52 protein-coding genes and 1 pseudogene (1 of these 53 running past the window's edge) are annotated in these 55,727 nt (G+C 70.4%); 29 read left to right on the top strand and 24 right to left on the bottom strand.

Annotated elements, in window-relative coordinates; translation table 11 throughout:
* The 3 genes from ACTWQI_RS19200 to ACTWQI_RS19190 all read left to right on the top strand — a co-directional run.
* A protein-coding gene (locus ACTWQI_RS19200) for a redoxin domain-containing protein (protein ID WP_443271996.1) crosses the window boundary here: on the top strand, nt 1-406 show its 3' portion. It extends 185 nt beyond the left edge of the window; the window shows 406 of its 591 coding nt (coding positions 186-591); its start codon lies off the left edge, out of view; it ends in the stop codon at nt 404-406.
* Between the two features lie 6 nt (nt 407-412).
* Nucleotides 413-1,309: a cytochrome c biogenesis CcdA family protein gene (locus ACTWQI_RS19195; protein WP_443271995.1), complete on the top strand. Its 897-nt coding sequence runs from the start codon at nt 413-415 to the stop codon at nt 1,307-1,309.
* 96 nt (nt 1,310-1,405) lie between these two features.
* The gene (locus ACTWQI_RS19190; RefSeq protein ID WP_443271993.1) at nt 1,406-2,203 is read left to right on the top strand and encodes a VOC family protein; all 798 of its coding nucleotides are present in this window, start codon (nt 1,406-1,408) and stop codon (nt 2,201-2,203) included.
* A gap of 7 nt (nt 2,204-2,210) precedes the next feature.
* Here ACTWQI_RS19190 and ACTWQI_RS19185 read toward each other — a convergent pair whose 3' ends face one another.
* The 4 genes from ACTWQI_RS19185 to ACTWQI_RS19170 all read right to left on the bottom strand — a co-directional run bounded on the left by ACTWQI_RS19185 (nt 2,211) and on the right by ACTWQI_RS19170 (nt 5,873).
* Nucleotides 2,211-2,456, bottom strand: a complete 246-nt coding sequence (locus ACTWQI_RS19185) for a hypothetical protein (RefSeq protein WP_443271991.1) — start codon at nt 2,454-2,456, stop codon at nt 2,211-2,213.
* 78 nt (nt 2,457-2,534) lie between these two features.
* Nucleotides 2,535-4,493: an ABC transporter permease gene (locus tag ACTWQI_RS19180; protein ID WP_443271989.1), complete on the bottom strand. Its 1,959-nt coding sequence runs from the start codon at nt 4,491-4,493 to the stop codon at nt 2,535-2,537.
* A gap of 16 nt (nt 4,494-4,509) precedes the next feature.
* Nucleotides 4,510-5,316 (bottom strand): molybdate ABC transporter substrate-binding protein, encoded by an 807-nt coding sequence (gene modA, locus ACTWQI_RS19175; protein WP_443271987.1) that lies wholly within the window; start codon nt 5,314-5,316, stop codon nt 4,510-4,512.
* Between the two features lie 161 nt (nt 5,317-5,477).
* Nucleotides 5,478-5,873, bottom strand: a complete 396-nt coding sequence (locus ACTWQI_RS19170; protein WP_443271986.1) for a TOBE domain-containing protein — start codon at nt 5,871-5,873, stop codon at nt 5,478-5,480.
* 392 nt (nt 5,874-6,265) lie between these two features.
* On the opposite strand from ACTWQI_RS19170, the gene ACTWQI_RS19165 reads away from it, so the two are divergent.
* From ACTWQI_RS19165 to ACTWQI_RS19125, 9 genes are all read left to right on the top strand, one after another.
* Nucleotides 6,266-6,430 carry a hypothetical protein gene (locus ACTWQI_RS19165; protein ID WP_443271985.1) on the top strand — a complete coding sequence of 55 codons (165 nt, stop codon included), beginning with the start codon at nt 6,266-6,268 and terminating at the stop codon, nt 6,428-6,430.
* A 71-nt stretch (nt 6,431-6,501) separates the two neighbouring features.
* On the top strand, nt 6,502-9,024 hold the full coding sequence (locus tag ACTWQI_RS19160) for a lantibiotic dehydratase (RefSeq protein WP_443271983.1): 2,523 nt from the start codon (nt 6,502-6,504) through the stop codon (nt 9,022-9,024).
* A complete protein-coding gene (locus ACTWQI_RS19155) occupies nt 9,017-9,898 on the top strand; it encodes a thiopeptide-type bacteriocin biosynthesis protein (RefSeq protein WP_443271982.1) in 882 nt (293 codons plus the stop codon). Before ACTWQI_RS19160 ends, ACTWQI_RS19155 begins: the two co-directional genes overlap by 8 nt.
* Nucleotides 9,895-11,241, top strand: coding sequence for a YcaO-like family protein (locus ACTWQI_RS19150; protein WP_443271981.1), 1,347 nt, complete (start codon nt 9,895-9,897; stop codon nt 11,239-11,241). The genes ACTWQI_RS19155 and ACTWQI_RS19150 overlap by 4 nt, the downstream gene beginning before the upstream one ends.
* Before the next feature lie 26 nt (nt 11,242-11,267).
* Entirely contained in the window at nt 11,268-11,963 is a 696-nt protein-coding gene (locus ACTWQI_RS19145) for a hypothetical protein (protein WP_443271979.1), read from the top strand.
* Nucleotides 11,960-13,744, top strand: coding sequence for a hypothetical protein (locus ACTWQI_RS19140; protein ID WP_443271978.1), 1,785 nt, complete (start codon nt 11,960-11,962; stop codon nt 13,742-13,744). The genes ACTWQI_RS19145 and ACTWQI_RS19140 overlap by 4 nt, the downstream gene beginning before the upstream one ends.
* The gene (locus ACTWQI_RS19135) at nt 13,741-14,505 is read left to right on the top strand and encodes a nitroreductase family protein (RefSeq protein ID WP_443271976.1); all 765 of its coding nucleotides are present in this window, start codon (nt 13,741-13,743) and stop codon (nt 14,503-14,505) included. The genes ACTWQI_RS19140 and ACTWQI_RS19135 overlap by 4 nt, the downstream gene beginning before the upstream one ends.
* On the top strand, nt 14,493-15,842 hold the full coding sequence (locus ACTWQI_RS19130; RefSeq protein WP_443271975.1) for an NAD(P)/FAD-dependent oxidoreductase: 1,350 nt from the start codon (nt 14,493-14,495) through the stop codon (nt 15,840-15,842). The genes ACTWQI_RS19135 and ACTWQI_RS19130 overlap by 13 nt, the downstream gene beginning before the upstream one ends.
* Nucleotides 15,839-17,611 (top strand): tryptophan 7-halogenase, encoded by a 1,773-nt coding sequence (locus tag ACTWQI_RS19125; protein ID WP_443271973.1) that lies wholly within the window; start codon nt 15,839-15,841, stop codon nt 17,609-17,611. Before ACTWQI_RS19130 ends, ACTWQI_RS19125 begins: the two co-directional genes overlap by 4 nt.
* Nucleotides 17,612-17,747: 136 nt before the next feature.
* On the opposite strand, the gene ACTWQI_RS19120 is transcribed toward ACTWQI_RS19125, so the two are convergent.
* Nucleotides 17,748-18,449, bottom strand: a complete 702-nt coding sequence (locus ACTWQI_RS19120; RefSeq protein WP_443271971.1) for a nitroreductase family protein — start codon at nt 18,447-18,449, stop codon at nt 17,748-17,750.
* Between the two features lie 304 nt (nt 18,450-18,753).
* On the opposite strand from ACTWQI_RS19120, the gene ACTWQI_RS19115 reads away from it, so the two are divergent.
* Nucleotides 18,754-19,281 (top strand): SgcJ/EcaC family oxidoreductase, encoded by a 528-nt coding sequence (locus ACTWQI_RS19115; RefSeq protein ID WP_443271970.1) that lies wholly within the window; start codon nt 18,754-18,756, stop codon nt 19,279-19,281.
* A 123-nt stretch (nt 19,282-19,404) separates the two neighbouring features.
* Here the strand turns inward: ACTWQI_RS19115 and ACTWQI_RS19110 are convergent.
* From ACTWQI_RS19110 to ACTWQI_RS19095, 4 genes and pseudogenes are all read right to left on the bottom strand, one after another.
* Nucleotides 19,405-20,799: pseudogene (locus ACTWQI_RS19110) on the bottom strand (sensor histidine kinase).
* Complete coding sequence (locus ACTWQI_RS19105) at nt 20,796-21,479, bottom strand: response regulator transcription factor (protein ID WP_443271968.1); 684 nt, start codon at nt 21,477-21,479, stop codon at nt 20,796-20,798. Before ACTWQI_RS19105 ends, ACTWQI_RS19110 begins: the two are co-directional and overlap by 4 nt.
* Nucleotides 21,480-21,547: 68 nt before the next feature.
* Nucleotides 21,548-22,543 carry an aldo/keto reductase gene (locus ACTWQI_RS19100; RefSeq protein WP_443271966.1) on the bottom strand — a complete coding sequence of 332 codons (996 nt, stop codon included), beginning with the start codon at nt 22,541-22,543 and terminating at the stop codon, nt 21,548-21,550.
* Nucleotides 22,521-22,769, bottom strand: coding sequence for a DUF6545 domain-containing protein (locus ACTWQI_RS19095; RefSeq protein ID WP_443272188.1), 249 nt, complete (start codon nt 22,767-22,769; stop codon nt 22,521-22,523). Before ACTWQI_RS19095 ends, ACTWQI_RS19100 begins: the two co-directional genes overlap by 23 nt.
* 207 nt (nt 22,770-22,976) lie before the next feature.
* Here ACTWQI_RS19095 and ACTWQI_RS19090 point away from each other — a divergent pair, with 207 nt between their 5' ends.
* A complete protein-coding gene (locus tag ACTWQI_RS19090; RefSeq protein ID WP_443271964.1) occupies nt 22,977-23,426 on the top strand; it encodes a cupin domain-containing protein in 450 nt (149 codons plus the stop codon).
* An 18-nt stretch (nt 23,427-23,444) separates the two neighbouring features.
* On the opposite strand, the gene ACTWQI_RS19085 is transcribed toward ACTWQI_RS19090, so the two are convergent.
* The 4 genes from ACTWQI_RS19085 to ACTWQI_RS19070 form a co-directional block, all read right to left on the bottom strand.
* Nucleotides 23,445-24,713 (bottom strand): glycoside hydrolase 5 family protein, encoded by a 1,269-nt coding sequence (locus ACTWQI_RS19085; RefSeq protein ID WP_443271962.1) that lies wholly within the window; start codon nt 24,711-24,713, stop codon nt 23,445-23,447.
* The gene (locus tag ACTWQI_RS19080; protein ID WP_443272186.1) at nt 24,710-25,480 is read right to left on the bottom strand and encodes a carbohydrate ABC transporter permease; all 771 of its coding nucleotides are present in this window, start codon (nt 25,478-25,480) and stop codon (nt 24,710-24,712) included. The genes ACTWQI_RS19085 and ACTWQI_RS19080 overlap by 4 nt, the downstream gene beginning before the upstream one ends.
* Before the next feature lie 50 nt (nt 25,481-25,530).
* Complete coding sequence (locus tag ACTWQI_RS19075) at nt 25,531-26,424, bottom strand: carbohydrate ABC transporter permease (protein ID WP_443272184.1); 894 nt, start codon at nt 26,422-26,424, stop codon at nt 25,531-25,533.
* 86 nt (nt 26,425-26,510) lie between these two features.
* Entirely contained in the window at nt 26,511-27,857 is a 1,347-nt protein-coding gene (locus ACTWQI_RS19070; protein ID WP_443271960.1) for an ABC transporter substrate-binding protein, read from the bottom strand.
* Between the two features lie 192 nt (nt 27,858-28,049).
* Between ACTWQI_RS19070 and ACTWQI_RS19065 the strand changes: the two genes are divergently transcribed.
* The 3 genes from ACTWQI_RS19065 to ACTWQI_RS19055 all read left to right on the top strand — a co-directional run bounded on the left by ACTWQI_RS19065 (nt 28,050) and on the right by ACTWQI_RS19055 (nt 32,201).
* Nucleotides 28,050-29,078 (top strand): LacI family DNA-binding transcriptional regulator, encoded by a 1,029-nt coding sequence (locus tag ACTWQI_RS19065; RefSeq protein ID WP_443271958.1) that lies wholly within the window; start codon nt 28,050-28,052, stop codon nt 29,076-29,078.
* Nucleotides 29,079-29,125: 47 nt separating this feature from the next.
* Nucleotides 29,126-30,136 (top strand): endonuclease/exonuclease/phosphatase family protein, encoded by a 1,011-nt coding sequence (locus tag ACTWQI_RS19060; RefSeq protein ID WP_443271956.1) that lies wholly within the window; start codon nt 29,126-29,128, stop codon nt 30,134-30,136.
* A 211-nt stretch (nt 30,137-30,347) separates the two neighbouring features.
* On the top strand, nt 30,348-32,201 hold the full coding sequence (locus ACTWQI_RS19055) for a glycoside hydrolase family 47 protein (RefSeq protein WP_443271955.1): 1,854 nt from the start codon (nt 30,348-30,350) through the stop codon (nt 32,199-32,201).
* A 92-nt stretch (nt 32,202-32,293) separates the two neighbouring features.
* On the opposite strand, the gene ACTWQI_RS19050 is transcribed toward ACTWQI_RS19055, so the two are convergent.
* Nucleotides 32,294-32,470 (bottom strand): hypothetical protein, encoded by a 177-nt coding sequence (locus ACTWQI_RS19050; protein ID WP_443271954.1) that lies wholly within the window; start codon nt 32,468-32,470, stop codon nt 32,294-32,296.
* A 330-nt stretch (nt 32,471-32,800) separates the two neighbouring features.
* Nucleotides 32,801-34,744: a CHASE3 domain-containing protein gene (locus ACTWQI_RS19045; RefSeq protein WP_443271952.1), complete on the bottom strand. Its 1,944-nt coding sequence runs from the start codon at nt 34,742-34,744 to the stop codon at nt 32,801-32,803.
* 79 nt (nt 34,745-34,823) lie between these two features.
* On the opposite strand from ACTWQI_RS19045, the gene ACTWQI_RS19040 reads away from it, so the two are divergent.
* Nucleotides 34,824-35,483 carry a response regulator gene (locus ACTWQI_RS19040; RefSeq protein WP_443271950.1) on the top strand — a complete coding sequence of 220 codons (660 nt, stop codon included), beginning with the start codon at nt 34,824-34,826 and terminating at the stop codon, nt 35,481-35,483.
* A gap of 2 nt (nt 35,484-35,485) precedes the next feature.
* On the opposite strand, the gene ACTWQI_RS19035 is transcribed toward ACTWQI_RS19040, so the two are convergent.
* Nucleotides 35,486-35,872 (bottom strand): response regulator, encoded by a 387-nt coding sequence (locus tag ACTWQI_RS19035; protein WP_443271948.1) that lies wholly within the window; start codon nt 35,870-35,872, stop codon nt 35,486-35,488.
* Between the two features lie 172 nt (nt 35,873-36,044).
* Between ACTWQI_RS19035 and ACTWQI_RS19030 the strand changes: the two genes are divergently transcribed.
* Nucleotides 36,045-36,650, top strand: coding sequence for an ATP-binding protein (locus tag ACTWQI_RS19030; protein ID WP_443271946.1), 606 nt, complete (start codon nt 36,045-36,047; stop codon nt 36,648-36,650).
* A 145-nt stretch (nt 36,651-36,795) separates the two neighbouring features.
* On the opposite strand, the gene ACTWQI_RS19025 is transcribed toward ACTWQI_RS19030, so the two are convergent.
* A complete protein-coding gene (locus tag ACTWQI_RS19025; RefSeq protein WP_443271945.1) occupies nt 36,796-37,008 on the bottom strand; it encodes a hypothetical protein in 213 nt (70 codons plus the stop codon).
* 149 nt (nt 37,009-37,157) lie between these two features.
* On the opposite strand from ACTWQI_RS19025, the gene ACTWQI_RS19020 reads away from it, so the two are divergent.
* From ACTWQI_RS19020 to ACTWQI_RS18990, 7 genes are all read left to right on the top strand, one after another.
* Nucleotides 37,158-38,819: an alkaline phosphatase D family protein gene (locus ACTWQI_RS19020; RefSeq protein ID WP_443271944.1), complete on the top strand. Its 1,662-nt coding sequence runs from the start codon at nt 37,158-37,160 to the stop codon at nt 38,817-38,819.
* A 29-nt stretch (nt 38,820-38,848) separates the two neighbouring features.
* Nucleotides 38,849-40,141, top strand: a complete 1,293-nt coding sequence (locus tag ACTWQI_RS19015) for an alkaline phosphatase family protein (RefSeq protein WP_443271942.1) — start codon at nt 38,849-38,851, stop codon at nt 40,139-40,141.
* A 422-nt stretch (nt 40,142-40,563) separates the two neighbouring features.
* The gene (locus ACTWQI_RS19010) at nt 40,564-41,370 is read left to right on the top strand and encodes a hypothetical protein (protein ID WP_443271940.1); all 807 of its coding nucleotides are present in this window, start codon (nt 40,564-40,566) and stop codon (nt 41,368-41,370) included.
* A 318-nt stretch (nt 41,371-41,688) separates the two neighbouring features.
* Nucleotides 41,689-42,330 carry a GNAT family N-acetyltransferase gene (locus ACTWQI_RS19005; protein ID WP_443271939.1) on the top strand — a complete coding sequence of 214 codons (642 nt, stop codon included), beginning with the start codon at nt 41,689-41,691 and terminating at the stop codon, nt 42,328-42,330.
* 333 nt (nt 42,331-42,663) lie between these two features.
* The gene (locus ACTWQI_RS19000) at nt 42,664-43,386 is read left to right on the top strand and encodes a helix-turn-helix domain-containing protein (protein WP_443272182.1); all 723 of its coding nucleotides are present in this window, start codon (nt 42,664-42,666) and stop codon (nt 43,384-43,386) included.
* A 164-nt stretch (nt 43,387-43,550) separates the two neighbouring features.
* Nucleotides 43,551-44,051, top strand: a complete 501-nt coding sequence (locus ACTWQI_RS18995) for a peptidase inhibitor family I36 protein (RefSeq protein WP_443271938.1) — start codon at nt 43,551-43,553, stop codon at nt 44,049-44,051.
* A complete protein-coding gene (locus tag ACTWQI_RS18990; protein WP_443271936.1) occupies nt 44,036-45,052 on the top strand; it encodes a hypothetical protein in 1,017 nt (338 codons plus the stop codon). Before ACTWQI_RS18995 ends, ACTWQI_RS18990 begins: the two co-directional genes overlap by 16 nt.
* Before the next feature lie 84 nt (nt 45,053-45,136).
* Here ACTWQI_RS18990 and ACTWQI_RS18985 read toward each other — a convergent pair whose 3' ends face one another.
* The 4 genes from ACTWQI_RS18985 to ACTWQI_RS18970 all read right to left on the bottom strand — a co-directional run bounded on the left by ACTWQI_RS18985 (nt 45,137) and on the right by ACTWQI_RS18970 (nt 49,854).
* A complete protein-coding gene (locus ACTWQI_RS18985) occupies nt 45,137-46,429 on the bottom strand; it encodes a YncE family protein (protein WP_443271934.1) in 1,293 nt (430 codons plus the stop codon).
* A gap of 172 nt (nt 46,430-46,601) precedes the next feature.
* Complete coding sequence (locus tag ACTWQI_RS18980; protein ID WP_443271932.1) at nt 46,602-47,708, bottom strand: SMP-30/gluconolactonase/LRE family protein; 1,107 nt, start codon at nt 47,706-47,708, stop codon at nt 46,602-46,604.
* On the bottom strand, nt 47,705-49,201 hold the full coding sequence (locus ACTWQI_RS18975; RefSeq protein ID WP_443271931.1) for a flavin monoamine oxidase family protein: 1,497 nt from the start codon (nt 49,199-49,201) through the stop codon (nt 47,705-47,707). Before ACTWQI_RS18975 ends, ACTWQI_RS18980 begins: the two co-directional genes overlap by 4 nt.
* Nucleotides 49,198-49,854, bottom strand: a complete 657-nt coding sequence (locus ACTWQI_RS18970) for a TetR family transcriptional regulator (RefSeq protein WP_443272180.1) — start codon at nt 49,852-49,854, stop codon at nt 49,198-49,200. The genes ACTWQI_RS18975 and ACTWQI_RS18970 overlap by 4 nt, the downstream gene beginning before the upstream one ends.
* 89 nt (nt 49,855-49,943) lie before the next feature.
* Here ACTWQI_RS18970 and ACTWQI_RS18965 point away from each other — a divergent pair, with 89 nt between their 5' ends.
* The gene (locus ACTWQI_RS18965) at nt 49,944-50,624 is read left to right on the top strand and encodes a class II aldolase/adducin family protein (protein WP_443271929.1); all 681 of its coding nucleotides are present in this window, start codon (nt 49,944-49,946) and stop codon (nt 50,622-50,624) included.
* Between the two features lie 14 nt (nt 50,625-50,638).
* Nucleotides 50,639-51,571, top strand: coding sequence for a carbohydrate kinase family protein (locus ACTWQI_RS18960; RefSeq protein WP_443272179.1), 933 nt, complete (start codon nt 50,639-50,641; stop codon nt 51,569-51,571).
* Between the two features lie 206 nt (nt 51,572-51,777).
* Here the strand turns inward: ACTWQI_RS18960 and ACTWQI_RS18955 are convergent, their stop codons facing one another.
* The 3 genes from ACTWQI_RS18955 to ACTWQI_RS18945 form a co-directional block, all read right to left on the bottom strand.
* Nucleotides 51,778-52,758, bottom strand: coding sequence for an SCO1860 family LAETG-anchored protein (locus ACTWQI_RS18955; protein ID WP_443271928.1), 981 nt, complete (start codon nt 52,756-52,758; stop codon nt 51,778-51,780).
* A 402-nt stretch (nt 52,759-53,160) separates the two neighbouring features.
* The gene (locus ACTWQI_RS18950; RefSeq protein WP_443271927.1) at nt 53,161-53,979 is read right to left on the bottom strand and encodes a DUF2785 domain-containing protein; all 819 of its coding nucleotides are present in this window, start codon (nt 53,977-53,979) and stop codon (nt 53,161-53,163) included.
* A 266-nt stretch (nt 53,980-54,245) separates the two neighbouring features.
* Nucleotides 54,246-54,728 (bottom strand): hypothetical protein, encoded by a 483-nt coding sequence (locus ACTWQI_RS18945; protein ID WP_443271926.1) that lies wholly within the window; start codon nt 54,726-54,728, stop codon nt 54,246-54,248.
* A gap of 280 nt (nt 54,729-55,008) precedes the next feature.
* On the opposite strand from ACTWQI_RS18945, the gene ACTWQI_RS18940 reads away from it, so the two are divergent.
* Entirely contained in the window at nt 55,009-55,605 is a 597-nt protein-coding gene (locus ACTWQI_RS18940) for a dihydrofolate reductase family protein (protein ID WP_443271924.1), read from the top strand.
* Nucleotides 55,606-55,727 lie beyond the last annotated feature (122 nt).

Raw genomic sequence — 55,727 nt, 5'->3', positions numbered from 1 at the left:
GCCCGACGCGTTGAAGTTCTCGGCGACCACCGTCGACGGGAAGCCCTTCGACGGCATGACGCTGGCGGGCAAGCCCACCGTGCTGTGGTTCTGGGCCCCTTGGTGCCCCAAGTGCCGTGCGCAGGCACCGGAGACGGCGAAGGTCGCCGAGGCGTTCGACGGCAAGGTCAACGTCGTCGGGGTGGCCGGGCTGGACAAGCCGGCGGCCATGAAGGACTTCGTCGCCTCCACGAAGATCGACGGCTTCCCGAACCTGACCGACGAACCCGGTGGAGTCTGGAAGAAGTTCAAGATCGCCGAGCAGAGCACCTACGTCCTGCTCGACAAGGACGGCAAGACCGTTTTCACCGGCAACCTGCCCGCGGGGAAGGGACTGGCCGACAAGGTCGGCAAGCTCGTCGGCTGATCAACGATGTCCGACCTTCCGCTCGCCCTCGCGCTGTCCGCGGGCATGCTCGCCGCGGTGAACCCCTGCGGGTTCGCACTGCTGCCCGCCTACCTGTCGCTGCTGGTCCTGGGCGACGACTCGCCCACCCGGACCGCGGCCGTCGGCCGCGCCCTGGCCACGACGGCCGCGATGACCGCCGGATTCACGGCCGTCTTCGCCCTCTTCGGCCTGGCCGTCGCCCCGGTCGCCGGCCAGGTCCAGCAGCATCTGCCCTGGTTCACCATCGTCTTCGGCCTGCTGATGGCCGTCCTCGGGGGCTGGCTCCTGGCCGGTCGTGAACTTCCCGCGCTGCTGCCCAAGCTCCGCCGCGCCCCGGCCGTCACCCGCTCCCTGCCCTCCATGGCCCTGTTCGGCGGCGCGTACGCCATCGCCTCCCTCGGCTGCACCATCGCCCCGTTCCTCGCGATCGTGGTCTCCGCGTTCCGCAGCGGGTCGACGCTCGAGGGCGTCGTGCTGTTCGCGGCGTACGCCGCCGGCATGGGCCTGATCGTCGGCGCCGCAGCCCTCTCCGTGGCGCTCACCCGTACCGCCCGAGTGGGCCGCATCCGCCGGCTGGGCGCTGTCGCCGCTCGCCTCGGCGGCGCGCTCCTGCTCGTCGTCGGCGCGTATGTGGCGTACTACGGCTGGTACGAGATCCGGCTTCAGCGCGGCGGCCAGGTCACCGACCCCGTGGTGGACGGTGCGGGCACGGTCCAGCGGTGGCTCGCCGAGACCCTGGACCGCATCGGGGTGCCGGCGCTCGCGGTGCTGCTCGGACTGCTGCTGCTGACCGGCCTGTTCGTCCACCACTACCGCGGACGCCGGGAGAGCCGTCCCGCGCAGCGGCCGACCGCCCCCAAGACGCCGGCCCACGACTCCTAGCCGACCGGATGCCGAGCGGTTCGGCGCGCGGGGTGGCCGATGGCTGGCTAGCGTGACAAACCGGACCATCCGTCGAGCAGGAGAGAGGGCCGGGCCATGGCCGCACAACCTGAGGGCATGCCGTGCTGGGCCGATGCGATGTTCAGCGATCTCGAGGGCGCGAAGAGCTTCTACGGCGACGTGCTGGGCTGGACGTTCGGCGAGGCGTCGTCGGAGTACGGGAACTACACGCAGGCGTACGCGAACGGCAAGGCGGTGGCCGCCGTCGTGCCCCCGATGCCGGGGCAGGAAGGCCAGTCGGCCTGGTGCCTGTACTTCGCGTCGCCGGACGTCGCCGCCGTGGCCGGGCGGATCCGTGACAACGGGGGCGCGGTGCTGATGGAGCCGATGCAGGTCGGCGAGTTCGGTTCGATGCTCCTGGCCCGCGACCCGAGCGGGGTCGTCTTCGGGGTGTGGCAGGCGGGCACCCACGAAGGCTTCGAGGCGAAGGCCGAGCCCGGAGCGTACTGCTGGGCCGAGGTCTTCACCCGGGAGCCGGAGAAGTCGGACGCCTTCTTCCCCGCCGTCTTCCGCTACACGGCGAAGCAGCTGGAGGACGACGCGATCGACTTCAGGCTCTTCTACCTCGGGGACGACGCGGTGCTGGGGCGGATGCAGATGACGGACGACTTCCCGCCCGAGGTCCCGCCGTACGTCAATGTGTACTTCACCGTCGAGGACTGCGACGCGGCGGTGGCGAAGGCGACCGAGCACGGCGGGGTGCTGCGGTTCGGGCCGATGGACACCCCGTTCGGCCGGTTCGCGGTACTGACCGACCCGCAGGGCGCGGCGTTCTCCGTGATCGACATCAGCACGACCGAGGGCGAGATGCCCAAGCTGCACGACGTGTCCTGACGCGGCCTCAGCGGGCGCAACGCGCCATCTCCAGCGGATGTAACAGCTGATACGCAGCACCGGTCGGGCGCCGATCCCGTTCGGCCAGCGTGCCGAAGACCGGCTTGAGCAGCACCTCCGCCCCGTCGTACAGGGCGAGCAGCCCGCCCAGGACGAGCAGCGAGGTGACCGCGTCGTCGGCGAAGCCGCCAGGTTGGCCGCGATGCCGTGCACCCCGATGGCGGTGGTGAAGCCTGCCGCGTACAGCGGCCACGTCTGCCGTATCGGCGTGGACGGCGCGGCGGCCGGCCTGGGCACCGTGGCGACCGGAGCTGCTGTCTCCGTGCCGGCTCTAGAGCTCGACGAGTCGCACTTCGGTGGCCTTGACGCTGACCCAGACGGCGCTGTGCTCGGCCAGACCCAGCTCGGCCGCCGAGGCGGGGGTGATCTCGGCGATGACGTCGGGCGCGGCATCGGCGGTGACCAGGACGCGCATCCGGCTGCCGTGAGCCGTGATCTCGCGGATGGTGCCGGACCAGACGTTGCGGGGGCTGCCGGCAGGGCGTTCGCGATGCAGCGAGACGGCCTCAGGGGCGATCACGGCCAGGGCTTCGGTGCCTTCGGGGAGCGAGTCGGCGGCGACGACCCGGCCGCCTCCCCGCAGCGCGATGCCGCCGGAGACCGCCGTGCCCGGCCAGGCGTTGCTGCCCAGCATCCGCGCCACCCAGGGGGAACGCGGGGAGCGGGTGAGCTCGGCCGGGGGTGCGTCCTGAACGGCCTGACCGTCGTCGAGGACCAGCACGCGGTCGGCCAAGGAGACGGCTTCCACCGGATCATGGGTGACGATGAGGCAGACGCCGCCGAAGCCGGCCAGGTGTTCGCGCAGCGTGTGCCGGACGTGGGTGCGCGTGCTCTGGTCGAGGGCGGCGAGCGGCTCGTCGAGCAGCAGCAGTCGGGGACGGGCGGCCAGCGCGCGGGCCAGGGCGACGCGCTGGGCCTGGCCGCCGGACAACTGGCCCGGTCTGCGGTGGGCCAGGGGGCCAACGCCGAGCCGGTCCAGCCATTCCTGGGCGATCCGCCGCGCCTCCCGCCGAGGGACATGGTGGGCGCGCAGCCCGTAGGCCGTGTTGCCCAGGGCGGTCAGATGCGGGAAGAGCGCCCCCTCCTGGGGGACCCAGGCCACGCCGCGGCGGTGCGGGGGCAGGCCGGAGGCGTCGGCGTGGTCGCCCAGGCGGAGCGCGGTCGTACGGGCGCGGGGGGTGAGGCCGAGCAGGGCGCGCAGGAGGGTGGTCTTCCCGGCTCCGTTGGGGCCGACGACGGCGATGGTCCGACCAGGATCGGCGTCGAGGGTGAGGTGGGTGGATCCGGTGACCTCGGCGTGCAACGACCAGCGCTCCGCGGCCGCGACAGCGGCTGCCCGCACGGCGGACGGCGGCCGCTGCTCGCTCACTTCCACGGCCGCGGCGGGGAGCTCACCCGGCGTCAGGGGGGTGGACGCCCGGCGGCGTACCCGAGACGGTCCCGCCCAGCGGCCGCGCAGGGCGAGCAGCACCACCATCGCGATGGCCAGCAGAAGCAGGGAGACCGACGTCGCCGCCTGCGGCTGGTCCTGAAGGAGGAGATAGACCTGAAGCGGCAGGGTCTGGGTGACGCCCGGGAGGTTGCCCGCGAAGGTGATGGTCGCGCCGAACTCGCCCAGCGCCCGGGCCCAGGTCAGCGCTGCCCCGGCAGCCAGCCCGGGGGCGACCATGGGAAGGGTGACGGTCAGGAACACCCGTATCGGAGGCGCGCCCAGCGACGCGGCGGTCTCCTCGTAGTGGCGGTGCAGACCGGCGAGTGCCCCCTCCAGACTGATCACCAGGAAGGGCATGGCCACGAAGGTGGCAGCGACAACCGCGCCGGGGGTGCTGAAGGGGAGCGTGGTGGCGAACCAGTCCTCCAGCCACCCGCCGAGCAGCCCCCGCCTTCCGAAGGCCAGCAGCAGGGCCACACCGCCCACGGTCGGTGGCAGCACCATCGGTAGCAGCACGAGGGACCGGACGAGCGCCTTGCCGGGGAAGTCCACCCGGGCCAGGAGCCAGGCGAGCGGCACCCCCAGCAGGAGCGACAGGCCCAGTGACCAGGCGGAGACCACCAGCGACAGCTGCAGCGCCTGGGTGACCCCTGGGCTGCTGAGGTGGGCTCCGAGATGCGCCCACGGGGTGCGCGCCAGCACGCCGATCAGCGGCAGGAGCAACAGCGCGACCGCGACCGCCGCCGGTACGGCGAGCGACAGGGGGATGCGGTGGACGAGCGGATGCGGACGCTTCATGCGGGTCACCTGCCGGTTACGGCTTCAGGAAGCCCGCGTCGCGCAGGATCCGCTGGGCCTCCTCGGAGCTCAGCCATGCCACGAAGTCGGACGCCTCGTCGGCGTGCTCGGCGCGCTTGAGGGTCGCCGCCGGATACTCGGCGACGGCGTTCTGCTCCTCGGGGATCTCGACGGCGTCGACCGTGTCCCCCGCTGCAGTGCTGTCGGTGAGGTAGACGATGCCCGCGTCCGCCTCGCCGAGCTCGACTTTGCTGAGCACGCCGCGGACGTTGGCCTCCTGGGAGACCGGCTCCACCGTGACCTTCTGGGCGTCGAGCATCTGTCGGCTGTAGCGGCCGACGGGCACGTCGGGCGCGGCGAGGACGACCTTGAGGTCCGTGTCCGCCAGGTCCTTCAACCCGTCGATCTTCTTCGGGTTGCCCTTGGCGGTGGCGATGACCAGGCGGTTACCGGCGATGATCGTCGGGCGGCCGGTTTCGGCCCGCAGACCCTCGACGGTCTTCGTGTCGGCCGTGACGAGCGCGTCGGCCGGGGCGCCCTGCCGGACCTGTGCGGCGAGTTCCTGCGAGCCGGCGAAGGAGAACGTCACCTTCGTTCCGGGGCGCTCCTTCTCGTACGCGGCGCCCACGTCCTTGAAGACGTCGGTGAGCGAGGCGGCGGCCAGCACGGTGAGCGTGGTCTGGTGCGAGGTCGATCCGGCACCGTGCTTCCCGCCCGGGTCGGAGTCGTTGCCGCAGGCGGCCGCGAAAGGAAGGAGCAGGGCGGCGCTGATCGTGGCTGCGGCGCCACGGATGGCGCGTCGCCGTGCGACGACGAGAGACATGGGAACGTTCTCCTTCATGCTGCGCGAGCAGGGGCTCGCAACGGGTCGACCCTCGCGCACGGGAGACGGCCCGGGCTCAAGGAGCATGCGATCCGACGCCATCAATCGGCCCGGCGGCCACCGGGACCGCGACCGGGCGCTGGTCGGCGGAATCGCCGCCGTCAGGGCCGGTCGATGTGGACGCTGGTGGACTTCACGCGGGCGACGGCCTCCATGCCCACCTCCAGGCCCAGCTCCTCGACGGCTTCGCGGGTGAGCAGCGATACGAGGCGGTGCGGGCCGGCCTGGATCTCCACCTGGGCGGCGACGTCTCCGACTTTGACGGCGGTGACGATGCCGGGGAAGGCGTTCCGGGCAGAGGTGTAGGACGCTTCCTCGTCGTGGGCCGAGCCCTCGGCGAGGGTGACCGAGAAGGCCGCCAGGTCCCGGCCGTCGATCAGCCGGCGCCCCGACTCGTCACGGTGGGTGCGCATCTTCCCGGCGTCCGCCCAGCGCCGCGTGGTGTCCGCGCTGACGCCGAGCAGTCGTGCCGCCTGGCCGATGGTGTAGGACCGCATGCCCGGCACTCTATGGAGCAGATCCTACGATCTGCAAGCTCATCTCGGGATGAGGACAGCAGATGCCAGCGTCATCGGCGCATAGTGCCGCATGTGAGCCCGATCGCATGCCGGGCTCATCCCGGCGATCTCCGCCGGAGGGATCATGGCCCCGGAGGCGGGCGGCGGACACTCTCGGACGTTCCTCCAGCGCTGTCCCAGCAGAGTTCGTAGGCCGTCACGAGGATCGTGGTCAGTGCTTCGCTTGGAGGATCCGTCCGCTGAACTCCCGTGTGACATCGGATGGTTACGAAATTCTGACGTCGAGCTGGCCGCTCTTGATGCGCGGAATCACCGGTGTGACGCTGCGAATCGTCATTGCCCTTGAGCGGAAGCGAGAGAGGAGTCACACCATGCCCGAAGCGACGCTCGACCTCGTCGCGGAGGAAACCTCGGACGACATGCTCTGGATCAGCGACACCATCGCGTCGCCCCAGGCCGCGGGGTCATCCACCGGTTGCAGCAGTTCCTGGAGCTGTGACGGCGGTTGCACCAACCTGGACGACGATCAGGAGTGAGCTGAACCGACCGTGCGGTCCGCGGAGAGACAACGTTGTCCCGGACCGCACGGCCTTCAGACCGGGTGTGGATGCGCGAATTGAAGGAGAGCGGTACGTCGATGGCGCCGACCGAGAGGCGGCCGGAGGCCGCGGCCGCCGAGGACGCGGAGGTGTTCAGCCCACTGGTGGTGCGTCGGTGCGGGATCGGCGTCCGTGAACTCGGGGTACTGGAGGCGCCGCAGACCGGTGCCGCGCTCCGCGCCGCGGAGCAGGAGACCGCGGCGGCCGATGCGCTGGCCGAGGAATTGGTGGAGGGTCTGCACCGGGCCGTTCCCCTCCTGGACCGGGAGCCCCGGCGCGTGGCGCTGCGCGTCAAGCGCAAGATCTTCAACGGGGTCGCCGACGCCCGCACCGCGCAGGACATCCGGCGCCTCACCTCGTGGGCTCCTGCCGCACTCACCAGTGAGCTGCAGAAGTGGCAGCACCGGCAGGAGGCCCTACGGGAGCGGATGGCCATCGCGGAACGCGGCCTGCTGCAGGAGACCCGGGCCTGCGGCAAGGCGCTGCTGGACTCATGGGCCGCACCGGATCGCTCAGCCGCCCTGGCCCTGGCCAGCCCCGTACTGGCCGACCGGCTGCTCAGCGGCGCGGCCGCCAGGCCGGGCCCCGAGGGACGGACCGCGCGCTCCCTGACCTCGTATCTCGCCAGGGCCACGCTCAAGACCAGTCCTTTCGGCGACCTCACGACCGTGGGCCTGGCGTGGACCGACGCCTCGGACCTGCGGGCCGCGCCGCCCGGCGGGCCCAAGAGCCCGGTACGCAGCGCTCGGCTGTCGCGCCCCGTCGCCGTACTCGCCCTGTACGCGCTGGCGGCCCATCCTGCTACCGCGCCGGCCTTCGCCGCGCCGCGACCCGGCCCTGTGCACACCACCCGGTTCGGACCGCTCGCGGTGGTGCGCACCGCACGGTACGGGCACCTGGTCCAGGTCGACTTCGCGCTCACGGACGTACGGCGCCATCTCGACCTGCTCTCCGGGCCCGAGGCCCCGCAGCGACTGGAGGACTGGGCGCGCCTCGATCCCGGCGGGCTGCGCCGCCTGTTGGAACTCGGTCTGGCCGTGCTGCCCGCGCCCTGGGACGCGAGCCACGACGCCGTCCCCTTCGGCGCACTGGCCGAGGTGCTCGAATCCCTTGGCGAGCCTGCTGCATTGGAGCCCTGCCGCCAACTGGCCGCCCTGGAGCGGGACTACGCCACCCTGGGCGCGGCGCAGCGCGTCGCCGCCGATCGCCGGACCCGGATCTGGGTCAAGGATGTGCTGGAGTCGGCGGGTGCTCCGGCGCCGGGCTGGCTGGCGACGGCTGCCCTGTGGCACGAGGCCGTGCAGACGCCAGGGGAGGATCTGCTCCTGCCCCGGTCCGTACGGGAGGACCTGGCCCGGGCCGTCGCGGCGCAGGCCGGGGCGGGCATCGTCCTGAATCCGCTGTACAGCGGTCTTGTCGCGGCGTTCCGCCGAACGTACGGGACGGGCGGCCGGTGCACCGGTGTGATGGAGTTCCTCGCGGAGTTCCTGCGCCATCCGCGTACGGCCCATGAGGCCGAGTCCCCCTCCCCCGCCGCGTCCCCCAGGCCGGGACCGGTCGGGGGCCATGGCACGGTGGCGCCACCGATCGCCCTGGTGTACGCGCAGATCGCCGCGGACAGCGCGGCCCATATGGCCGACGGTGACTACCGCCTGGTCGTCAACCAGCTCCACACCGGAGGACTCGGCGTCCTCGCCCGCTGGCACCGGCTCGGCCGTCCCGGCCTGCTTATCACCGAACGCCTGCCGCGATGGCTGGCCGCCGCGTCGCCCGGTTGCAGGCTGCTGCAGCTTCCCATGGGCGGCGAACTCACCGAGACCCAGCATGTGTCGAGTGCACTGCTCCCCGCCGTGCACTGGTACGGACAACAGCGGGGGTCCGGCGCGCTTCCCATCGACGCGCTGCGCCTGCACCACGACCCGGGCACCGACACCCTGCAGCTGACCGACGCGGCCGGAACTCCGGTGGTGCTGCACTATCTGGCCGTCGCCATACCCGCGCACATGTCCCCGCTCAGCAGGCTGCTGCTCCTGCTCTCCGACCCCTGGCTGATGCCGATGCTGTTACCGCACCAGCCACCCCCGGCCCCGGCGCGCACCGGCCCGGTCACCCATGTGCCGAGAACCGAGTACGGCCGGGTGGTCCTGCGCCGCGCCGAGTGGCACATCGACGGCGGCGCGGTGCCTCGGCCCACGGCCGGTCAGCAGCTGACGGCCCGTCATCTGCTCCAGCTGCGCCGGTGGTTCACGGCGCACGGCATCCCGGTCGAGGGGTTCATCCGACCGTACACCGACAACGGAGCCGTGGGACATGACGCCAAGCCCGCCTGGTTCAGTCTCGAGCACCCGCACACCGTGACCGCCGCGCTGCTGCCGGCGCTCGCCGCGCCCCGCGTCCGTATCGCCGAAGCGCTGCCCAGCCGCGCTCAGCACTGGGTGCGGGGGCCGGACGGAGAGCCGTACGCCACCGAGCTCACCGCGCTCGTACGCTGTCCGCAGGGGCCGGGAAGAGCGGTGGGCCGCCATGCGTGACTGGCTGTACTACCGGCTGTTCCCTCAGCCGGCCGAGACCAACGCCCCGCCGGCACACGACACGAAGACGCGCGACGGGACGCCCGGCGCGGATCCGCTGGGGCCGCCGCTGTCCCGCCTCGTCCCGCCCCTGGTGAAGCGACTGCGCGCGGCGGACCCGCCGGGCAGCTGGTTCTTCATCCGGTACGCCGACCGGACCGGAGCCCATCTGCGCCTCAGGCTGCGGTCAACCCCCGAAGTCCTCGACTGGCTCGAACGTTCGCTGCTGGCCGCGTCCGCCCGACGCGGCCTGCCGGCGATGCTCGACTACTACGAGCCCGAGGCGCACAAGTACCCCGGCTTACGAGGAGTCGAGCGTGCGGAGCGGGTCTTCCACGCCTCCAGCGACTTCGTCCTGGATCTGCTCGGCGGCGCCGGCAGTGTCGGGGCCGCCACCCGGGTTCCACTGGCGGTGCTGCACCTTCGCCAGGTGATCGCGCTGGTGCCGCCACCGGCGCGGGCCTCCTTCCTCACCTCGTACTGGCGGTACTGGACCAGTGGTCTGCAGCCGGACCGCCGCGCGCACCTGGCGGCGTGGGCGGACGGCAGCGGGTCCCGGACGCTGCAGGCCGCGGCCCGTATCCGGCTGCCGGATCGGGCCCGCACCGGCTGGCAGCGCTACCTGGACCTGCTGCGCGACGTCGCGGTCGAGCGGCGTCTCACCGACGAGGCGCCCCGGGACCACCTCCTGCTCCACCACGCCCATCTGACGCACAACCGGCTCGGCATCCCGATGGCCGCGGAAGCCGCCGCGGCCAGGACACTGCGCACCGCGCAGGGTACGGACGGGGAATTCCCCGTCCCCCTGCACGTGAAGGAGGCGACCGGGCGATGAACGCGTTCGAGCCACCGTCCGGCGGCCCCGGGCCCGCCGCCGATCCGCTGCTGCGGATGGTGTCGCCCTTGGGCGGGCTGGTCGGCGGCGTGCACCGGTACCGCGACGTGCCGGGCGAGCCCGCGGTGCCCCTGTGCGGTGCCGCGCTGGGCGACGTCACCCAGGCTCTGCCCCCGCTCGCCGCCCACCCCGCCTCCCGGCGCGCGGCGGACGGGCTCGACGGATCCGGCGGAGCCGCCGACCCCGAGGACGCCCGCCGACTCGCCGTCGCGGAGGCGCTGGAGCGGTACTGCGCAGCCGCGTTCAGCCCCGAGCAGCTGATCACCGCCACCGCGGCCGAGCTCGGTCCCGAAGCCCTCGACCTCGACACCCTGCCCCGGCTCTCCGCGGCGGAACTCGCCCTGCCCGGGCAACGGCTCAGGGCACCGGACCGCACCGCGCCCCTGCGGTGGATCCGCGGGATACGGCTGCACGACGCCCGTCCGCTGTGGATTCCGGCGGTCCACGTCCATCTGACCGCGTACGCCACCACGCCCCAGGAGGCGATCACCCACCCGATCAGCACCGGCTGCGCCGGGCACACCGACCCCCATCTGGCGCTGGCCAAAGGGCTGTGCGAGGTGATCGAGCGAGACGCGATCGCGCTGACCTGGCTGCAGATGCTGCCCTTGCCGCGGATCGTCCCGATCGGCCTGCCGGACCACGCGGCCGCGATGCTGGCCCGCTTCGAAGGCCATCCGGGCATCCGGATCGAACTCTTCGACGCCACCACCGACATCGGGGTGCCCACCGTCTACGCGGTGCGGATCGCCGAGCACAGCAGCCGGTTCCGTACGGTGGTCGCCTGTTCCACCGAGCCGGACCCGGCCGAAGCCGTCGTCAAGGTGGTCCGGGAGGCGATCTCCTGCCGCTTCGCCTACGGGTCCGTGCCCGAACGGGACGTCGGCATCGACGAGTTCACCGAGACCTTCGACGGAGCGCTCTACATGGCGCGGGCCGAGCATGCGAAGGCCTTCGACTTCCTGCTGCGTACCCCGTCGGCGCACCGCTTCTGCGCGCTCCCGCGCCTCGACCACACCCGGCCGGAGCGGCTCCTCGCCGACCTCGTGGACCGGTTGCTGGCCGCCGGGTACCCGGCGTACGCCGTGGACCTGAGCACCGACGAAGCCAGGGAGGCGGGCGTCACCGTGGTGCGGACGCTGGTGCCGGGACTGCAGCCGCTGTCCTTCGTCCACCGCGCCCAGTACCGCGCCCATCCGCGGCTCTACGAGGGGCCGCGGCGGGTGGGCCACCGCGTCAGGGCGGAAGCCGAACTCAACCCGTGGCCACAGCCGTTCGCGTGAACCACGAAAGGAAGCGAGAGTCGCGCGTGAGTTCCCCACAGACCCGGGTATCCGGCCGTACGGCCGGTGTGCTCGTGGTCCACTCAGGAGACTTCGGCGCCGCCGTGGCCGCCGAACTGGCCTGCGCCCTGCCCTCGGTAGTGAGCGTCGGTGCGGAGCCCGGGACGGCGGACCCGGCGGTCTGGCCGGACGCGGAGTTCGTCGTACCCGCCACCAGCTGCCCACGGACCGACCTGGAACAGGCGGTGGACGCCTGGGCGCTGACGCGCCGGGCCACCGTCGTCCCGGTCTCCCTCGAACACCCTCAGCTGCGCATCGGCCCGGCGCTGAACCCCTCGACCACCGCCACCCTGGACTGTCTGCGCCGCCGGTTCGCCCAGCACGCACCGGACCGGGCGCTGCAACGGCAGGCGAACGAGGCGTACGGCGGGGCCGCGGGCGCGGCCGTCGCGGGAGCGCCCCGCGGCTATCCGCACAGTCTGGCGGTGTTCGCCGCCCAGTGGGTCCTGGCGGTCCGGCAGCGGCTGGACGGCGGCGACGAGCGCGATCTGCAGCAGGTGCGGCTGCTACACGTGCACACCCTGCAGATGCGCTCGGCCCACCTGATCGGCTGCCACGGAAACGCCCGGTCGCCGAGGCGGGGCCGGGAGAGCGAACGGTCGTACGCCGATCTGCTGCCCCTGGTGCAACGCCTCGGCGCCCGGCGGGAGGTGCGCGGATGACCGCCGACGGGACCGTCAGCGCGGCGGCCATGCTCTACGCCACTCAGCAGGATCCCCAGTTCCGGGTGCCGCACCGGCCGCGTACGCTCCCCGGCCTGACGCGGCTGGCCCTGCCGGGCGCCCACGTCGTGGACGGCGCCGTCCGCCGCCAGGTGTTCACCGGCGAGGCCGCCGCGGATCTGCTGCCGCGGCTGCTGGACGCCATGGACGGAAGCCGGGACTGCGCCGCTCTCGCGCAGCTGCTCGGGATCCCCGAGCCGCAGGTGCGCCAGGCCGTCGCCCTGCTGTACACCCGGGGACTGGTGGAGGACGGAGCGGACCCGCCCGCCGAGGATGACCCGCTGTCCATGTGGGTGGGCAGGTCGCTGGACACCACGCGTCGGCACCGGAGTGTCCATGCCGCACTGCGCGCACTGGACACGGCCCCGGTCACCGTCGTCGGCGACCCGGAGCTGGGCGAGCAACTCGCCGCAGAGCTGGCCGCCGTACGGGTGCGCGCCGTGTACACCAAGGACGCCGATGCCACGGACCCCGTCGTCGAGCAGGCCAGCTTGGTGGTGGCGGTCATCGGCGGCGAGGAGCCGGTCGCCTGGCTCACCGGCATTGACGAACAGCTCGCCGCACGGGGCCAGGTCTGGCTGCGCGTCGCCGTGACGGAGGCGGCGCTGGAGCTCGGGCCGCGCTTCGACCGGCGTACGGTCGTCCCCTACGGGCTGTGGCGGTCCACGACGCCCGCGGCTCCCGGCACGGAGCGGTCTCCGGGCGCGGGACGGTCTCCGGGCGCGGGGCGGGCACTTGGCGTCCATGGCGGGCAGCAGGCTGCCGCCGCACGGCAGACCCACGGCCCGCTCGGCGCGGCGGCAGTCGCTCTCGCCGCGACCGAGATCCTGCACCTGACCGCGGGGATCGGCACTCCCCGCACCCTCAAGCGCTGCGTGCGGATCGACCTGGCGGACTGGACGGCGCAGGAACTGCCGGTCACCGTCGGCCCGTGCCCGGTCGAAGGCACCGGCCGCAGCTCGGTCGCCCCCGCCTACGACCATGAAGTGCGCTTTCCTCCCCGGGACCTGACGGAACCCAAGGCCCACCAGCAGCACTACGCCCCCGCCAATCTGGCCAAGCAGCGCGAGCGCCGCGCCTTCGTCTCCCATCCGCGCCTCGACCTGCCCCAGGTGCGTCCGCGCGACCTCACCCGCGTCGCGGCGGACGGCGCGACGCAGCCGACCGCTCAGTCTGCGCAGACGGCGCAGACGGCGCAGACGACGCTGCGAGAACTGGCCTGCATCCTGCGCTTCTCTCTGGGCATCCGGGACGAGACACACCAGCGGGTGCGGCGCTACGCCCCCACTGGCGGCAACCTCGGCTCACCAGTGGGGCATCTGATCGCACTCGACCTGCCCGGGATTCCAGCCGGGGTGCATGCCTACGACCCGTACGACCACGCGCTCATGGCGGTGCGCGCATGCTCCGGCGAGGCGGACGGTACGCGGCTGCGCCAGGCGCTCGGCCTACGGCAGGAAGCGCCCGACCGGGCGGCGCTCGTGCTCAGCGCCGAACTCCCGCGTCTGCTGGGCAAGTACGGCGCTTTCGGGCTGCGCCTGGCGCTGCTCGACGCCGGCGTGGCGCTGCATCACGCCACCCGTACCGCTGCCGCCGTCGGCTGGCGGGCGGCTCCGCGCGAGCGGGCGGACCACGCCGAACTCGCCCGGTTGCTCCACCTGGACCCGGAGAACGAGCCGGTCACCGCGGTGATCGGACTGTCCCATGAGGAGAACCGTTGATCTCGGACAACCGCGTGCCGCCCCCGCCCACGCCCCCGCACGAGCTGGTGCCCTCGCTGCTCGCCGAGTTGTCCGCGTATCCGTCCGCTGCTGTGGGCGATGAAGACGTGCTGCCGCACAGCGGCGAGGAGAACCCGGCCGCCTTGGCGGCAGCGCTGGAGCGACGCCACTCGGCGCACACCTTCGCCACCGCTCCGCTGCCGGGCGATGCCCTGGAGCGGCTGCTCGCCGAAGCCGGACGAGCGGCGCACAGCGGCTGGCCCGACGCGGCGCGCTTCCCCGTCGGGGTCGTCGTCCTCGCCCTGCGCGTGACCGGCGTGGCGCGCGGCTTCCACCGCTACGACACCGCTACCGACACGCTCCGCCACGTCTCGGACGCCGACTTCGACCCCGCCGACGCCGTACTGCAACGCGAGTTCGCCCACGCGGCAGCCGTGCTCGTCACACACGGCCCGGTGCCCGCCGCCGTACGCCACGACGGGGCGCACGGCTATCGCAGACTGCTGTTGCGCGGTGCGGCCGCCGTTTCTGCCGCTTGGCTGGGCGCCGCCCGGGAGTCGCTCGCGGCGTGCGGCTTCGCCGGGCTGCTACCCGATGTGCTGCGCACCCACGGCGTCGTCGACGTGGACGAGGACATCCCGCTACTGGCCCTCGCCGTCGGCCTGCCGGAGCCGCCGGGCGGTGATGCCGGCGACCGCTCGAACGGTGGCCAGGGTGGCAGGGCCACCCGGGACCAGGGAGCCGCGGCATGTACGACGTGATAGTCGTCGGCGCGCGCTGCGCCGGCGCGGCCACGGCACTGCTGCTCGCGACCGCAGGACGCAGGGTCCTCGTACTGGACAAGGCCTCGTCGCTGGGCGATGTCCTCTCGACGCATCTGATCCTGCCGCACGGCGCCGGGCGGCTGGCCCGCTGGGGGCTGCTGCCCGCACTGGAGGAGTCCGGCTGCCCGCCGGTGCGGCACTACACGCACGAGATCCCCGGCATCCGGTTCGGCGGCCCGATTCCGCCCGTCCCGTGGGACAACCCCGTTCACGCCACCTTCGGCCCCTTCGCCCACCACACTCGCGCGGTGCCGCTCCCGGGGGTGACACCGCCCCCGGCCGGCGTCGTCTGCTACTGCCCCCGGCGGCGGTTCCTGGACCCGTTGCTCGCGGAGGCCGCGGCCTCGGCCGGCGCGGAGGTGCGCACCGGGCACGCCGTGACGGACCTCCTCGTCGACGGCGGACGCGTCAGCGGGGTCGTCTGCCGCACCCCTTCCGGCCGCACCGAACGGATCTCCGCGCGCCTGGTGGTCGGCGCCGACGGGATGCGCTCCACGGTCGCCCGCCTGGTCCGCACCGAGCAGTACCACGTCCGCCCGAGACAGACCTGCGCCTACTACACATACTGGAGCGGCCTGGCGGCCGAGGGCGCCGAGAGCTACTGGTCGCCAGGGCGCATGATCGCCGCCGTGCCCACCCACGACGGCCGCACGGTGGTGACCGCCTACTTCCCGCAGTCGGAGTACGACCTGGTCAGGCGCGACGCCCAGGAGGCATATCTGCGCGGCGTCCGAGCGTGCGCCCCCGGGCTCGCCGAGCGCCTGGAGCGCTGCGAGCAGACGGATCGCCTCCACGGCACCGGCGATCAGCGGAACTTCTTCCGCCGGGCCTGGGGCCCGGGATGGGCACTGGTCGGCGACGCGGGGCACCACAAGGACTCGATCACCACCCAGGGCATGACCGACGCCTTCCAGCAGGCGGAAGCGCTCGCCGTACGGCTCAGCACGGTCGAGTTCGGCGACCCGGCCTCCCTGGACACCGCGCTGGCCGGATTCGCCGACGACCGCGACGCCGATCTCAAGGCGCACTACGAGTACACGATGGTGTGCTGTCGACTCGACCCGAGCGGTCAGGCACCGATGTTCCGGGCCATCGCCGACGATCCCGTACTCACCGAGCTGTTCCTCAGATTCACCTTCGGACTCATCACCTTCGACACGTTCGTGAACAGTCCCCAGGCCCGCGCCGCACGTGAGCGGCACGAGACATCCCAGGCGACCTCCCCATCCCCCGACCCGACATCCCCGGACAGCGAAGGACCCGCACTGCCATGACCAGAGGCTTCAAGAAGCGGCACGCCCTGCCCTGTCAGGACAAGCTGCGCGAACTCTCCGAAGGGCTTCCCGCATCGGACGCCCGCGCCCTCGCCGCCCTCCTCCCCCAGCGGCCGAGGACCGGGGCCCGGAGCCGCTGGCGCCCGCCGTTCCCGGACCCGGAGCGGGCCCGGACGGCGGGGCCGGACCACCGTCCGCGGGACGACGACCCGCAGGCCATCCGGCGGATCGGAGTGATCGGCGGAGGAACGGCCGGCTATCTGACCGCACTGGCGCTGCGCGCCGCCCGGCCCTGGCTGGACGTGACCGTGGTGGAGTCGAGCCGGATACCGATCATCGGCGTCGGCGAGGCCACCACACCACCGTTCACCACGTTCCTCCACCACTACATCAACATCGACCCGGTCGACTTCCACGCACAGGTACGGCCGACCTGGAAGCTCGGCATCAATTTCGACTGGGGCCCGTACGAGGACGGCTTCATGGCGCCGTTCGACTGGGCCGAGAATTCCATCGGCGTGCTGGGCTCGCTGGCCGCCGAGGGGCATCCCGACGCCTTCACCCTCCAGTCCCTCTTCATGCGGTCGAGGAGAGTGCCGGTGTTCCGTGACGGCGACGGGCAGCACACCTCCCTGATGGACGCCATGCCGTTCGCCTACCACCTGGAGAACAGGGCCTTCGTCCGCTATCTGACCGGCCTGGCCCGCGAGCGCGGCATCGGGCACCTGGACGCCGAGATCGGCCGGGTGGAGCTCAGCGGCCCCGAGTGGGTCGAGGCCCTGCACACCAAGGACGGGGGGCGGCTGGAGTTCGACCTGTACATCGACTGCACGGGTTTCCGCTCGCTGCTGCTCGGCCAGGCGCTCGGCACGAAATACCTCAGCTATTCCGACAGCCTCTTCGTGGACTCCGCGCTGACCGGATTCGGGCCGCAGAGCGAGGCCATGGAGCCGTACACCGCCGCGCACACCATGGACGCCGGATGGTGCTGGAGCATTCCGGTGCCGGAAGAGGACCACCTCGGGTACGTCTACTCCTCCGCGCACCTCCCGGACGACAAGGCCGCCGAAGAGATGGCCAAGCGATTCCCAGAAGTCGACCTGAGCGGCTCCCGCACCATCCGGTTCCGGGTCGGGCGGTACGAGGAGATGTGGCGCGGCAACGTCATCGCGATCGGCAACTCCTACGGCTTCGTGGAACCCCTCGAATCCAGCGCTCTGCTGATGATCTCGATGACCCTGATGTCGTTGATCCCGATGCTTCCGGCGTCCTGGAGCGGCCCCGGCCCGCACGCGGTGATGAACGGCATGACCGCTCAGCGCTGGGACGGGCTGCGCTGGTTCCTGGCCCTCCACTACAAGTTCAACCAGCGCCGTGACACCGCCTTCTGGCGCGACGCGTGGTCCACCACCGACGTCTCCGGCATCCAGCCGCTGCTGGACGTCTTCGAAGACGGTGCGCCGCTCCACCTCCGCGACCCCAACACACGGCGGGCCGTCGGTACGGTCTCACCGACCTTCTACGACCTCGCGGGCGTGGACTGCCTGCTCCTCGGCCAGCAGTACCCCTGCCGGCTCCTCACCAGTGCGGAACCCCTCGCAGGGTGGCAGGCCCGCAGGACGGCAGCCGACGCACTGGTCCGGCGGGGCCTGACACAGCGCCAGGCTCTGGAGGCCTTCACCACCGACCCGGAACTCATGGACAGCCTGGTGTACGGCCCGAACAGCTGGGTGACGCGCTTCGCAGACTTGGGCTGCGTCACGTCCTGACCCAGCCGGGCCCGAAGCGCCCGCAGTCGGTCTCCCGGGCCTGCAGGCATCGCGCAGCTCCGGGAGACCGCCCTCGGGCACGGGGATGGTCCACACTCCGGCAGCCCGAGGCGGGTCGGCCTGAGCCACGTGCGGCTCAGAACTCCACCAGAACCTGGTCCAAGGACTTCCGCACCAGGTCCGGCACCTCGCAGTCCGCGGCGGGGTATCCCACGGGGATCACCGCGAACGCCTTCTCGTTCTCAGGTCGCTCCAGCACCTCGGAGAGGAAGCGCATCGGGCTCGGCGTGTGCACCAGTGCCGCCAGCCCCGACAGATGCAACGCGGACAGCAGCATCCCCACCGCGATACCGACCGATTCGTCCACGTAGTAGTGCTTGTGCTTCGTCCCGTCCGCACCGAGCCAGTACCGCTGCTGGAACACCACGATCAGGGCCGGCGCGTCCGTCAGATGCGGCTTGACCTCGTCCGTGCCCAGCGGACGCAGGGCGGCCAGCCACTCCTCCCCCAGCCGACCCACGTACGAGACCCGCTCCTCCTCCTCGGCTGCCTCCCTGATCCGCCGCCGCACCGCGGGATCCTTGACGAGGACGAACGTCCAGGGCTGCTGGTGCGCCCCGGACGGCGCGGTGGCGGCACACGCGATCGCGTCCCGCACCACCTGCTCGGGCACCGAATCGGTCGAGAAACGCCGCACGCTCCGGCGTCGGTCCATCCGCTCCCGCAGCTCGGCTGCCCGTGCCAGCGACTCCTCGGCGGGCATCCGCTCGGGCCGGTACGGCACGGGCCGGTACGGATCACCGTGGATGGGTGTCCAACTGCGCGTAGACATGGCCATGCCTCGATTCTGCGGCCCCGCCCGGCGCAATGAGGCGCACATCACCGAATTCCCGCCACGCACACCCCGCTGCCTCCCCGGCGCAGCGGCCGCCGCGTTCACCAGCCCCGCTGCGCATGCCCGCCGACGCCTCGACGGCCTGCCGATGTCACGTCTGTTGCGTCGTGGCGGCCGTCACCCTCGGTGTTTTGGAGGGATCTTGGCCATCTGCTGGACGCCTGCTGTACGGGGCTTTAACAGCGCGGCGAGAGGGTGGAGACGCCCCCACCACACGATGGGGCCACACCCGAGCACTGGAGTCCTGATGAAGCGTCGGATACCCGCACGTGTCGCGATCGTCACAGCTGCGGCCCTGGTCGCGGCAGGCACCGCCACCGTTGGGATCAGCGCCGCCACATCCGAGCACCGCACCACCGCCAACCGCCCCACCACGTCCGGCAAGCCAACCGAGAAGGAGATCGCCGCACTCTTCGACCAGTGGAACGCCGACGTGCAGAGCGGCGACCCGGAGAAGGTCGCGGCTCGCTACGCCCGGGACGCCGTGCTCCTGCCCACCCTGTCCCCCGAAATCCGTACCGACCACGCGGGGATCGTCGACTACTTCGAGCACTTCCTGCAGAACAAGCCGCGGGGCGAGAAGATCCGTACGGTCATCAACGTCCTCGACGGGAACTCGGCGATCGACACCGGTGTCTACGCGTTCCGCGTCACCGACGTGAAGACCGGCGTGGAGCGGACGGTCGAGGCCCGCTACACCTTCGAGTACGAGAAGCGCGGCGGCGAGTGGCTGATCGTCAACCATCACTCATCGGTGCTGCCGCCGGCGATCTGAGCCGCGAGCCGGCCGGTCCCTCAGCTAACTCCCCTTGGCGGTACTCTCCCAGCTACCTCCCCCAGCGTTAGCTGGGGGCGTGCCCCCAGGGGCACCCCACCCGGGCGGTTAGGCCCGGGGGGACTAACGCCGGGGGTGCCCCCAGGAGGTGCCCCCAGGCCGCAGGCCGATCCGTACGCACAGTCCGCCCCCCGGCGCATCCCGCAGGGTCACGCTGCCGCCGTCGTCCGTCACCAGCTGCTTGACGATGGCGAGCCCGAGACCCGAGCCCGACCGGCCGGTCAGGCCCTGGCCCCGCCAGAACCGGTCGAAGGCGCGGGACATCTCGGCGGCGGACATGCCTGGCCCCTGGTCGAGGACCTCGAGCACCACCTGATCGTGGTGCGGATCGATCCGGACGGTGATGGTGCCGCCGTCCGGGGAGACTTCGAGGGCGTTGGACAGCACGTTGTCCAGCACCTGGTCGAGGTGGCCGGGCCCGGCCAGCACCTGCAGCCGGTTGTGGGCATCACCGGTGAGCGCGATGGTGACGCCGCGCTCGGCGGCGGCCGACCGCCAGACGCACAGCCGTTGCTCGACCAGCTCGCGCAACGCCAGCGGCTCGGCCGCCGACGCCTTGGCCTCCGCGCGGGCCAGCACCAGCAGCCCGTTGACCAGCCGGCTCATGCGTACCACCTCGGCGGTGGCCTGCTCCACGTCCTCGCGGACGAACGCGTCGTCGACGCCGTCCGCGATGTTGTCCAGCGACAGCCGGAGCGCGGTCAGCGGGGTGCGCAACTGGTGTGAGGCGTCGGCGACGAAGATGCGCTGCGCGGCGATCAGGGTCTCCAGCCGCTCGGCGCCCGAGTTGAGGGTGCGGGCGAGCGTCTGCGTCTAGGACGGGCCGGTGACGGGCGAGCGGGCGGCCAGATCGCCGTCGCTGAACTGGCTCGCCATGTCGTTGAGCTGGCGCAGCGGCCGGGTCAGCCGGCGCGCAGCCAAGCCACCGAGCCCGGCCGCGATCGCCAGGACGCCGACGGCGAGGGCCGCCCGGAAGCCCCAGATCCGCCACAGCCGGTCGGTGAGGTCGGAGGTCGCGTAGCTGATGCGCACCGCGCCCACGATCTCGGCACCGTTCGTCGGTGACCGCGCCGGGACCGTGATCACCAGATGGGAGCCCCAGATCGGCGACGAGCCCCAGTCGACCGTGGACCCGCCGTCCCGCAGCGCCTTGGTGAAGGCCGCGTCGCTCGGGTCGGCGGCCGGGGGCATCGGTGGTACGGCGGTGCCGTCGGCGGCGATCACCTCGGCGGTGCCGGGGGTCTCGTTCGCGTACGCCTCGGCCATCCGGGCCAGCGCCTGCCGTGCGGGGGCGTCGCCGTCCGCGAGCAACAGTGCCATGGTGGTCGCCTCACGGCGCACGGTCTGCTCGGTGTCGCCGCGCAGTTGCGCGGTCAGCGTGAACGCCACCGGGACCGTGAAGGCGGCCACCGCGACCGCGACGAGCAGCACATAGCTGACGATCAGTTGCCGGATCATGGCGTCTGCTCGTCCTCGACGACCAGCAGGCGGAAGCCGACTCCGCGTACCGCCTCGATGGTGACCGCCCCGGCCAGCTTGCGGCGCAGCGCGGCCACATGCACGTCCAGGGTCTTCGTCGGCCCGAACCAGTTGGCGTCCCAGACCGCTTCCATGATCTGCTCGCGGGATATCAGCGCCCCGGGCTCCTCGGTGAGGAAGGCCAGCAGGTCGTACTCCTTGGGCGTGAGCGCCGCCTCGGCGCCGTCCAGATGGACCCGGGCCGCCTTGCGGTCGATGGTCAGCCGCGGCCCATACCGGTCCGGTCCGCTCTCCGCCTGCGGTTTCGGCTGTACGCGGCGCATCACCGCCCTGATCCGGGCGATCACCTCGCGTACGCCGAAAGGTTTGGAGACATAGTCGTCGGCGCCGATCTCCAGACCCACCACGCGGTCGGTCTCGTCGCTGCGGGCGCTGATCACGATGATCGGCACATCGCCGCGCTCCCGCAGCGCCCGGCACACATCGAGGCCGTCGGTGTCGGGCAGCCCGAGATCGAGCAGCACCAGGTCATAGGGGTGCATCACCGCGAGGGCAGCCTCACCTGCGGTGACCCACTCCACCTCGAACCCGTAGCGCAGCAGGCCGCGCCGCAGCGATTCGGCGACCGGCTCATCGTCTTCCACCAGGAGTACGCGCATGGTCGAACCCTAGTGTTCGAATCTTGGGACGATGCTGGTGCGTCCCGGTCGGCCCCGTCCCGGCGGTTTCAGTGGCCGATGCGAGCGAGAGCCTGGTCGGGGTAGCGGCCACCGGCCACTGCCTGGGCCGGAACCGACTCGCGCAGCCGGTCCACCTGGGCCGGGCTCAACGTCACCTCGACTGCCTCGGTGTTCTCCGCCAGGTACCGCATGCGCTTGGTGCCGGGGATCGGCAGGATGTCCGGGCCCTGGGCGAGGAGCCAGGCGAGAGCGGCCTGCGCCGGTGTGCAACCGATCTCCACGGCCACGCTCTTCACGGCCTCCACCAGCGCAAGGTTGCGGTTGATGTTGTCGGGGGCGAAGCGCGGCCACCGTCGTCGGTTGTCCGCCTCGGACAGGTCCGCGCGGGAGGCCAGCGCGCCGCCGAGCATGCCCCGCCCGAGGGGCGAGTACGCCACCACCGCGACGCCGAGCTCCCGGCAGGTGGCGAGCATCTCCCCCTCCACCACGTCCCTGGTGAACAGCGAGTACTCCAGCTGGATCGCGGCGATCGGGTGCACGGCGTGAGCCCGGCGCAGGGTACGCGGACTCACCTCGGACAGTCCGAGGTAACGCACCTTTCCGGCTTCGACCAGGGCCGCCATGGCGCCCACCGTCTCCTCGATGGGCACGGCGGGATCACGGCGATGCGCGTAGTACAGGTCGAGGTGCTCGACGCCGAGCCGCGTCAGGGAGGCGTCACAGGCGACCGGGACGTACCCGGCGGAGGTGTCGACCTCGTCCACCCTGCCGGTGGCAGCACCGCGCTTCAGGCCGAACTTGGTGGCGAGGAAGACGGCATCGCGGTCGCGGCCGCGCAGCCAGCGCCCGAGCAGCTCCTCATTCGCTCCGACGCCGTACACATCCGCGGTGTCGAGGAGGTTGGCACCCAGCTCCGCCGCACGGTCCAGCGTGCGCAGCGACTCCTGCTCGTAGGCGGCACCGTAGGCAATCGACATGCCCATGCAGCCCAGGCCGATCGCGGACACCCGCGCGGCGGGGTCACCCAGCGACCGAAACTTCATGTCGCACCGCTCCCTGTTGACGTCGGAGGCCGGCGTAGGCCCGTGCTATCCGGAGCAGCCAGTCAACCTCACTGGCGTAGTCCTCGCTGTGGCGCGGCGGCGCGTCACCGCCGACCGGACGGCCGGACACCTGCTCGGCACGGGCTTTGGCCCGGAGCGCGGCCCCGAGCCGTGCAGCCTCCACGCCTGCCTGCAGCATGTCTCCGGTCAGACCTGCCACCCACATCCGGGCGGCCGACAGGCCCGGCCCCAGCATCCAGCCGTCGTGCTGCGCCTGGCCGCGAGAAACGCATCCAGGACTCGCAGCAGGGTCACCGTGGCCCGCCAGGCGACATCATGGAGCCTCCGCTCACGGACGTCACCAGCCGCGGAGGCGGACGGGCGGACCGAAGAACCAGAATGCGTGACATCCCCGTTCAAGAGTTAGGAATCAATGCAGAGCGTCAAACGACCGAGGACGGCCGAACTGCTCGATCTCCAGCGCCATCCGGAAGGGGGCTGGTACCGGGAGACCTGGCGCAGCGAGATCACCACGCATCCCGAGGGATATCCCAGCAGCCGCCCCACCTGCACGGCCATCTACTTCCTCCTGGAGGCCGGGGATCAATCTCACTGGCACACGGTTCGCTCTCCCGAACTCTGGCTGTGGCACCGTGGTGGGCCCCTGCGCCTCGAGCTGGGAGGAGCCGGCGCAACACCGGATGCCGAGCCCTCCACGGTGGTGCTGGGTCCCGACCTGTCGCGTGGTCAGCAGTTGCAGGCCGTGGTGCCGGCCGGGTGCTGGCAACGGGCGCAACCTGACGCCTCCGAGGAGGTCCTGGTGAGCTGCATTGTTTCGCCGGGTTTCAGCTTCGACGACTTCCACATGCTGCCGAAGAGTTGACGGTTTTCAGCAGAGCGGTCAGGGGACGTCGGTCGGGTGGACGATCTCGGTGATGCCGCGTTCGGCCAGATGCGCGGGGTCGCGCGCCCGGTCGGTCAGCACGGCGGTGGGCCGTACGCCCTGGGCGACGAGGCGGGCCCAGGCTTCGAAGAAGGGCCCGCCGGGGGCGGCGACGGACCGGTCCGGGGCGGTGTCCGGATCTCCGGGGTCGAGCAGCAGGGCGGTGGTGCGACGCAGCGGTACGGGAGGGGAAGTGCGGATGGCCGCGGTGAGCTCGGCGACGGCCTTGCCCAGGGGCTTGCGGGCCCGCTCGGCGGTGAGCAGCCCCAGGCCGTACTCGAGCTCGGGGAAGTCGGCCAGTGAGCGGGAGACGTCGTGGGAGCACCACCAGGTCACGCCGTAAAGGCCCGGGCAGCTCAGCGCGTTGGTGAGAGTCGACTCGGCGAACTCGGCGGCGTGCTCGGGCGGGATCAGCGGTGCGGGGGCGCCGACTTCCTGCAGCCAGACCGGTCTGCCGGGTTCTGCCCAGGCCCTGGAGAGCTCGATCTGGTACTCGGCGTGGTGCACCGTGGCGAGGCCGGCCCGGCCGTACCGCTGAGCGGTGCCGTTGAACACCCAGGAGTGCAGGGCGGTGGCGCCACCGAGCCGGGCGGCCTGAGCGGGGGTGAAGGGGTGACCGTCGCGGAACCATACGGCGTCGTACTCGCCGTGGGTGTGCAGCTTTCCGGGGGCGGCGCGTTCACAGACGCCGAGGAGCCGCTCCAGCCACTGCCCGGCCTCCTCCTGGGTGCAGACGTGGGGGTCGGGGTGCGGCGGCCCGGAGAACTGGTTGACCTCGTTGCCGAGCGTCATGCCGAGGAAGTTCGGCCGTTCGGCCAGCGATGCGGCCAGGGTCTCGAGGTAGCGGGCCTCGGCGTCGACGACCTCGGGATCGGTGAACAGATTGCGCCGGTGCCAGCTGTGCAGCCAGGACGGCACGAAGTCGAAGCTGGACAGATGGCCCTGGAGGGCGTCCACGCTGACGTCCAGGCCCTGTTCGGCGGCGGCGTCGACGAGTTGGCCGAGCTGGTCGACGGCACGCCCCCGGATGAGTGTGCGGTTGGGCTGGAAGAGCGGCCACAGCGGGAAGACCCGGATGTGGTCGAGGCCGAGTGCCGCGATGGACTCGAGGTCGTATCGCGCCTCGTCGAGGTCGAAGTCGAGCCAGTGGTGGAACCATCCCTTCGTGGGCGTGTAGTTGGCGCCCATCCGTACGGGCGGCGGTGTTACGGGGGATGCTTCGGTCATGCTTTCAGGGACCCCTCTCCGACGCCCTTGAAGAAGAACCGCTGCAGACAGAAGAAGAGCAGCATCATCGGCAGAAGTGCGGCGATCGCTCCGGCGGCCACCAGCCGTGGATCGTTGACCAGAGAGGAGCCGGAGAGCATCTTCAGACCGAGCTGCAGGGTGTAGTTGTCGCTGTCGGTCAGGACGATGAGCGGCCACAGGAAATCGTCCCAGGCGCCCATGAAGCTGGTGATGCAGACGACGGAGAGCGCTCCTTTCGCCGAGGGCAGGAAGACCCGCGTGAAGCGCTGCCACTCGTTCGCCCCGTCGAGTACCGCGGCCTCCTCGATCTCTCGCGGTACGGCGAGGAAAGCCGCCCGCATGATGAGGAGGTTGAGCACGGAGACGGCGCCGGGCAGCCATACGCCGATGAGCGTGTCGACCAGGCCCATGGAGCGGACGGTGAGGAACATCGAGACCATCACGGCCTCGAAGGGGAACATCAGCGTCGCGACGAGCACCGTGAAGACCGCCTTGCGGCCGTACCAGCCCGCCCGGGAGAGGGCGTAGCCGCCCATGGAGGCGAACAGGCAGTTGCTGGTGACGGCGAGGGCGCAGACGATGAGCGTGTTGCCCACGTACGGCAGGAGCGGGAAGGACTCGGCGACTCGGACGTAGTTGTCCAGCGTCGGCTGGGCGGGCAGCACCCCGCTGTAGACGCTCTCACCGCGGCCCTTGAGGGAGGTGAGGAACTGCCAGACGATCGGGCCCAGCATCACCACGAGCATGACGCAGAGCGTGAGGTAGCGGCTGGTCAGGCCCGCCGTGGTGCTGCGGTTCACCGCTCGTCGCCCTTCGACAGCCGGTGGCCGAGCAGGCTGAAGACCAGGGTGAGCAGGAACAGCAGGATCGAGATGGCGGCCGCGTAGCCGGTCTCCCCGGCGAAGCCGAGGCCGACCTCGCGGACGAGGAAGGGGAGCGTACGGGACTCGCCGCCGGGGCCGCCGCTCTCCCCGCCCAGGATGTAGACCTCCGTGAAGACGCGTAGCGCGGAGATCGCCGAGAGGGTGCCGACGAGCAGCATCATCGGCTTCACGGAGGGGATGGTGACGTGAAGGAAGCGGCGTAGCACGCCGGCTCCGTCGATCGCCGCGGCCTCGTGCAAGGAGGGCGGCACGTTTCCCAGAGCGGCCAGGTAGAACACCATGTAGTAGCCGAGGCCCTTCCAGACGGTCACGATCATGGCGGAGAACAGCAGCAGCGTGCCGTCGGTGAGGAACGGCAAAGGCTCGGAGACGATCCGCACCCTGCCCAGCACGGTGTTGATGAGGCCGTCACTGCGCAGCAGCCACTGCCACATCAGACCGACGACGACGGCCGAGGCGATGACGGGGGTGTAGAAGGCGGAGCGGAAGAAGCCGATACCGGGGATCTTCCGCTCCACCAGCACGGCGAGCGCCAGCGGCAGCAGCACCAGGGCCGGAACCACCACGACCGTGTACAGGACACTGTTGAGCACCGCCGTCCAGAACGCCGGATCGTCAAGGGCCCGCAGATAGTTGTCGAAGCCGACGAAGGTGCCGCCGCGCAGAATCTGAGCGTCGGTCAGGGAGAGGATGACGGTGTTGACGAACGGCCAGAAGCTGAAGGTCAGCACCATGGCGAGGCCGGGCAGCAGGAACAGATACGGGGTCCACCAGCGCCGGTGCACCAGGCCGTGCTCGGTCTCCATCTCCTGTGCCCGCCGCTTGGCCTCGCGGATGGCGTGCCGGTCCTCGCGCCGCTGCCCGAGGAGTGTCAACGTCACGGTCGCTGCCCTTACTGCCCCTGCTGCTTCCGCTGCTTGGCGAGGATCTCGTTGGCCGCGTCCTCGGCCCGTTCGACGGCTTCCGCCGGCGCCAGGTCGCCCTTGACGGCCTTGTGCATCTCCCGGACCACGGCTTCGCCGACCTGGGTGGTCCACTCCACAGGGGTGTTGGCGTCCAGCTCGGCCTCGCGCAGTTCCTCGGCGCCGATGACCCGGGCCATGGTCTCGGGGTCGGTGCCGTCGCCCTTGTCGGAGAAGTACGGGTCGTCCAGGCCCTTGGCGTTGGAGGGGTAGATCGTCGCCTCCTTGGCGAACGTCACCTGGTTGGGGCCGTTCGTGACCCACTTGGCGAACTCGATCGCTGCGTCCGCGTGCTGGGTGTCCTTCTTCACGCCGAGCGACTGGGTGTAGATCCCGATGTGGCCGAGCACACCGGTGATGGCCTCGGCGACCGCGGTCTGCTGGTACACCTTGGGCGCGTTGTCCTTGATGTCCTTGATGAAGCCGGGCGAGCCGGGGCCGAAGACGATTTTCCCGGAGCCGTAGAGCTGGTTGATGTCCTGGGAGCCGGTCAGCGACTCCTTGGGCATGGCGCCCTTCTTGTACAGGTCGCGCATCCGCTCGGCCCATTCGACGGCCTCGGGGGTGTCGAAGGTGAAGGTGTTGCGCTTGGCGTTGAGTATCGGCACGCCCATCTTCTGCCAGTCGCCGGGGAGTCGGCCCTGAGGGTCGGCCATGAAGGCGGCGTACTTACCGCCGGATTTGTCGGCGATCTGGGCGGCTTGGTCGAAGAACTCGTCGACGGTGGTCGGCGGCTTCTTCCCGTCCAGACCTGCCTGGGCGTAGAGCTTCTTGTTGAAGGTGAGGATCTCCGGGGTGACGTACCAGGGGTAGGCGAAGACACCCTTCCGGCCCGGCAGTTGGTACTGGTCCCAGGCGCCGGGCACGAAGTCGGCCCGGGCCTTGGGGTCGAGGGTGCCGATGTCCGCGAGCATGCCGCGGTCGGCGAGGAGCTGGAACGAGTCGGTGTTCAGGTTGATCACATCGGGCAGCGCGCCTGCCTGGGCGTCGGCGACCAGCTTCTCGTTGTAGCCCTCGCCCGGAACATCCTCCCACTTCACCTTCACATCCGGGTGCTTCTTCTCGAATGCTGCGACGACGCCTTCGATGTAGTCGGTGAAGGTGGGTTTCAACTGCAGCGTCCGGAAGGTGATCTGACCGGATATCTTTCCGCTGCGCCGCGGCTGGTCGTCCGAGCCGTCAGCGCCGCTGCCGGTCACCCCGCAGGCGGCGGTGGCCAGCAGTGATCCGGTTACCAGGGCAGCGGTGGACACGCGGGCAAGTCGCCTGAGAATCATGGTCGTTCCTCCTCGCTGAGGAATTGGCGCCGCCCAGACTGGAACCTGACACGTGGTCTAGTCAACCCTGTGCACCGGGGTTTGACAGCGGAAACTAACGCGGTTTAGCTGGTGGGAACTAATGCGGTTTAGAAGATTCCCGCCGGAAGCGTCCGAAGCGTCCGACGGCAATCCTGGTCCCCGGGGGCGAACATGGCGGCGCGCAGGCCCACCATCAAGGACATCGCCCGGCAGGCCGGGGTGTCGGAGAGCGCGGTGTCCTTCGCACTCAACGACCGCCCCGGTGTCTCACCGGGCACCCGGGACCGTATCCACCGCGTCGCCGAGCAGTTGGGCTGGCGGCCCAGCAGCGCGGCCCGCGCGCTGTCCGGCGAACGCACCGGCGCCGTGGGCCTGGTGCTGGCCCGCCCGGCCCGTACGCTCGGCGTCGAGTCGTTCTTTCTGCAGCTGGTCTCCGGGGTGCAGGAGGCGCTGGGAGAGCGCCACGTGGCGTTGCTCTTCCAGGTGGTCGAAGACGTGGCCGCCGAGTGCGAGCTCTACCGTCGCTGGTGGGCGGAGCGCCGGGTCGACGGGGTGCTGGTGGTCGACCCGCGCATGTCCGATCCGCGTCCCGGGCTCCTGGCCGAGCTGGGGCTGCCCGCCGTCGTCGTCGGCGGCACGGAGAGCGGAGAGCGGGTCTCCGCGGTGTGGGCCGATGACACCGCGGCGATGGCGTCGATCATCGACCATCTCCATGGGCTCGGGCACCGCCGCATCGTGCATGTGGCCGGTCTCTCCGGTCTCATCCACACCGAGCGCCGGATCGCCTGTCTGCGTGCCGAGGCCGCGGCACGGCGCCTGGACCCTGCCGAGGTCCGCTCGGTAGGCACGGACTACTCGGACGCAGAGGGTGCCGAAGTCACCAGGCGGCTGCTCGAGGAGGACACACCCCCGACCGCGATCATCTACGACAACGACGTGATGGCGGTCGCTGGGCTCGCCACCGCCCTGGAGTGCTCGGTCGCGGTGCCCGGCGAGCTCTCCGTGGTCGCCTGGGACGACTCGGCGCTCTGCCGGGTCACTCACCCCCGTCTCACGGCCTTGGTCCGGGACACCGCCGCCTTCGGCCGGCTCACCGCCCAGGAGTTGCTGGCGCTGCTGGACGGCTGCCCGGCCCGCAGCGTCCAGAGCGATCTGCCCCGTCTCGAGCCCCGGGACAGCACCGGCCCGGCCCCGGCCTGATCACGTGACGTTGGAGAAGGAAAGGGCGGTACGGAATCTTGAACGGCATGAGCGCCACAGCACCGCCGATCGTCCCCCCTGCGCCTGATGTTCCCTGGCAGGACCGCGTTCCGTGGCGCGGGATCAGTGCCGGGACCGCCGGGGTGCTGCTCGCCGGGATCAGCCTCGTCATCGGCTGCCGGGCCGCGGACTCCGACGGCATCACGCCCGTCACGCAGGTCCTGGCCTTCCTGCCCTGGCTCCTCGTTCCGGCGGCCGTGGCGCTGCTGCTCGCCGCCCTTGCCCGCTGGCGCACCGGTCTCGGGTGGGCCGTGGTCGTGCTCGCCGCCACGGGTTGGTTCGTGCAGCCGTACGGAGCCGGGGCCACCGAGGCGCGCGGGCCGACCGTCGCCGAGCTCACCGTACTCACCTCCAACCTCGAGTACGGCGGTGCCACCCGGGATCTGATCGCGACCATCCGGCGCGAGAAGCCGGATCTGATCTTCGTCCAGGAATGCGACTTCGCTTGCGCCGACATGCTCGACAGCGAGGTCCCCCGCTCCGCCTATCCTCATCGCCACTCGGTCACAGCAGAAGGCGTCGAGGGCTCGGCACTCTTCAGCACCTTCCCGCTGCGCGAGACCGACGGCGTGGCCGGCGCCCTCGCCATGCCCGGCGCTGAAGCGGAGGTCGCCGGCCGCCCCGTACGCATCCAGCTCGCCCATCCCATGCCCCCCATCCCCGGCCTCGTCGACACCTGGCACAGCGAGCTCGGAGCTCTCGCGGACTACGCCGCCGCTGGGAAGGGACGGTCCACGATCATCGCGGGAGACTTCAACTCCGGTCAGGACCACGCCGCGTTCCGTCGCATCCTGGACACCGGGCTGTACGACAGCGCCCGGCTCGCGGGCGAGTCCCGCGCCCCGTCCTGGCCCGCGACCATCCCCGCACCGTTGGGCGCGCAGCTCGACCATGTCCTGGTCAGCGAGGACTTCTCGGTCCAGTCCGCCCGCTTCCTCGAACTGACCGGCACCGACCACCGATCGCTGTTCGTCCGCCTCGGGCTGCACCGCTCCTAATTCTCCAGCGAGGCCGCAGCACAGCGGGAAAGTGCACGAGCTGCCGTGTCTCGCACGCAAGGGGTTGACGCGGGGATGCCACGTCTCCACACTCGGCTACCGACTCGTCGGCGCTGACTAGCCGTCACCCTCTCGTCACCGCACCGCACCAAGAGCTTTGAGCGTGACTCGACAACGTTGTCAGAAGCCTGTCCGTGATGGAGGCACCCGCATGACGACACCCCTGAACGCTCGGTTCTCGCGGCGCGCTCTGCTGCGCACCGCGGCAGGCGCCGGAGGGGCGCTCGCGATCGGCGGACTCGGCACGCGGCCCGCTTTCGCCGCGGCGGCGGCGCTGGGCCCGCCCGATCCCGCGCTGGCCAACGAGGTCCGGCAGGAGTTCCTCACCGCCTGGACCGCGTACCGCCGGCTCACCTGGGGCCGCGACGAACTGCGTCCGGTGAGCGGCACCGGCTCGGAGTTCTTCATCAGCGGCGTGCCGCTCGGCCTGACCATCATCGAGTCGCTCGACACGCTGTACCTGATGGAACTCGACGGCGAGCTGGACGCGAGCATCGCCTGGATCAGCGGCAACCTGAACTTCGACCGCAACGCCAGTGTCCACGTCTTCGAGGCGATCATCCGGCTGGTCGGCGGGCTGCTCTCCGGGTACCACGCCACCGGCAACGGCGTGCTTCTGACCAAGGCCCGGGACCTGGCCGACCGGCTGCTCCCGGCGTTCACCAAGTCGCCGACGGGCGCCCCGTACCGGTACGTCAACCTCCGCACCGGTGCCGTCTCCGGGAACCAGGTGCCGCTGGCCGAGATCGGCAGCAACATCACCGAGCTGGGCTGGCTGTCACAGCTCACGGGTGATCAGAAGTACGTCACCGCGGCGAAGCGGGCGCTGCGGGCCGTGTACGACCGGCGCTCGTCGCTGAACCTGGTCGGCACGACGCTCAATGTGGACACCGGCGCCTGGACCGACGCCACCGCCCGCATCGACCCGCCGGTGGACTCGTTCTTCGAGTACCTCTGGGACGCGTACCAGTTCCTCGGCGACACCGAGATCCGCGGCTGGTACCAGACGCTGACCGCAGCGATCCTGCAGCGCCTCGGCGAGACCTACAACGGCCGACTCTGGTTCAAGTCCGTCAATATGAACACCGGCGCGCTGGTCGGCCGGCACCAGTCGGAGCTGACCGCTTTCTACGCCGGGCTGCTCGCACAGGGCGGCCAGGTGAGCGAAGGCGAGTCGTACCACAGCTCGTGGGCGGCGGCCCTGGAGCGCCACAAGCTGCCGCCGGAGGGCATCGACTACACGACGTTCGCGGCGACGAGCAACGAGTACCAGCTGCGCCCCGAGTACGTCGACTCCGCGCTGTTCCTGTGGCTGATCACCGGCAAGGAGATCTACCGGGACCGCGCCCTGTGGCTGTGGAACGCCCAGGAGGCGCACTGCAAGGTCGCAAACGGCTACACGATCGTGTCGAACATGACGACGACGCCGACGACCAAGGGCGACCTCACGCCGGGCTACTGGTTCTCGGAGAACATGAAGTACTTCTACCTGCTGTGGGCGGGCGCACCGCGGTTCGACTACGCGAACAACTACCTCACCACCGAGGGCAACGTGCTGCGTGGCATCAAGCGAGTCGCGGCGCCATCTCCGAGCGGCACGTACCGGCTGGTCAACCGGGCGACGGGAGGGGCGCTCGATGTGAGCGGCGGGTCGACGTCCGACGGCGGCGCGGTGATCACATGGACCGTCCACAGCGGCGCGAACCAGCACTGGATCGCCACCACGACCGACGGGTCCACGCGGCTGACGAGCCGGCACAGCGGCAAGGTGCTCGAAGTGCCGCAGTCGTCCACGGCGAACGGCACAGCGCTCGTGCAGTGGGGACACAACGGCACCACCACACAACAGTGGACGCTCCAGTCCACCGGCGACGGGTACCACCGACTCGTCAACCGCAACAGCGACAAGGCCGCCGACCTCGACGGCACCCGCAACGGGGCAGCGGTGGTGCAACGACCGGCGAGCACGGCCACCACCCAGCACTGGCAGCTGGTGCGGGTGTGACAGACGGGCCGGACCGACCGGCGGGTCCAGCCGAATGCCTGCACCGGCTGGACCCGCTTCGTGCGAACGCCGCCCCATGCGGCGTTCTTCGGTCAGGAAACCGCGCCGCAGTCGGCGCCGAGCTCACCGAACCCGTAGTCGGAGACCAGCTTCTGGTTGGCGCAGGTGCCGGTGGCGTCCCAGCTGTAGAGGTTGCCGGCGGCCCGCACGGCCGACCCCGCGGCCTTCACGGTCACCTGGCTGTTGTAGGCGGCGGCGACGTGGTTCATCACGCCCTCGGTGGTGTCCGAGCCGACGCCGACGACGTCTGTCGAGGTCGGGGTGATGCCCTCGGGCGGGTCGGGCCAGCACCGTACCAGAGGCGGTCAGCGCGAGCGCCGCGGTGGCGGCACCGACGGAAAGAGCACGCGAGGTCTGATCGCGGACCGGCGCGCGCCACCCATCGCGAACGCGCCCGTCGCCACGATCGTCAGGCGCCGGCGCCATGAGGTGATGAGGCGTCAGCGGCCCGCTCCGAGGCCACCCTCGTGATCGCCGTGGTCGGCGAGTGCTGCTGATTCCGCCCCCAGGGCCCGACCCGCGGGCAGGGCAGGCTGCGATCAGTCGTTGTCGATGGGGATCGTGACGAGCAGGCGTGTCCCGACTCCTGGGGGACTGACGACCTCCATCGTGCCGCCGAGCACGTCCACGCGGTCCCTGAGGCCGATCAGTCCCGACCCTTGGGCCGGATCGGCTCCGCCGACTCCGTCGTCGCGAACCTCGAGCCGGAGAACCCCATCCTCCTGCTCGACGCCGACGTGGACCACCGAGGCTTCAGCGTGCTTGGCCGCGTTCGTCAACGCCTCCGACACGATGTAGTAGGCGGTCACCTCGACGCGCTCGGTCAGCCGCCTGGTGGTGCGTACGTCGAGCTCGACCGGAAGGGCAGACCGGCGGGCCAGCATCTTCAGAGCAGGGCCGAGCCCACCCTTAGAGAGGACCGCTGGATGCAGGCCCCGCGAGAGCTCCTGCAGGTCCTCCACCACGCCTGCCAGTCCCCGGCTCGTGCGTGCCAGCTGCTCCCTGAGCTCGTTCAGCTCGGGCGGCGTCGCGGTCTCCACGGCGCGCAGCTCGAGCCCGAGGGATACGAGATGCTGTTGCGTTCCATCGTGCAGATCGCGCTCGATGCGGTGGCGCGTTTCGTCGGCGGCGGCGACGATCCGGGCCCGGGAGGCCGTGAGCTCGGCCCGGCTCTCGGCGTTGGCGATAGCGGTCGCGATCAGTTCGGTGAAGTCCCGCATGCGCTCCTGCATGCCCTCCCGCTGCTGCTCGGGCGCGACCCACGAAGCGACGACCACACCCCACAGGCGCGCCTCGACCACGACGGGACAGCCGATCGACGTATCGATCTGCTGCTCGCGAGCCCACCGGGAGATCTCGCCCCCGTCCTTCTCGTAGTGGTCCACGCGCGCCGGCCCCTGAGTCCGTGCCACCAGCGCCGCGGCGCTGTCGTCCGCAAGCTCCCACTGTGAGCCGAGGGGCATTGCGGGGGCGCTGTGACTGCTCCAGGACCCGACCACGGTCATCGTGCCGTCGGGCTCGTAGCGGCCAATGGTCGTGTACTGCGCCCGAAGGATGCGGCCCATCTCGTCGGCCACCGCGCTGAATGCCTCGGCCGGCGAGCCGCCACGGGCGACGAGCGTCGCGACGCGCCGAAGTGCGGCCTGCTCCTCGGCGATCCGGCGAAGCTCGTCCCGGCTGTCCTGCAACGAACTCCCCATGAAATTGAACGTTCGTTCAAGTTCTCCGACCTCGCCCACACTGACCTCGGGCATGCGCACGGCGAGGTCGCCATCGGCGAGCTGGGTGGCCGCGACGGCTGCCCTGCGAACCGGCTGAACGATCGCCCGCGTCAGGTACCCGGCGAAGGCGAGGATCAGAATGACCGACCCCGCGAGACCCGCCGTCGCCCCGATGATCGCCCAGCGAGCGCTGTCGTCGGCGGCGTGCTGGTTCGCTGAGAGGTAGGAGCGCTCGTCCTCCGTGTAGCGCTGGTACTGATCCCGGATCGCGTCGATGCGCTGCCTGCCGTCCTCGGTAGCCGCGACGCTCTGCACGGAGGGGTCGTTACGCCGCGCCGCGTCGACGAGCGGAACCGAGTAGTCCTGGATGTACGACTCACCGGCCCGGACGAGTCGCTGCAACCGTTCCGACTCTCCGGGGTCGTCGGCCAGACCGAGGAGCACTCGCGACTGTTCTGGGTAGGCCTTGCGGGCGGCCTCCCAGGGCTCCAGGAATTCTTCCTGCCGCGTGATGACGAAACCCCGCAGGCCCGTCTCCGCGTCGATGATCAGCTGTTCCAGCCTGCCCACCTCGACGAGTTCGGTCTGGGTGTGCCTCGTCAACTCCGTCGATTCGCGTAGCTCGGTGATCGCCCAGATGAGTGCACCGAAGGCGAGGCCGACGCAGAGGGCGACGAGGGCGCAGGCCGTGGCCATCCGGTGCGTCAGCCCCCGCTTCGACCCCGCCCCCGCCCGCTTTCGGCCTGACACCTTCGCCGTCATGATTCGCCTGCCGGCAAGCAAGAATGGGATGATTAATCTAATAAATGCCTTCAATCTCACTCTACGGTGATGAAGAGCGGTGGACGAAAGCCGGGTGCGCCTAGCGCTGGCGGACGATGACGTTCTGCTCCGTGAGGGGCTTGCGAGCCTGCTCGAGCGGTCGGGTTTCGAGGTCGTCGGACTGGCCGGAGACGCGGCAGAGCTCATGGTTCTCGTGCGCGAGCGGCAGCCGGAACTCGTCATCGTCGACATCAGGATGCCGCCGGATCACGGGACTGAGGGTCTCGATGCGGCCCGAGTCATACGCGAGGAATTCCCGGGGATCGGGATTCTCCTGCTGTCAGCCCACGTCGAGGTCGAGCAGGCGATGGAACTGCTCGCCGGCGGGCAGCGCGTCGGCTATCTCCTCAAGAACCGCGTGACCGAAGTGGCCGACCTCGTCGATACCGTCCACCGGATCGCTCAGGGGGCCTCGATCGTCGACCCCGGTCTCGTACAGGAACTCATCGCGGCCCGCCACCGGGACGACCCGTTGGCGCTTCTCACACAACGTGAGCGCGAGGTGCTCGCGCTCATGGCGGAAGGGCGTTCGAACGCCGGCATCGCTCACCGGCTCTGGATCACTGAGGGCACCGTGGAAAAGCACGTTCGCAGCATCATGACGAGATTGCAGCTGCCGGAGACGGAGGACGACCACCGACGCGTCCTCGCGGTCATCGCCTTTCTGGACAGCCGCTAGGGTCACTCCGCGTGATCACTGGCCGTGCTCGGTGGCGTGAGAAGGTCACGGATCGCTCGCCCGGAGAGGTCTGACTTCGGCAGAAACGCCGTGGCGGAGCTGGTCGCGATCATGTCAGCGAAGTCCATCTCGCTATAGGCCGAGATCAGAATCACCCTGCGCTGACCGTTCCGTACGGCCGTGAGCTTCTGCGTGAGATCGAAGCCGCTCTCCTCTCCGAGATCGATGTCGACGAGCACCACATCGGGGTCGAGCTCGGCGGCCCGATGGAGAGCGTCGGCACTCGTCTGCGCCACGGCAACGACAGCGACTCCCTCGCGTTCCAACAGATCGCGGGCGACCTCAAGGAAGTGAGGGCTGTCGTCGACGACCAGACAGCGCAGTGACACGCTCTTAGGATCGCAGCGCGGCTCCGGCGTCGCATTGCAGCTAGCAGGCATATTCGGGGCCCGCTGGCCTGGGGCATGAAATGGGGGATCTCCGCGCAGACGGCGAGCGTCGGCAGCGGGATCGTGGTTGTCGAAAGCAGCTCACCTTGGATGCATCACCCGGATTCCTTGGATGATGGTTTCCAGTCGGAGGCGGATCATGTTCGCGAATCCACCCCGCGCACGGTCGATCGAAGAGCTCGGCGGTGCATCCATTCCGGAGCGGAAGTTTTTTGGAGTGGATGGAGTGCACCACGACGGTCCCGAGCCGGGACAGGCACCGAAGCACGGTGCGAGTCGCCCGGCCCGGGCTGAGAGATCCAGGCGCGAAGCGCCCGTTCGCCGTGCCTCATGGGCACTGCCTCCTCGGGCCTCCTCGGTACCCGCGGGGCGCCACCTGGTGATCGCCCAGCTGGCGGACTGGGGGCTCGACGAGCAGAGTGACGTCGCGCAACTGCTTGTCAGCGAGCTGCTCGCCAACGCGCTGCGACACGGCTGGGGAGAGCCGATCCTCACCCTCTCCAGCCACGGGAACACGCTTCGGTGCGAGATCAAGGACGATAACCCCACCCCGCCGCCGGCGCCTCAGATCTGCGACGCTGACCACACGGCGGAAGCAGGCCGGGGCCTGCAGCTGGTCCAGCTGCTGTCCCGCTCCTGGGGATGCAACGGCTGCTCCGCGGGAAAGATCGTCTGGTTCGAACTGCCGGTCCAGCCGATGAGTGCATCCGGCGCATGACCTCTCGCGTACTGCTACTGCGCGACGGGAGCCACGGCGATCAGCATGAACGGCAGCATGGATGGATTTCTGCTCGTGGACCGGATCACCGAACGGGCAGGCGCCATGAGCGGGCCGATCGCGCTCCTCGTCTGCCGCGGAACCGCTAACGGCGCACGCCGTAGGCCCGGATCGTAGTCTGCTCCACCGAATCGCCGTTTGCCGCCTCGGCCTTGACGCGAAGCGTCACGAAGTCAGCGTCCACGCGCTTGTCGAGCGGCCGCTCGCCGAATGCGTTCCTGGAGTACCCGGCGTTGACCTCGCCGTCGAAGTCCAGTGAGCCGCGAGCCGGCCGATGGCCCCGCTCCTTGTCCGGCACGACGCCGCCCAGCGGGGCGACCCGAATGACCGAGGCACAACTCCCTCCCGGGCCGCCTGCTGTGGGTCACCTCACACCGACGCGGGCTACGGGAGAGAAGTCACCTGCGCATAGCCTGCCGGTCACCCGGCTCTCTTAGAAAGCAGCCCATGCCTGCAAGAAAGCGGAACCTGTCGCTCCTCAACCGCCGCCACTTCCTGGCCGCTGCCGGTCTCACGGCCGCCGGGGTTGCTGCCACGCAGCTCACCTTGGTCGCCAGGGGGAATCCTGCGGGCGGCGGGATGTTCCGTCACGGAGTCGCGTCGGGGGACCCGATGCCCGACGCCGTGGTCCTGTGGACCCGGGTCACCCCCACCGCCGACGCACTGCCCGGCTCCGGTGCCGGACCGACGGTCGAGGTCCGGTGGGAGGTGGCCACCGACTCCGGCTTCCGCCGCATCGTCCGCCGGGGGAAGGCCGTCGCCGGCCCGGCGACCGACCACACGGTCAAGGTCGATGTCTCGGGGCTCCCAGCGGGGACGACGTACTGGTACCGGTTCAGCTGCGAGGAGCAGGTCTCAGGCGTCGGGCGTGCGCGGACGGCGCCCGCGGCGAAGTCCGCCGTACCCGCCCTCCGCTTCGGTGTCGTGTCTTGCGCCAATTACATGGCCGGCTACTTCTCCGCCTACCGCCACCTCGCCGCGCGCTCGGACCTGGACGCGGTGCTGCATCTCGGGGACTACCTCTACGAGTACGGCAACGGGGAGTACGGACCCGGCCCCGAGATCGGGCGGGGGCACGATCCGACCGGGGAGATGCTCACCCTCGCCGACCACCGGCGCCGCCACGCCCAGTACAAGACCGACCCGGACCTGCAGGCCCTGCACGCGGCAGCTCCGTTCATCGTCACCTGGGACGACCACGAGACCGCCGACGACGCGTGGAGCGGTGGCGCGGTGAACCACACGCCCGGCACGGAAGGGGACTGGTCCACCCGCCGGGCCTGGGCACGCCAGGCGTGGGGCGAGTGGATGCCGGTACGCGAGCCGGATCCGCGCCGCCTCTACCGTCGGCTCACCTTCGGCACCCTGGCCGACCTGTCCATGCTCGATCTGCGGACCTACCGCAGTCAGCAGGTCGATCCTGCGCGGCTCGGTGACGTCGACGATCCGTCGCGCACCATCACCGGGGACGAGCAGATGCGGTGGCTCAAGGACGGCCTCGCCGCCTCGAAGGCCCGCTGGAAACTGGTCGGCAACCCGGTCATGATCGCACCGGTGGTCTTCCCGCCGCTGCCGAGCACGATCAGCCGCCCGCTCGCCGATGTCACGGGCCTGCTGCCGCCGGACGGCGTGCCCTGGAACGTCGATCAGTGGGACGGTTACACCGCGGACCGGCGGGAGCTCCTGACCCACCTCCACGACCACGGCATCAGCGACACCGTGTTCCTCACCGGCGACATCCACTCCTCCTGGGCCGCCGATCTGCCGCTGGACGCCGGTACGTACCCGGTGTCGAAGTCCGTCGCGACCGAGTTCGTCTGCACCTCCGTCACCTCCGACAACCTGGACGAGATCACCCGCTCCGCACCGCGTACGACCTCGCTCGCCGTCGAAGAGTCGATCAAGGCGGCCAACCGCCATCTCAAGTACCTGGAGTTCGACTCGCACGGCTACTCGCTGCTCGAGGTCACGCCCGAGCGGGTCCAGATGGACTGGGTCTACATCAGCGACCGCACCGCCAAGGACGCGACCGCACACCGGGCCGCCGGCTGGCAGGTGCTCGCCGGCAGCAATCGCGTCACCCCCGTGTCCACCCCGCTCGCGCGCTGACCGCCCGTCTCCCGCACCCTGGAGTCGCCTTGTCCCGCCACGCCGACCCGTCTCACCTGTCCCGCCGTGGGCTGCTCGCCACCGTCGCCGGCGGGGCGGGGGGTCTCATCCTCGGAGGCATCGGAGCCGGCGCCGCGACCGCGGGCGCCGCCGACTCGCGGCTGCGCACCTTCGTGCTCGTCATCGACGGCTGCCGGCCGGACGAGATCCGTCCGTTCCTCATGCCGCGGGTGGCCGAGCTGCGGGACACCGGCACCACCTACCCGGATGCCGAGTCACTGCCGGTCATGGAGACCCTCCCCAACCACGTCATGATGATGACGGGCGTGCGCCCCGACCGCTCCGGCGTACCGGCGAACGCGGTGTACGACCGCGCCGAGAAGGCCGTGCGCGATCTGGACCAGCCCACCGATCTGCAGGCCACGACGCTGTTCGAGCTGTTCCGCAAGGCTGGGCGCACCAGTGGCACCGTGCTGTCGAAGGACTATCTGCACGGCATTTTCGGCACCCGTGCCGATGTGCAGTGGAAGCCCGAGCCGCTGGTTCCGGTCAGCGGGCACGCGCCGGACGTCTTCACCGCCGACGCCGCGATCGCCATGATCGATAACGCCGATCCGGACCTGATGTTCGTGAACTTCGGCGACGTGGACCGAGTCGGGCACAGCGACATCACTGGCACCACGCTCGAACTGGCGAGGAAGACCGCGCTCGCCGACACCGACGTCCAGATCGGCCGCGTCGTCGACCACCTCAAGGACACCGGCCGGTGGGCCAACAGTGTGCTGATGGTGCTGGCCGACCACTCCATGGACTGGTCCGTGCCCACCGCCATGGTCACCCTCGCGCCGGTTCTCGACACCGACCCGTTGCTGAAGGACCGGTACGCCATCGCCCAGAACGGAGGCGCCGATCTGCTCTACTGGACCGGTCCTGAGGACGAGCGCAGGCAGGCGGTCAAGCGGATGCGGGAACTCGTCGCCGCACAGGACGGGGTGCTCTCGGTGCACGACCCGTCGGAGCTCCGCTTGGGCGCCCGTGCGGGAGACCTCGTCGCGTACGTCCGGCCCGGTTACCGTTTCTCCGACCCGCGCCCGTACTCCAATCCGATTCCCGGCAACCACGGACACCCGGCGACGCTGCCCATCCCCTTCTTCGTCACCGGCGGCTCGACGCTCATCCGCCGCGGCGCCGTCAGCGACGCTCCCGCTCGAACGGTCGACGTCGCCCCGACGGTTGCCGCCCTGTACGGGCTGGGCCGCCCGTCCGGAGGCTGGGACGGCACGGCTCGCACCGACGCCTTCACCGGAACCGCCGCGCGCTGACCTGCACGGCCGCCTGACAGGGCCCGGGTCACACACCGGCTGCCCCCTTTGGTCTATGGCTTCGAGGTCGACCGTTCCCGTTAGGTCTCCCACCTTCTCGGCTAGGTCTAGACCAACTACTCTCGAAGCGCTTTCCCTGCCGGAGGGGAAACAGTGATCCCACGCGCTCCGGCATATCACTTCGCTCCATGCGCACATTGCCCGCTCGCGCACGGGCGTCGTTCCTGCTGACGGGGCCGCCGAGGCCCGCGTTCGCCCAGTTGTCCGCTCTGGTGGGCGCAGAAACCGTTCACCTGAAGGTTTGCCGGTCACGGGCGTGAAGCCCGTGACGAGGTCAGTCAGTGGGACCCGTGACGTTCCCCCGAAGGCGTCCCCCTGCGAAATCGGTCGATTCATCCAGACAAACACATCCGGGAGATTGCATGGCACTCTTGCGGGACAACACCCACCAACCAGCGCGGGACCGTCGTTCCGGTCGCTCCGGTTGGTTCTTCTCGAGGGCCCGCCGGTGGTACTCCGGTGTTGGCGTGGTCGCGGCCGCCTTTGCCCTGGTCATGGCGATCGCGCCGGCCAGTCACGCCACCATCATCTGGCAGGGCGGCGACAACCTTCCCGGCACGGGAACCTGCCCGGACGGCAGCATCACCTGGAACAACGATGCCCAGCAGGGCCGGGTGATCCGGTTCAGCGTCGTCGAACGGACCGGCCAGAACAGCGAGCGGTGCGAGATGGCCGTCGCCCGAAGGCTGCTGAGCGAGGGTCAGACCGTCTACATCGGCTGGAAGTCCAAGGTTGTCGTGCCGACGTCAAGCGGGTGGAACGGCATCCTCCAGTTGAAGAGCCACGGGGACTACGTAACCGGCCACCCTCTGAACATAGGCGTGAGCGGTGGACAGTTGACCCTGAACAACTTCGAGGACATCAACGGAGTGGAGACCAAGCGCACGGTGTGGTCCCGGCCTCTGCCGCAGAACACATGGTTCTCCATAATGCTGAAGATCCGCTACTCGGAGAACCGCAGCGTCGGCTACGTGCAGGTCTGGTACAACGGCGCGTGGCAGACGCTGGCCAACGGCTCGACCATCCACTACGGGCAGACGTGGGACGGCTCCGAGAACAACGTGCACTGGGGCATCTACCGCAGTGACGACGTCAACGGAACCCAGACCCACGACCTGTGGCGGCCCCGTATCGCCACCACCTGGCAGGAGGCCATCCCCAACGGCTGAGGCAGCAGCAACCCGCCCCCGCCCCGCCTGCGGCCCCGTCCGGCGGGGCGGGGGCCCGCTCGCGGCCTGCGGCTGACCACGGGTACCAGTAGCCCGTGCCCACGAACGGCCCCGTCCGGCGACGGCGAGCGAAACGGCCGGACGGGGCTTCCTGCCGTCGCCCTACACGTCGAAGACGGCCGCCACGGGCGCCTGATCGCTCTACCTTGCTCGTAGCCGGCGGGGCCGGGTTGGAGCGGCCCGGTGCATCCTCGTTCCCGCGAGCGTGACACCGTGATCACGTACTGACCGGGACACGAGCCGAGGGCAGACGCAGGCATGGGCCAGACCCTGGCGGAGATACTGGAGGCGGCGGGACGCGGGCGGTTCCCGCCGCCCGACGGCACCACGACCGTGGTGCCGCAGCCGAGCCGGCGCGATGCCGGGGTGATCGCCTTCACCGCGCACTCCGTGGTGTTCACCGACGAGGATCCTCGGTGGGTGCGTACGACGCTGGCGGCTCTGGACTGCGACGAGCTGGCCGCCGCCATGAACCCGCGGTTCCTGGGAGCCTTCCTGGACCGCACCGGGCGTTCGACCGACACGATCGACCTGCTGACGGTCGCCACTGCCCTGCCTGGCGAACCCGCGCTGGAGCTGCGCGAGATCGCGGATCCGGACCATCCACGGGTGATGCGGGCGCGAAAGCGCCGTGACGACGTGCGCGTCTGGGCAACAGACGGCGGCGTGCTCGTCCTCGGCCGGGGGGTGGCGGGCCGCTGGGAGGCGGCGATCGAAGTGGACGAGGGGGTACGCCACCGGGGGCTGGGTCGGGCGCTGGCGACGGCTGCCCGGCATCTCGTACCCGCGGGGGAACCGGTCTGGTCTCAGCAGGCTGCGGGCAACGCGCGCAGCGTACGCGCGTTCCAGGCCGCCGGGTTCCGGCCAGTCGGCGCGGAGGCACTGCTCATCGCCTCATAGGCCCGTGGTGCGCGGCGCGATGGGCGCTGATTCGCGCCCCGCATGACACACCGAGTGCCACCGACCGACCCCGTACCGCCTCCCGGGAAGCGGTGGCCGAGCAGTCGGCCGGAAACATCGGCGCGGCCGACGGTGTGGCGCTTGCAGGATGAGGGATCCGCAAAGGCGACCAGTGGAGGGGGCTGCATGCGCCACACGACCGTATCCGTCACAACGTCTTCGGTGATCTGGTCTCCCGCGCATCCTCGATTACGGCCGGGAGTTCACGGTTACCGCGGTTTCCACTTGGACCTGGGTGTTCCCCGGCGGCGCCTGGAGACGCCTGACGGGTTGGTGACCCTGCTGCTGATGTTCGAGGGCGGGCTGGACATCAGCCGGCCGGACGGCGGAGGCGACGGTGGGGACCGGTTCGGTTCGCTGGTCGCGGGGTTGCACACGCGGGCCCGGGTCGGCGCGCACGAAGGGCACCTGTACGGCATCGAGATCCTGCTGATGCCGTGGATGGCCTTCACCCTGTTCGGGACGCCCATGCACGATCTGGCGGAGATCATCGTCGAACCGGCCCAGGTGCTCGGTGGCCGGGCCGACGCTCTGACCACCGCGCTGTGCGCCCGGCCGGACTGGCGGGAGCGGTTCGCGCTGCTCGACTCGATGCTGACGCACTGGGCCGACTCGGGCCCCGCCCATTCCCCGCGGGTGGCATGGGCGTGGAGCAGGCTGACGGCCTCCGGCGGCCTGGTGCCGCTGGACCGGCTCGCGGCGGGCGCGGGCTGGGGGCGGCGGCAGTTGGAGTCCCGTTTCCGCGAACAGATCGGGCTGTCCCCGAAAGCGGCCGCACGGGTATTGCGATTACAGGGGGCGATGCGGCTGTTGATGCAGAGCGGCAGGCCGTCCGAGGTGGCCGCCGCATGCGGATTCAGTGACCAGGCGCACTTCTCGCGCGAGTTCAAGGCCATGACCGGCCTGACGGCGAAGGGATTTCTCCAGGAGTACGCCAGCGGGCCGACGTGGGAGCGCGTCGAGGGAAGGCCGACCAGCGTCCTGCTCGTCGCCTAGACCCTCCTGCGCCGTTTTTCCGGCACTGCGCTTTTCTTCAATACCCGGCCGTGGCGGGCGTGCCAGGATCCCTGACGTTCTGCCGCTCCAAAGGCACATCCGGGGGGATGCGGGAAGCCGCAGGTGAGCTCACCTGCCATGGCTTTCCGGAACGACGAGCCGAGATGGCCGCACCACTGGAGCGCGGCGGCGCACACGGCGCCGTCATCGACCACTCCTTGGTTGAAGGGGGAACTTTGAGGAAGAAACTCGCCGTCATTGTCAGTGCCACGGCACTGCTCGCTGCCACACCGGTCACGCAGGCCAGCGCAGACCCATCGATAAACCCGTCCTGTCCCTCTGGGTACGCCTGTTTCTGGCCGAACAAGAACTACGGCGGGAACCGGGGGAAGGTCTCGGGCAACAACGCGAACTTCCGCAAGCTGAAGAACTCCGCGCGGTCGTGCGGCAACAGGGGCTGGGAGGACTGCATCAGCTCGATCATGAACAACGGCAAGCAGTGCACGGTCTACTTCTACTCCCTGCGCAACTACTCGAAGAAGAGCCGCTGGCACAGCCTGTCCCGCAGGGACGCGGTGCCGGACTTCGGGAAGAAGCCGCCGACGGGTTTCAACGACCCCCGGTTCGACAACAGCATCAGCTCCAACAAGTGGTGCCGCTCGTAGTGAGCCGAGCGGCGAGGGCCGCGTGCTGCGCGCTGACGGCCCTGGTCACGGCCGTGCTGGTCGGCTGCGATACGTCGCAGCCGACCGGCCGGTCGGCCTCCCCGCTCCCGAAGCCGCCCGCCTTCTCGGGAAGACTCAGTACCTCGGCGGTCGATCTGGCCACCCACTCCGGTACCTGGCCGGCGACCCAGCGCACTCTCCAGTCCGCGCTCGACGAACTCGTGCGCGCCTGCCTGAAGAAGAAGGGATTCGGTTTTCCGGCCGATGACGTCGAGGCACTCACACCCCCTGAGGACGAAGCGGCGGCCATCGACCTGGCGGGCCGCCGGAAAACGGGATACGGCATCTCCGTGAACTCCACCGAAAGCACGGAGAATTCAGCTGAACTGCCGCCCGTGGACCGCTACTACGCCACCCTCTCCAAGCCGGAACAGCGGCGCTTCGACGAAGCGCTCGCCGGACCGCCCGACAGGAGACGGAAGGTGAGTGGCACGGGTTGGGGAGACGTACTCGTTCCGGAAGAGGGATGTGAGGCAGAAGGACGGCGCCAACTGGCCGGAGACGGCGTCCTCTGGGCGCGCATCACCTACGTACCGGAGAAGTTCGGCAATCAGCTGGCGGACCGGGTGGCAAAGGAGCCCGAATACACCAGAGTGGTGACGACGTGGCGATCGTGCATGAAGGCGCGCGGCCACCCCTATGAGGATCCCGATGGTATCCGGCCGCGACTGGAGAAGGAGTTCCGGACAACAGGTCCGACCGAGGCCTTCCGGAAGCGAGAGATCGCCGTCGCGGTGGCGGATGGTGAATGCGCGCTGCGCGCGCATATCCCATCGGTTTCCCTCGAGGTGCAACGCGGACTCGTCACCACCCTCACGCACCGCGAGCAGCGCACGCTCGCCGAGCTCGCGGCCTACCGGGACGCTGCGGTCGAGCGGGCCCGGAAGATCACGGCGACCGCGCAGAGCCGGGATCGCGCCGGATCGGCCCGCTCCCCGTAGAGAGGCGTCAGGCGCACAGGACCCAGGAGCCGGACGCGCCCACGCGGTTCGTGTGATCGGCGCGTCCGACCGGTGGGTCGTCACTCAGTTGACGTCCTGCCACGTGCTCAGAACGTCGCGAGACACCGTACCGACGCGCACCCGCTGAGGATGGTCGCCCACCTGGATGGAGGCGACCGGACTCCGGCCGGCGTAGTCGTAGACGTTGACCCGGTCGTCGCCGGCGATGGAGACCCAGCAGTGCTGGTCACCTGGCCCGTTCGTGGCCCAATAGGGACGGTCCTCGATGTGCGGGAGGGTGAAGAGCTTGCGGTCCGTGGGGTTGGCGATGTCGACCAGGCCGACGTAGTCGTCCATTGTCCCGGCCACGCACAGCTGCGTGCCGTCCGCGTTGATGGCCAGGCCATGGTGCGCGGAGTTCAGGACGTACTGGGACTTCCGCAGCGACTTCGCGTGCTCGCTCTGCGGCAGGCGCACCACCTCCGTCACCACCCCGCGCTCGAGGTCGAACACCACATAGCCGTGGAAGAACGAGATCTGCAGGTACGCCGTCTTCTCATCCGGTGAGATCGCCATCGGGCGCACCGCGGAGCTCATGCACGGGAATCCGGCGTCCTTCAGGGCCTGGCCGATGTCCCACTTCTTGAGAATGTCGAAGGAGGCGTTGTCCACGACCTGGAAGCGCTGGTCGCCCTTGGTGGGGTCGCTGAAGGGACAGAACTGCGAGGGATCGGTCGGCGTGTAGATCCGGCCGATGCTGGCATGGAAGATCCGTGACCCGTCCTTGCTGTAGTTGCTCTCGTGCGGCGTGTCCCCCGACTCGAACTGCCGCAGGCGTCGGCCCGTCTCGATATCGAGTTCGTCGACGTGGTTGGCCGTCGAGTCCGACACGAGCAGACGCGTGCCGTCCGGCGATACGTTCATGTGGTCCGCGCGCTGGCCGTGCATCGCGAAACGCCACACGATCTTGCCGCTGCTCAAGTCGATGCCGACCACGTCGGCGAAGCTCGGCCGCGAAACCGCGAGCAGCCGGCCGTCACGGGTGCTGAACATGTCGTCGACGTACTGGTCGTGGCCTTCACCGACCGCCTCACGGATGGCCAGGAAGAACGCCAGCCGCACCGGATTCAGATAGATCTCCGCAAGCCGCTCGGCCTTGTCCGGGATAACGTTCAGCCGCTTGATCTTCGTGAAGGACTTGGCGTCGATGACGTCGGCGGTCCCGTCCCAGTTGTTGCCGACGTACATCACTTTGCGTTCGCCGCTCGCCGCCGTGGACACGGTCGAAGTCGGGGCCGCACCCGCCGACGCCTGAACGGTCTGGTTGGTCACCACAGCGAGCAGGGTCGCAGCAAGGACTGCCGTGGCACGGCGCATGAGGATCTCCTAGGTAGTCACGTTCTCCAGTAGCAGTTGCCGCAGCCCCCGTCGTCGGTTGCCGGAACAGCTGTTTCCGGCGGCACGGTTGCCGATAACCGGCGCTCCGCCGACGGACATGTCCGGTGTGTGCCGATGTGTTGTCCTGACAGCGCTCGGGCCGTGAACTCACTCATCGCTTCGCTCCCGCTTGTGCCGGAATGAAGACCGGTAGCCCCGGCTCACCCGTCTCGACGTCGAGGATCGCGTGGTGGTCGGGATTCCCCGCGAGGTAGGACTGGTTGGCGACCAGAATGCGGGTCCCGAGAAAGGCGGCGCTGGACGGCGAGTCGAACGCGGCCGAGGACCCGTTCTCGCCGGTCAGCGGCAGGTCGGGGAATCGCTCGAGCTCTGTGCCGCCGGGCGTGATGACAGCGATCTGCGAGCTGCCGACCAGGCTGATGTAGATCCGGCCGGAGCGCGCGATGGCGAAGCCGTCGGGCAGGTCGCCGGGGCGGCTCTCCCAGACCGTCCGCAGCTCGCCTGCGGTGCCGTCGGGTCGGATCGGGACGGCGTACAGCTTCCCGGTCGTCGGATTCGGTTCGCCCAACCCGGCCGAGCTCTGCTGCGTCACCAGCAATGTGGCGCGGTCCCCGGCCAGCGCGATGCCGGTCGTCGAGAACGGCCCGCCGTCGAGCCGACGGTCGGCCAGCCAGAGCTTCGCCGCACCGCCACCGGGCGGCACCCGCCAGATGACCGACTGGGCGTAGTCGGTGACGTAGAGGCTGCCGTCCGGTCCCCAGGCGGCGAAGTTCGGGACGGCCGGGTCGTCGGTCAGCCGGGGCGAGCAGCTGGCGACCGGTTGCAGCGGCGCACAGCCGGGCAGGTCGGGAAAGGTGGCGTACGAGCTGAAGGCGCCGGTCGCCGGGTCGAGCAACAGCGCGCGGCCGGGGCTCTTGTCGAGCAGCACCAGCCGCCCGGACGCGTCGCTGATCGCCACCTGGACGCCGTGAGCGCCCTGGAGGTGCTGCCCGGGCACGGTCCAGGAGCGCTGCAGCGTGCCGTCCGCGGTCCACTCGAAGACCCGAGAGGGGACGCGGTCACCCTTCGGATCGGTGTAGGTGCCGGCGTAGACCCGGCCGTTCGGGTGGACGTACGCGGTGGCCGGGAAGCCCGGTGCCGGGACGAGGGAGAACACCCGGGTGTCCCAGCGGGGACGGGCTTCGTCCGCGAAGGCCGGGGCGGCGACGCGGGAGACGGCCGCGCCCACCAGCACGGCGAGGGCGGCGCGCCGCTTCACAGTGACTCCCTTATCTCGGCGGAAGCGCGCTCGCCGGAGCGGACGGCGCCGTCCATGAAGCCGTTCCAGAAGGTCGAGGTCTCGGTCCCGGCCCAATGCACCCGCCTGAACGGTTCGCGGATCGCCGCGCCGAAGTCGTACGTCGTGCCGGTGCCGGCCACCGACACCGGGCCGCCCAGCGTCCACGGCTCACGGGTCCAGTCCTGCTCGAAGTACTCGATCGGCGCGAGCGCCTGAGGGCCGACCGCCGTGGCGAAGTTCCTGAGTGCCGCGGCGCGCCGAGCCTGGGGACGGTCGCGGTACGCGCGCCACGCGTGACCGCCGATGAAACCCATGAGCACCCCCGGTGCACCGTCTCCTGGCGGGGTGTTGTCGAACATCGACCGGACGGGGCCTTCCAGGTTGACCGCCATGCCGGACAGGCCGGCGGCGCGCCAGAACGGCCGCGGGTAGACCGCCTCGACCTTCATCAGGGTGCCGAGCGGCAGCCGTTGGAACAGCGTCTCGTGCTGCACCGGGAGCCGCGGGGTCCACTGGATCCGCGCGGCGAGCGGCGGCGGGACCGCGACGACGACTCGCTTGGCCCGCCAGGTGCCGGCGTCGCTCACGACCGTCACTCCGGTGCTGTCCTGGTCGATGCGGCGCACCGGGGCCTTCAGGACCACCCGGCCGAGCTGCTCCGCCATCCGAATCGATATGGCCTGAGAACCGCCCTCGAACCGGCTGTCCTGTGCACCGCCGGCCTGCCCGATGCCGCGCTCCAGGGTGCCGGGGTTGCGCTCGTTGCCGAAGCAGGCGATGTAGTAGAGCGTGAACAGCAACGACGCGTCGCGGGCCTCACCACCGTAGGCGGAGCTGAGGAAGACGTTGGTCAGCTCCCGCGTGCGGGAGTGCACGTTGTTCCGGCGCAACCAGCTGTCCAGCGTCTCGCTGTCGTACGTCGCCGCCTTCGCCGCGGCCCAGGGTGCGTCGACCGGCACCTCGCGCGACATACGGTTGAGCCGCTCGATCGTGAGCGCGACGTCGGGCAGCGCGAGCGGGTCGGGCGGAATATCTCCGGTGTAGGTCCGCCGGATGCCGTCACCGTAGTAGACGTTCTTGCCGGGCCGGGTGGCGGGGTACGGTGCGACCCCCACCTCCTTGGCGAGCGCGAGGATGTGATCCTGCGTGGGCCCCACGAACTGGCCCCCCGCCTCGACGGCGTGCCCGCCTCCGAGGTCGTGGTTGAGTGTGCGGCCCCCGACCCGGCCCCGGGCTTCGAGCACGGCGACGGAATGGCCGGCCGCCACGAGCCTGCGGGCCGTGGTCAGCCCAGCCAATCCGGCGCCGACCACCACCACATCGACGCGCCTGGTCACTCCGTCCGCCGAGCGGGTTTCCGTCGAGGCCGCTGCCTGCACGGCCGACGGCCCGGTCGCCGCCAGACCGGCGCCCGCCACGAGAGCGGTGCCCCTGCCGAGGAGCCGGCGTCGGCTGAGTCTGTTCACATTCATTGCTGCCTCTTGCCGGTGTGCTTGGTGGGGTAACGCGCGGTGATGCCGCTGAGGTAGCCGCGGAGCATGACCTTCGCTTCGTCGAGCAGGGCCGGATCGCCGTCGGGGTCACGGCGGAAGGCTTCCTGAGTGATCGCGTCGGCGGCCAGGAACGCCGCGTGACACGCGGTGGCGAGGGCCTCGTCGTCCTCGGCGAGTTGGAGCGCGAGCACCACCCGGCGGATGCCGTCGGCCATCCGGCGCTTGTGTTCCCGGTCGGCGGCGCGGGTCTCTTCGGTCAGGCCGCGGCTGAACCACAGGGCGCGGAAGCCGTGTTCGGTGCGGTAGATCTCCGCGTAGGCGTCGATCAGTACGCCGACCGGGTCGTCCCACCGCTCGGCGGACGCGGCATGGACGAAGGTGTCCATGAGGTCTTCGAGCTCGGCGAGATAGCGGGAGGCCAGCGCATCGATGATCGCGCCACGATCCGGGAGGTACTGGTACAGCGAACCGACGGAGACCTTCGCCTCCGTCGCGACCCGGGTCGTGGTCAGCGCCTCGGTGCCCTCGCGCACCAGGAGGCGTTCGGCGGCCTGCAGGACGCGAGCCAGCCGAGCCTTGGCGCGCGCCTGCTGAGGGGTGCGGCGCAACCTGGACGTCGGCGGTACGCCCATCGTGTCGGAGGGCTCCGGTTCGGCGCTCACTGGGCCTCCCGAGAAATGTGAACGTGACTTTGTTTCGCATTCACGCTAGCGTCGCGGCCGTGACGAGCTCAACCCCCGAACACGACCGGCATCGTGCCGAGGTGGCTGCCGCCTGCCGACGGCTGGCCGCCGAGGGCCTGCTGATCGGCACGGCGGGCAACGTCAGCGCCCGCACCAGCGATCTGGTGGCGGTGACCGCGACCGGTGCGGTGCTGGCGGAGATCACCGCCGAGCAGGTCACCGTGGTCGATCGCGACGGGAACGTGGTCGCCGGGAGCCTGGCGCCGACGTCGGAGATCGACCTGCACCTCGGCGTCCACCGGCGGTACGGCGCCGGGGCGGTCGTCCACACGCACGCCCCGATGGCGACCGCGCTGTCGTGCGTGCTCGACGAATTGCCCTGTATTCACTATCAACTTCTCGCCCTGGGCGGTTCCGTACGCGTCGCGCCCTACGCCACCTTCGGAACGCCTGAATTGGCCGAGTCGGTGCTCACGGCACTCGAGGGCCGCTGCGCGGCGCTGATGGCGAACCACGGCGCGGTGACGCACGCACCGACCCTCGCCAAGGCCGTGGAGCACGCCCTGCTCCTGGAGTGGGCGTGCCGCGTCTACTGGCACGCGGCTGCCCTCGGCACCCCTCGCGTCCTCGACAGGCAGCAGCAACTGGCCGTGATCGAAGCCGCGATCGCACGCGACTACGGCACCACACGACCTGCGCAGGAGGAGCATTCCCGATGACCGAGACCACCGAGATGACCGTGATCACCATGGGTGTGCATGTGCTCGACGTGCTCGTCCGGCCGGTCGAGGCGATCCCGAAGGGCCAGGACGCCGCACTCGTCCAGGACATACGGATGACCGCCGCCGGCACGGCCGGCGGCACGGCGCTCACCCTCGCCAAGCTCGGCGCCACGGTGCACAGCGCCGGCGCGATCGGTGCGGACCCCACCGGTGACCTGCTCGTCAGCCTGCTGGAGCGGTCCGGCATCGACACCCGGGCCCTCGTCCGCCGACCGGACGTGCCCACGTCCGCCAGTGTGCTGCCGATCCGGCCGAATGGGGAACGGCCGTCGCTGCACCTGCTGGGCGGGAACATCACCTACCAGCTGGACGACGTGCCCTGGGACCTGGTCACCTCGGCCACCCATCTGCACTTCGGCGGCCCTGAGCTGCTGAGCGCCGACGTGGCCACGGAGGTTCTGCGGCGCGCGAAGGATCACGGGGTCGTCACGTCCGTCGACTTGCTCGCGCCGGGGGAGCTGGGCGACCTGCGCATGATCGAGGGGGTGCTGCCCCACGTCGACTTCCTGCTGCCCAACGACGAGCAGGTGCTCGGCTTCACCGACGAGCGCGATCTCGTGGCCGCCGCGAAGAGGCTGATCGCCGCCGGTGCCGGGATGGTTGCCGTGACCTGCGGTGGTGACGGGGCGCTGCTGGTGGACGGCGACACAGTGGAGCGCGTTCCCGCATTCGCCGTCGACGTCATCGACACCACCGGGTGCGGTGACGCCTTCTCCGCCGGGTTCCTCCGCGGTGTCTCGCTGGGCCGGTCGGCGCGCGACGCCGCGGTGCTGGGTTCGGCATCCGCGGCCCTGGTCGCTCAGGGCCTGGGCAGCGACCACGGCGACTTCGACCTGACCACCGCCGACCTGTTCGCCGCGGCCACGCCGGTCCGAGACGTATGACGAGCGTCTGACGGAGCTGGACGCCGTCGGCCTGCCGGACAGCGGACGGGCGTAGGTCACGCGGGGGCGCAGCAGGGCAAGGACTGATCGGGCGAAGCCCATCGCCGCCCGGAGGTTCAGGCGGCGATGGGCTTCGCCCGGGCCGGGCCCCCGGTCTGCGAGCGGGAGCGCGGCCAGTGAGCGGGACCGCTCTTGGGCCCCGGCGGTCAGCTCTTCTGGCCGGTGCTGCGGCGGCGGATCAGGTACATGGCCCCACCAGCAAGGACAAGGGCCCCGCCGACGCCGGCGATGATGGGTGTGGCGGAGCTGCTACCGGTCTCAGCAAGGTCCCCGCCGCCGTCGCCGGTCTGAGTACCGGGTTGGTTACCCCCGGAGTCGTCACCCTCGCCGCCGTTCGAACCGGACCCGCCGGAAGACTGGCCGTCCGTCGTGCCACCGTCGGAGCCGCCGCCGTCCGAACCGCCGTCGGTGGCGCCGGAGCCGCCCGGCATGGTGCAGGTGGCCTCGGCGAGCACGATCTCACCGGATGCCTTCACCACACCGATCGCGGCCGGGTTCACTGTGTACGTCAGCCGGAGCGCGGTGGCGGCACCCATGCTGTCCGTTGTGCTCGCCTCCTCCAGGACCAGGTCCACGGTGCCGACGCCCGGCACCGCAACGTGCTGGCTGCCGGGCCCGTCGACCGTGACCGGCGTGCCGAGAACGGAGACCTTGTCGGCCAGCGCGGCCTTCGCGGTCGGCTTCTTGCCCTTCTCGCAGGAAGCGGTGGCCTGCAGAACGTCCGCGCTCAGCAGCGGGGTGGCGGACAGGCCAGGTGCGTAGGCCCGTACGCCGACCAGCTTGACGTCGCCCACCGACCGCTGCGCGTTCCCCTTGGCGCTGGCACGGGCGACCTCGGCCTTGACCAGCGTCAGGGGCTGCCCCTTGTTCGCACCGTTCACCTCGGCGGTGAGCAGTGTCCGCTCGGCGTCCTCGGGCGCGCTCACGTCGTTGAGCGCCGCCTTGACCGGAACCGTGCCGACGCCGTTGACGGAGACGTCAAGATCGGCGCGCGCCGCGACGGCGGTCGCCTTTCCGGTGGCAGCGGAGCGCTCCTCCGTGGGCGCGGCGTAGGCCGGGCCGGCCGATAGTGCACCGCTCACCACGAGGGCTGCGGCGCCCAGGAGAGCGGCTGGGCGTGCGGGCACGCCAAAGACATGCGTGTACATCTGAGAACCCCCACCAAAGAATTGGAGCCGCCGGCACCGCTGTGCTCAGGACAGCGCGTTCGCCGACGACCTCGACCGGCAGATCATGGCGCGCCGACAGCCACAGTGGGATATCCGCTACGGCAACTCGTTAGTAACTTTTCGGTTTCGCTTGGCAGGTGAGCGTCCCCGACATCCGGTACAAGGCCATGGTCGGGCTCGGCCGCGTACTGCCCCGCCAACTCGCGGCCCGATGGTCCGCCAAAGCGGGCAGCCGCCACCACTGATCACAGGGGCCGAGCGCGGACGCCGCGGTGGGGGGCACCTCTGCTCAGGGTGCATCACGATGTGCACGTAACGTTCGAGGGACTGACCTGGTACCGCCGGCCAATCGGCCGGAAATCAGGCGAGCCAGCTGTAGGGCAGGCGGAGGATCGCGGCAACACGTGCGGCAACGACCGGAGCGTGCGGCGGAACCCCACCGTCGGCAAGGCCGCAGCTCAGGTGTAGATGAAGGGACTGCAGCGTGGCGAAGGTGTTGAAGGCCCACGGTGGGACGGGGCCGGGGCCTCCACCGTCGAAGGCGTCCGCCACCACGGTCAACCAGCCGGTGGCCTGCTCGGCCGTCAAGCCGGGAGCGAGCAGGATGAGAGTGAGCGCGCGAGCAAGACGCGCATCCTCCAACTGCGCATAGCGGTAGTCGGTATGCGCGGCCGTCATCCGGCGGGCGCACAGTTCCAGCAGTTCGGTGCGGCGGGTGGGCAGAGCCTGTGCGAACGCGGCGGCCGCGTCGGCGCCGTGGGCGACAGCGTGCAGCCAACCCAGGGAGTCGTCCCAGCCGCGGGTGTCGCGCTCGGACGGGTACCAGGAAGAGAACCCGGAATACCAGCGCTCCGCGGCCGCCTCCGGCACGACGCCGGGGACGGTATGTCCGCGCGTGAGAACGCACCGCAGAACGAGCGGAGCGAAGGTTCGAGCCTGAACCTCAGGGTGGGTGAAACGGTCCGCGGCGGTGTCACCGAGATCTTCCAGGACCTCATCGAGGTGCCCTTCCTGGATCCAGCGCGCGGCGGCGCTGTAGGCGAGCTCGTCACGGACCGCGGGGTCGGGAGACACCAGCATGGCCGACAGCTCGTCGCCGAGCCGGGAGGGCGATACGGCGTCAGGAAAGGGGAAGCCATCGGCAGCGATCGACGGCCAGTGGACAAGATCCCAACTCACTGCGTCAGCCTTCCACGCGCCACGGAGCCGGGCAAGGAGACCTGGACACGAACGCGCGCAACAGCCTCACCAGCAAAGACCCGTCGCGACGGCGCGCCTTCCGCACCACCTCGCAGTGTTGGCGCCCATGCCAACCAGATCGGCGGGACCGAGCGAGGTGAGCTGGATTCCGTGGACCTTGGTGCCCAACTCGGCCGAAGGAGCCCGGCAACGACGTGTGCAGCGCAAACCGGGTCACGGTCGGTTCAATGCCCGGGTAGGCCCGCCTATCTGCCGATCGCGATGCTGTAGGCACAGAGTGCGACGACACCGGCCACGCAGGCGATGATCAGCCAGGAGCCGAGGTTCGTGCGTCTCCCTCTGCGCCCGGACCGCGGGGGCTTGCGGGACCGCGGTGGCTGCCCGGACCGCCGCCCGGTCCGACCAGACGCCGGCGGTCTGGGCACAACCGGTGCGGCATCCACAGCGGCCTCGGCGAGCAGACGACGGCAGGTCGCGGCGAGTTCGCCCGTTCCGGCGGAGAGTGGCATGACAGCCTCCGAACGCGCCGGGGCGGTAGTGCCGCCGTCGAGGATGCGGCCCGCACGAATGACGATCTCGTCCATGCCCCCCGCAGGAGCGAGACTGATCCAGCGCTGCACGTGCTCACCTCGGATGACCACACTCCCGGACCGGTCCCGGTACAGGGTGTGCTCCCGCCACAGCGTCGACGCCAACTCCCCCGCGATTTCCCTGAGTTGTGCCCCCATGACCCCTCCCCCTTCGCCATACGGCGAATCGAACAAGCATGGCACTCTAGCGCCAGAGGCACACCGCCTCGTCCATCGGGGCCCTGCGGCGTAGCCCGTAAACGTCGCGTTCCTGCTGGACAGTCCGGAGGGCACATTGGGGAGGGGCGAGACGCCTTCGGCGCCGTCCCGCTCCGCCACGGGCGTGCAATGATCACGATGCGGTCGGGGGCCGTCATCTCAGCACGAAACATGGCCGCTTCGGGCCGCACCACCGCAGCCGATCGACGAAAGGCCATCCGTGCGCAGGCTCGTCTACTACATCGCCACCACACTCGACGGTTTCATCGCCGGGCCGGACGGCGCCGACCCCACCGGCCCGAACGGCTTCTGGCCGATCCCCGAGGACTACCTCCGGCACATCGCGGCCGAATACCCGGAGACTCTGCCTGCCCCGGCCCGGGCGGCGCTGTCCGTCACGGCCGAAGGAACACGCTTCGACACCGTCCTCGAAGGACGGCGGAGCTACGAGATCGGCCTCGAAGCCGGGATCACCGATGCCTACCCCCACCTGCGCCATCTGGTCTTCTCTCGAACTCTGGCCGAGAGCCCGGACCCGGCCGTCGAACTGGTCGCCGACGACCCGGTGGCAACGGTACGGAGGCTGAAGCAGGAGGTCGGCAAGGACATCTGGCTGATCGGCGGCGCCGAGCTGGCAAGTGCCCTGTACTCCGAGATCGATCAGCTGATCCTCAAGGTGGGACCGCTGACCATCGGCGCGGGGATACCGCTCTTCTCCCACACGGCCGCGTTCGACCCGCGCAGCTGGGAACTCACGGACCACACCCTCTTGAAGAGCGGAGCGGTCTTCCTCACCTACGCGCGCGTCACCCACTAGGGCGTGTCCGACGGGTCGCGTGACCGAACTGCGCTGGTGTCGTTCCGGCCAGCGTGGGGCGAGGTGATCTGTCGGATCGGGAGTGGGCCCGGCTTGAGCCGTACTTGCCGAAGAACACGGGA

Origin of the sequence: Streptomyces sp. KR80, from assembly GCF_052245555.1 — a bacterium.
Lineage (GTDB): Bacteria > Actinomycetota > Actinomycetes > Streptomycetales > Streptomycetaceae > Streptomyces.
This window is presented reverse-complemented; position numbering and strand designations above follow the sequence as displayed.

Bases quoted from the DNA above. Each gene is read 5' to 3' on its own strand.
- ACTWQI_RS19195 (WP_443271995.1), top strand. From the start codon at position 413: ATGTCCGACCTTCCGCTCGCCCTCGCGCTGTCCGCGGGCATGCTCGCC.
- ACTWQI_RS19190 (WP_443271993.1), top strand. From the start codon at position 1,406: ATGGCCGCACAACCTGAGGGCATGCCGTGCTGGGCCGATGCGATGTTC.
- ACTWQI_RS19180 (WP_443271989.1), bottom strand. From the start codon at position 4,493: ATGAAGCGTCCGCATCCGCTCGTCCACCGCATCCCCCTGTCGCTCGCC.
- modA (WP_443271987.1), bottom strand. From the start codon at position 5,316: ATGTCTCTCGTCGTCGCACGGCGACGCGCCATCCGTGGCGCCGCAGCC.
- ACTWQI_RS19170 (WP_443271986.1), bottom strand. From the start codon at position 5,873: ATGCGGTCCTACACCATCGGCCAGGCGGCACGACTGCTCGGCGTCAGC.
- ACTWQI_RS19165 (WP_443271985.1), top strand. From the start codon at position 6,266: ATGCCCGAAGCGACGCTCGACCTCGTCGCGGAGGAAACCTCGGACGAC.
- ACTWQI_RS19160 (WP_443271983.1), top strand. From the start codon at position 6,502: ATGCGCGAATTGAAGGAGAGCGGTACGTCGATGGCGCCGACCGAGAGG.
- ACTWQI_RS19155 (WP_443271982.1), top strand. From the start codon at position 9,017: ATGCGTGACTGGCTGTACTACCGGCTGTTCCCTCAGCCGGCCGAGACC.
- ACTWQI_RS19150 (WP_443271981.1), top strand. From the start codon at position 9,895: ATGAACGCGTTCGAGCCACCGTCCGGCGGCCCCGGGCCCGCCGCCGAT.
- ACTWQI_RS19140 (WP_443271978.1), top strand. From the start codon at position 11,960: ATGACCGCCGACGGGACCGTCAGCGCGGCGGCCATGCTCTACGCCACT.
- ACTWQI_RS19130 (WP_443271975.1), top strand. From the start codon at position 14,493: ATGTACGACGTGATAGTCGTCGGCGCGCGCTGCGCCGGCGCGGCCACG.
- ACTWQI_RS19125 (WP_443271973.1), top strand. From the start codon at position 15,839: ATGACCAGAGGCTTCAAGAAGCGGCACGCCCTGCCCTGTCAGGACAAG.
- ACTWQI_RS19120 (WP_443271971.1), bottom strand. From the start codon at position 18,449: ATGGCCATGTCTACGCGCAGTTGGACACCCATCCACGGTGATCCGTAC.
- ACTWQI_RS19115 (WP_443271970.1), top strand. From the start codon at position 18,754: ATGAAGCGTCGGATACCCGCACGTGTCGCGATCGTCACAGCTGCGGCC.
- ACTWQI_RS19105 (WP_443271968.1), bottom strand. From the start codon at position 21,479: ATGCGCGTACTCCTGGTGGAAGACGATGAGCCGGTCGCCGAATCGCTG.
- ACTWQI_RS19100 (WP_443271966.1), bottom strand. From the start codon at position 22,543: ATGAAGTTTCGGTCGCTGGGTGACCCCGCCGCGCGGGTGTCCGCGATC.
- ACTWQI_RS19095 (WP_443272188.1), bottom strand. From the start codon at position 22,769: ATGTGGGTGGCAGGTCTGACCGGAGACATGCTGCAGGCAGGCGTGGAG.
- ACTWQI_RS19090 (WP_443271964.1), top strand. From the start codon at position 22,977: ATGCAGAGCGTCAAACGACCGAGGACGGCCGAACTGCTCGATCTCCAG.
- ACTWQI_RS19085 (WP_443271962.1), bottom strand. From the start codon at position 24,713: ATGACCGAAGCATCCCCCGTAACACCGCCGCCCGTACGGATGGGCGCC.
- ACTWQI_RS19080 (WP_443272186.1), bottom strand. From the start codon at position 25,480: ATGCTCGTGGTGATGCTGGGCCCGATCGTCTGGCAGTTCCTCACCTCC.
- ACTWQI_RS19075 (WP_443272184.1), bottom strand. From the start codon at position 26,424: ATGGAGACCGAGCACGGCCTGGTGCACCGGCGCTGGTGGACCCCGTAT.
- ACTWQI_RS19070 (WP_443271960.1), bottom strand. From the start codon at position 27,857: ATGATTCTCAGGCGACTTGCCCGCGTGTCCACCGCTGCCCTGGTAACC.
- ACTWQI_RS19065 (WP_443271958.1), top strand. From the start codon at position 28,050: ATGGCGGCGCGCAGGCCCACCATCAAGGACATCGCCCGGCAGGCCGGG.
- ACTWQI_RS19060 (WP_443271956.1), top strand. From the start codon at position 29,126: ATGAGCGCCACAGCACCGCCGATCGTCCCCCCTGCGCCTGATGTTCCC.
- ACTWQI_RS19055 (WP_443271955.1), top strand. From the start codon at position 30,348: ATGACGACACCCCTGAACGCTCGGTTCTCGCGGCGCGCTCTGCTGCGC.
- ACTWQI_RS19050 (WP_443271954.1), bottom strand. From the start codon at position 32,470: ATGAACCACGTCGCCGCCGCCTACAACAGCCAGGTGACCGTGAAGGCC.
- ACTWQI_RS19045 (WP_443271952.1), bottom strand. From the start codon at position 34,744: ATGACGGCGAAGGTGTCAGGCCGAAAGCGGGCGGGGGCGGGGTCGAAG.
- ACTWQI_RS19030 (WP_443271946.1), top strand. From the start codon at position 36,045: ATGATGGTTTCCAGTCGGAGGCGGATCATGTTCGCGAATCCACCCCGC.
- ACTWQI_RS19020 (WP_443271944.1), top strand. From the start codon at position 37,158: ATGCCTGCAAGAAAGCGGAACCTGTCGCTCCTCAACCGCCGCCACTTC.
- ACTWQI_RS19010 (WP_443271940.1), top strand. From the start codon at position 40,564: ATGGCACTCTTGCGGGACAACACCCACCAACCAGCGCGGGACCGTCGT.
- ACTWQI_RS19005 (WP_443271939.1), top strand. From the start codon at position 41,689: ATGGGCCAGACCCTGGCGGAGATACTGGAGGCGGCGGGACGCGGGCGG.
- ACTWQI_RS18995 (WP_443271938.1), top strand. From the start codon at position 43,551: ATGGCCGCACCACTGGAGCGCGGCGGCGCACACGGCGCCGTCATCGAC.
- ACTWQI_RS18985 (WP_443271934.1), bottom strand. From the start codon at position 46,429: ATGCGCCGTGCCACGGCAGTCCTTGCTGCGACCCTGCTCGCTGTGGTG.
- ACTWQI_RS18975 (WP_443271931.1), bottom strand. From the start codon at position 49,201: ATGAATGTGAACAGACTCAGCCGACGCCGGCTCCTCGGCAGGGGCACC.
- ACTWQI_RS18970 (WP_443272180.1), bottom strand. From the start codon at position 49,854: ATGGGCGTACCGCCGACGTCCAGGTTGCGCCGCACCCCTCAGCAGGCG.
- ACTWQI_RS18960 (WP_443272179.1), top strand. From the start codon at position 50,639: ATGACCGTGATCACCATGGGTGTGCATGTGCTCGACGTGCTCGTCCGG.
- ACTWQI_RS18945 (WP_443271926.1), bottom strand. From the start codon at position 54,728: ATGGGGGCACAACTCAGGGAAATCGCGGGGGAGTTGGCGTCGACGCTG.